Raw genomic sequence first — 48,893 nt, 5'->3', positions numbered from 1 at the left:
AGAACTTTAGTGATTGCTGCTGTTAAAGTAGTTTTACCATGGTCAACGTGACCGATAGTACCAATGTTAACGTGTGGCTTATTACGTTCAAATTTTGCTTTTGCCATTTTGAATTGTCCTCCCGGATAATTAAAACTTTATATATAGTAATCCTGCGGGGCTAGAAGCCCCACTGGATGCACTTTTGATTAGCCATTTTTCTTAGCTTGAATTTCTTCAGCAATTTTCTTAGGCACTTCTTCGTAATGATCGAATGTCATGGAGTAGTTACCGCGACCTTGAGTTTTGGAACGTAGGTCAGTAGCATATCCGAACATTTCGCTCAATGGAACATATGCTTTGATATGTTGGGAACCGTTGCGAGCTTCCATTCCATCCATACGGCCGCGACGGGAGTTCAAATCACCGATTACGTCGCCCATGTATTCTTCTGGAACTTCAACTTCAACAGCCATGTATGGTTCAAGTAATGCTGGGTCAGCTTTACGAGCACCCTCTTTGAAGCCCATGGAACCTGCAATTTTGAAGGCCATTTCAGAGGAGTCAACATCATGGTAGGAACCGTCAAATACGATAACTTTGATGTCAACCATTGGATAACCAGCGATAACACCGGATTCCATAGCCTCTTTAACACCGTTCTCAACTGGTCCAATGTATTCACGAGGAATAGAACCACCAACAACTTTATTTTCAAATTCGAAACCAGCACCTGGTTCTTGAGGAATGATTTCCAACCAGCAATGGCCGTATTGACCTTTACCACCAGATTGGCGAACGAATTTACCTTCAGATTTAACTGCTTTGCGAATTGTTTCACGGTACGCTACTTGAGGTTTACCTACATTACATTCAACCTTGAACTCACGGTTCATACGGTCAACGATGATGTCAAGGTGAAGCTCACCCATACCGGAAATAATTGTTTGACCAGTTTCTTCATCAGTACGAACTTTGAAAGTTGGATCTTCTTCAGCCAAGCGAGCTAAAGCCATACCCATTTTTTCTTGGTCCGCTTTAGTTTTTGGTTCCACAGCAACAGAGATAACTGGTTCTGGGAATTCCATGGATTCAAGAATAACTTGCGCTTTGTCATCACAAAGTGTATCACCAGTAGTAGTATCTTTAAGACCTACTGCAGCAGCGATATCACCAGCGTACACGCGTTCGATTTCTTGACGGCTGTTAGCATGCATTTGCAAGATACGGCCGATACGTTCTTTTTTGCCTTTAGTAGAGTTGAATACATAAGAACCAGACTCTAATGTACCGGAGTACACGCGGAAGAACGCTAATTTACCAACATAAGGGTCAGCCATGATTTTGAAGGCTAACGCAGCGAAAGGACCGTCATCAGTGGAAGGACGAGTTGTCTCTTCACCAGTGTTAGGATCGATACCTTTGATTGCTGGTACATCTGTTGGAGCTGGCATGTAGTCAACTACAGCATCTAGCAACATTTGTACACCTTTGTTTTTGTAGGAAGAACCGCAAAGAACTGGGAACAATGTGTTTTCACACACAGCTTTACGAAGAGCTGCTTTAACTTGTTCTTCAGAAATTTCTTCACCTTCCAAATATTTTTCCATCAATTCGTCATCAGTTTCAGCAACTGCGTCAACTAACATTTCGCGACGTTCTGCTGCCACATCAGCATATTCTTCAGGAATTTCAGTGATTTCGTATTCTTTTCCGTCATCACTGATGTAGATTTCAGCTTTCATAGTTACCAAGTCAATGATACCTTTGAAAGTGTCTTCAGAACCGATAGGCACTTGGATAGCTACGCTATTTGCACCTAAACGAGATTTCATCATATCAACTACGCGGAAGAAGTCAGCACCTACTGTATCCATTTTATTTACATAAGCGATACGAGGTACGCCGTATTTATCCGCTTGACGCCATACTGTTTCAGATTGAGGCTCAACGCCACCTTTCGCACTGAATACAGCTACGGATCCGTCTAGTACACGAAGGGAACGTTCTACTTCTACTGTAAAGTCTACGTGACCAGGAGTATCGATAATGTTGATGCGATGACCTTTCCATTGAGTAGTAGTCGCAGCGGACGTGATTGTGATACCACGTTCTTGCTCCTGCTCCATCCAGTCCATCGTAGCAGCACCTTCATGTACTTCACCGATTTTGTGAACTCGACCAGTATAGTAAAGGATACGTTCCGTTGTGGTTGTTTTACCAGCATCGATGTGAGCCATGATACCGATATTACGAGTTTTCTCTAAAGAAACTTCTCTTGCCACTTATATTTCTCCTTAACTAATTACCATTTGTAATGAGCAAATGCTTTGTTAGCTTCTGCCATTTTATGAGTATCTTCTTTTTTCTTAATAGCTGCGCCAGTGTTATTGAACGCATCCATTAATTCGCCTGCTAAACGTTCTTTCATAGTGCGTTCACCACGAAGACGAGCATAGTTTACCATCCAGCGAATACCTAGAGATAAACGACGATCAGCACGAACTTCAACCGGCACTTGGTAGTTAGCACCACCGATACGGCGAGCACGCACTTCTAATACAGGCATTACATTTTTTAAAGCCTGATCAAAAACTTCCATAGGGTCTTGACCCATTTTGGAACGAATAATTTCAAATGCATCATATACGATGGATTCAGCAATGCCTTTTTTGCCATCGTACATTACTTTGTTAATGAAACGTGTTACTAATTTGCTATTGTACACCGGATCTGGTAGTACATCGCGTTTCACAACAGGGCCTTTTCTTGGCATGTCAATTCCTCCTTTAACGATGTGTGTTCTCTAATCTTATGCTAAATTATTTTTTAGCACGTTTCGCGCCATATTTGGAGCGGCTTTGCATACGATTTTGTACGCCAGCTGTATCCAATGCACCACGAACGATGTGATAACGCACACCAGGAAGGTCCTTAACACGACCGCCTCTGATAAGTACAACGCTGTGTTCTTGTAAATTGTGACCAATGCCTGGGATGTATGCAGTTACTTCAATACCGTTTGTCAAACGAACACGGGCAACTTTACGAAGCGCGGAGTTCGGTTTTTTAGGCGTAGCTGTGTATACACGAGTACAAACACCACGTTTTTGTGGACACTCTTTCAAAGCTGGAGAGTCAGATTTACGCACTAAAGATTTACGGCCTTTACGTACTAACTGGTTAATAGTTGGCATGTGGGCACCTCCTTTCCAAACAATTAGATTTATAATTGATCCGCTCGATGATAGATCGTTCGGATATTACCAAAACTAGCGAAGCACGCCGATTGCGGCAGCTCCTACTTTAATGTGAGCAGCTTGTCCCAATTCTTCCATCGTGTGATTACGATTGACTGGCACATTATGCTCTAAACAAATTTCCAGAATCGGCAAGATAAGTCGGTCATCGCTATCAAGACCTACAAATACACACTCTACTTCATCACGACTCACCGCTTTTCGCGTTTGCTTCGCTCCTATTGTGAGATTTGCATTTGAAAGCATATCGATTGTCATATGCGTCTCCTTCTCATTCGTTACTTACTTTAGGGCGCACTGCCCCTTAAGTACTTTACTAGTTTACCATTCTTTATATGCCATGTCAAACGATTTTACCCCTTATAAATCGCTACAATAAAGCATTTTATATGTACATGTATCCGTGCGGTTCAAAAATATTATTTTTTGTATATTTTGCGTTAGTTTTATGCAGATTTTATATCTTATTTGTATGTATATACAATATATTTTCTTTTAGTATTTTATCTATGCAAAATTGATATAGTATTTTTCTATATTTCCTTATAAAAATAACGGATAACTCCCTTATAGGTTGTCATCCGTTATTCCTTTAGACAATCTTAACTCGCTATCTAAGCTCGTCATACTGCCTTATATTATTCTGCTGTTTCTACATCTGTAGTTTCATTGACTACATCTGCATTGACAACTTCTGTATCTACTACTAGATCTTCTAATTCAGGTGTATGTTTCACTACTTTAATCTTACGATAACGGCTCATACCTGTACCAGCTGGTATCAATTTACCAATGATAACATTTTCTTTTAAGCCAAGTAATGGATCAATTTTACCTTTGATCGCTGCTTCTGTAAGAACACGTGTTGTTTCTTGGAAAGAAGCTGCTGACAAGAAGCTGTCTGTTGCCAAGGCTGCTTTGGTAATACCCAACAGTGTACGAACACCTGCGGCTTCTTTTTTACCATTTAAGCGTAAACGACGGTTTTCATCTTCAAATGTATTTACATCGATAGAATCTCCTGGTAATACATCTGCATCACCAGCATCTTCAATTTTTACTTTATGTAACATTTGGCGAACGATAACCTCGATATGTTTGTCGTTAATTTCTACACCTTGAGATTTGTATACTTTTTGAACTTCATATACTAAGTAACGTTGCGTTGCTTCTGTACCCATGACACGCATGATGTCATGAGGGTTAATGGATCCCTCTGTTAAACGGGCACCTAAGGATACTACATCGCCATCTTTCACAATGATACGAGATCCGTAAGGGATTAAGTAATCAAACTCTTCACCCTCAGCTGTTGTAATGAAGATCGTATTCGTACCTTTTTTATTGTCGTTAGGTACGACACGTACAGTACCTTCTACTTCTGCAATGATGGCATTACGTTTTGGACGACGTGCTTCAAACAATTCTTCGACACGAGGCAAACCTTGCGTGATATCGTCACCGGCAACACCGCCTGTATGGAACGTACGCATTGTTAACTGTGTACCTGGTTCACCGATGGATTGTGCTGCAATAATACCTACTGCTTCGCCCACTTGTACTTGTCCGCCAGTACCTAAGTCACGACCATAACATTTCATACATACGCCATATGGAGAACGACAAGTCAATACAGAACGGATTTTCACTGTGTCGTAGTGTTTTACTACTTCATCAGCTAATTCGTCGGTGATTTCGCCATTCAATGGAACGATCACTTCACCTGTTTCTTTATTGATTAATTCTTCTGCTGCTGTACGGCCTACGATACGATCTTTCAATGGTTCGATAACGCCAGTACCTTCTACGATAGCTTCTACTTCAATGCCATGAATTTCATTATTACGTACTTGGACTTCTTTTACATCAGAGCTCAAGATAGCTTCGATACCTTCTTCTGTTAACGCTGTATGAGCAGGGAAGATTTCTACACCTTCACTATCGATAACAGGATATACAGTATCTTTACCCAACATATTTTCAATCATGGTATTGCGCAATGTGGTACGAATAGTGTCATCCACTTCACCTAATGCAATGGTTTGAACAATATTAGTATGGTTGATATCGCTGTCGCTACCCAACTGTGCTCCACGCAATGCAATGGATTTCACTTGAGATTCTGCTAATGCTTCAATAGTTGCTTCTGTTACGATGCTTTCAGCGTCAGCAATCACTTCACCAGTCATAGGATCCACTACATCGCGATCCAATACACGACCGATTAAATCATCTTTTAAGTATGTCAAGGCATCTTTTGTATTGCGCGCTAAGCGAGCTCTTTCACGAGCTAAATCAATACCTACTACGTCGCAATCTTCTTCACGAACGATAACATCTTGGGATACGTCAACAAGACGGCGTGTTAAGTAACCGGAGTCAGCTGTACGAAGCGCTGTATCGGCCAAACCTTTACGTGCACCATGAGAGGATGTAAAGTAATCCAATACGGTCAAACCTTCTTTAAAGTTTGCTTTGATTGGCAAGTCGATGATACGGCCAGATGGGTCCGCCATCAAACCACGCATACCCGCCAACTGACGGATTTGTTGTTTGTTACCACGGGCACCAGAAATCGCCATCATATATACTGGGTTAAAACCGTCTTGGTCAGCCGCCATATTATCCATCATGGCTTCTGTTACATTGTCGATAGCTTCATTCCAAAGGTCGATCGTTTTACGGTAACGTTCTTCTTCTGTAATTAAACCACGACGATATAGACGGGATACTTTATTAACTTCTGTATCTGCCTCTTCTACGATACCAGCTTTTACTTCTGGTACTTTGATATCCGCAATAGCGATTGTCATACCTGCACGACGAGCGAAAGAGTAACCCAAGGATTTGATACGGTCAAGCAATTCTGCTGTTTTTTCATTACCGAATGCTTGGAAACATTGGTCTACCAATTTACCAACCATTTTCTTATCCATGACTTTACCCAAGGACCATGTGCCGTCTTCTTCTTTCACAAATTGACGGATTTCTGGATATAAAGCTTCGTTGAAAATCAAACGACCTGCTGTTGTTTTAACTAGACCATATCCTTCGATACGAATATAGATAACGTCTTGTAAGCCGATTACACCAGAATCGTATGCTAACATCACTTCATCATAATTAGCGAAGCGTTTCGCTTTATCTTCTGTGCCTTTACGAACTACCGTTAAGTAGTATGTACCCAAGATCATATCCTGAGATGGAACCGCTACTGGCTTACCATCTTTCGTAGATAAGATGTTATGGGATGAAAGCATCAAAGTACGCGCTTCAGATTGTGCTTCTACGGACAATGGTAAGTGACACGCCATTTGGTCACCGTCAAAGTCGGCGTTGAAGGCTGTACATACTAATGGATGCAATTTGATAGCACGGCCCTCCCAAAGGATTGGTTCGAAGGCTTGGATACCTAATCTATGCAACGTAGGGGCACGGTTTAGTAATACTGGATGTTCTTTGATAACTTCTTCCAAAGCTTCCCAAACACCAGGACCAATACGTTCTACTTGGCGTTTAGCAGCTTTAATATTGCTCGCTTGTCCACGTTCTACCAAACGTTTCATCACGAATGGTTTGAACAATTCCAATGCCATCTCTTTTGGAAGACCACATTGATGCATTTTCAATTCTGGACCAACTACGATAACGGAACGACCAGAGTAGTCAACACGTTTACCCAACAAGTTTTGACGGAAACGACCTTGTTTACCTTTTAACATATCAGATAAGGATTTCAATGGACGGTTACCAGGGCCTGTCACAGGACGGCCACGACGACCATTATCGATTAACGCATCCACAGCTTCTTGTAGCATACGTTTTTCGTTGCGCACGATAATATCAGGAGCACCTAAATCCAATAAACGTTTTAAACGGTTATTACGGTTGATAACACGACGGTATAAGTCATTCAAGTCAGATGTGGCGAATCGACCACCATCTAATTGCACCATTGGACGCAATTCAGGTGGGATAACTGGTACTACATCCATGATCATCCATTCTGGACGGTTGCCAGATTGACGGAATGCTTCTACTACTTCTAAACGGCGAACAGCACGAACTTTACGTTGACCTGTAGCAGTTTCTAATTCAGCACGTAACTCATCGTTCAATGCTTCTAAGTCTAATTCGCAAAGCAATTCTTTAATGGCTTCTGCACCCATATCGATACATACGAATGTATTTTCTTCTAAGGCACCAAGCTCTAATTTTTCTTCACGAGTTAATACTTCATATTCTTTTTCTTCTTCTGGAATTTCAGTATTTGCTGAAAGCTCTGCATTCACAGCTTCTTTGTGTTTAGCAGAATTGATCAATTGCAAACGTTCACGACGTTGTGCAATAGTTTCGATGATAACACTTTTACCGCCAATTTTATACTCAGGCTCGTTAAACATAGCTTCGTATTCACGGAATTCAGTTTCAAATAACAATTGTTGTTTAGACAACGGAGATTGACCTGGATCCACTACGATATAGGCTGCAAAGTATAATACACGTTCCAAAGAACGAGGGGATATGTCAAGGATCAATCCCATACGAGATGGGATGCCCTTGAAATACCAAATATGAGACACTGGTGTAGCCAATTCAATATGACCCATACGTTCACGACGTACTTTAGCGCGAGTGACTTCTACACCACATTTATCACAGACAACACCTTTATAACGGATGCGTTTATATTTTCCACAATGACATTCCCAGTCCTTAGTTGGCCCAAAAATGCGCTCACAGAATAAACCATCTCGCTCTGGTTTCAAGGTGCGGTAGTTAATTGTTTCAGGTTTTTTAACTTCTCCATGAGACCACTCCAAAATTTGTTGTGGCGAAGCTAAACCGATTCGCATGGAATCAAATTCATTTACGTCTAGCACTGTATGCTCCCTCCTTTACGAGATAGTGGTATTACTCATTATCAGAAGATTCTACATAGCCACTAATTTGGCTGATAATATCGTCTTCTTCACCTGCTGTCACAGGCTCTTCTTCTACAATATATCCGTCAGGTGTTCCTTCTACTGTGGAAGCTTCTCCTTCTGTAGTTGCTTCTGTAGTGCCTTCTTCCATCACTTCACGAATATCATCATGACGTGGAACATCATCATCATCTAATTCTTTGATAAGAACTTCTTCTTGATCTTCGTTCAAGATTTTCACGTCAAGACCGATACTTTGTAATTCTTTCAACAATACTTTGAAAGATTCAGGTACGCCTGGTTCAGGAATATTTTCACCTTTTACGATTTTTTCGTACGCTTTTACACGGCCTACAACATCGTCAGACTTTACAGTTAACAACTCTTGTAGTGTATAGGCTGCACCATACGCTTCAAGAGCCCACACTTCCATCTCACCGAAACGTTGTCCACCGAATTGAGCTTTACCACCCAATGGTTGTTGTGTAACAAGGGAGTACGGACCTGTAGAACGAGCATGAATTTTATCATCTACTAGATGATGAAGTTTCAACATGTATACGTAACCAACGGTAACCTTGTTATCCATTCTTTCGCCTGTACGGCCATCGTACAATACAGTTTTGCCATCATCATCACGACCAGCAATGCGAAGTGTATCGAATACGTCACTTTCATGAGCGCCGTCAAATACTGGTGTTGCAATATGGATACCTGCTGTATCAGGTTTTGGCATACCATATGTATCATAGTCGTAACCATATTTTTCCAACTCAGCGCGTAAGTGACTGCGTTTTTCTCGTACATGGTGAATTGTGTCGATCACAGTAACCACACGACGAAGTGCGCGCAATTCTTCTTCTAAGTCTGGTTCCATTTCTGGACGTTCTGCTTCTACATCGTCAAATGTTTCAATACCTAATTCATAGATACGTTTTTCTTCTGCTAACAAGAAGTCATAGCGAGTTTGTCCGCCCAATTCTTCAAATTTATCTTGTGCACGATGTAAAATTTTATCTAATGCCACTACTTTTTGACTGTCGATTTGTTTATCTGTTTCCAAATAATTTGCAATCGTCGGATCTGCAATGGCTTGTTCTAGACTTTCAATTTCTGCGTAGATATCTTTGATACCGTCGATACCATCCCAATATGTGCCATTCAATTTAGCTTCGTTTAGTACTTCCTTGATTTTTAGGTCTGTTGCTTTAATTTGCATACCCAATCCTTGTACTGCCCAGCCTAAATGTGTTTCTAATACCTGTCCGATATTCATACGAGACGGTACGCCTAATGGGTTCAATACGATTTGTACTGGTGTACCATCTGGCAAGAATGGCATATCTTCTTGACGCATAACGCGAGAAACGACACCTTTGTTACCATGACGGCCCGCCATTTTATCGCCTTCGTGGATTTTACGTTTTTGTGCAATATATACACGAACTACTTTATTAACACCTGGTTGTAATTCGTCACCATTTTCACGAGTAAAGATTTTAACGTCCACAATTTTACCTGCTTCACCATGTGGTACACGCAAGGAAGTATCGCGAACTTCACGTTCTTTATCGCCAAAAATCGCACGCAATAAGCGTTCTTCTGGAGTTAATTCAGTTTCTCCTTTAGGAGTAACTTTACCAACTAGGATATCACCAGGTTTAACTTCTGCACCGATGCAGATAATACCGTTTTCATCCAAGTTTTTAAGGTTATCATCACCAGTATTTGGCAATTCACGAGTGATTTCTTCGGCACCTAATTTAGTGTCACGAGCATCACATTCGTATTCTTCAATATGGATGGATGTGTAGATATCTTCTTTACAAAGTTCTTCACTTAATAAAATCGCATCCTCGTAGTTATAACCTTCCCAAGGCATGAACGCTACCAACACGTTGAAACCTAATGCTAATTCGCCGCCATCTGTAGCTGGACCATCTGCCAATACTTGACCTTTCACAACGGATTGTCCACGGTATACGATTGGTTTTTGGTTAAAGCATGTAGATTGGTTAGAACGCATGAATTTGTTCATTTTATATACGTCTACACGACCATTATCACGTTGTACATGGACTTCATTACCCCAACAACGTGTGACAATACCCGCTTCTTTTGCTAATACGCAAACGCCGGAGTCTGTAGCCGCTTTATATTCCATACCTGTACCTACTAATGGTGCTTGTGCACGAAGTAGAGGCACCGCTTGACGCTGCATGTTCGCACCCATCAAGGCACGGTTCGCATCGTCATTTTCTAAGAATGGAATCATAGCAGTACCGATGGATACTACTTCTTTCGGACTTACGTCCATATAGTCTACTTTATCTGGAGATACTTCTAATACATCATGACCACGACGACATGCGATGTGTTCAGATACGAAGTATCCTTCTTCATCAATGCGAGAGTTCGCTTGGGCAATTGTCATGCCTTCTTCTTCATCAGCTGTCATATACACAACTTGGTCTGTAACACGAACTTTCAACACTTTGTTAGCATCTTCGCCTGTACCATATACTTTTTCAATTTTACGGTATGGTGCTTCGATGAAACCAAATTCATTCACTTTCGCGTAGTTAGACAAGGAGTTAATCAAACCAATGTTTGGACCCTCTGGAGTTTCGATTGGACACATACGGCCATAGTGAGAGTGATGCACGTCACGAACTTCGAAGCCTGCGCGCTCACGAGATAAACCACCAGGTCCTAGTGCAGATAGACGACGTTTATGTGTCAATTCGCCCAATGGATTTGTTTGGTCCATGAACTGGGACAACTGGGAAGAACCGAAGAATTCTTTGATCGCTGCCACAACTGGACGAATGTTCAATAAAGCTTGTGGAGTGATGACAGAAATGTCTTGGATTGTCATACGTTCTTTGACCACACGTTCCATACGAGTTAAACCGATACGGAATTGGTTTTGTAACAATTCGCCTACGCAACGAAGACGACGGTTACCCAAATGGTCGATATCATCAGTTTGACCAATGTTTTCGATCAAGTTCATCATGTAACTTACGTTAGCAATCATGTCTTCACGAGTCACTGTACGATGACTGAATGGCAAGTTGCTGTTGTTACAAATGACTTTTACCACAGTACCTTCTGTATTTACTACAAAGAACTCAGGTACTACATCGCCACTGTACACACCGCTATTAGCCACTACATCAAGAACTTCTTCGTTCACATAGGTATTCGCTTCTACGATGATTTCGCCATTTTCGTCTACGATTGGTTCTGCCAAAATTTGACCGAACATGCGTTGACGCCAGCCCAATTTTTTATTTAATTTATAACGACCTACACGAGCTAAATCATAGCGACGAGGGTCAAAGAATAAGTTATCGAATAAGTTACGAGCACTTTCCACAGTTGGTGGTTCGCCTGGACGAAGTTTTTTGTAGATTTCTACCAATGCTTCATCAGCGGATTGTGTGCTGTCTTTTTCTAATGTACGAAGTAAACGTTCATCGTATTCTGGATGACCATTTTCGTCCACTTGTCCATTCCAGAATAATTCCAAGATGGATTCGTTCGTTTCCCAACCTAATGCACGTACTAGTACAGTAGCTGGCAATTTACGGTTGCGGTCGATACGTACGGACACAATGTCGTTCGCATCTTTTTCTAACTCAATCCAAGCACCACGGTTCGGAATCACTGTGGAATCATACAAACGGTTACCCATCGTATCGATGCTGCCACCGTAGTATACGCCAGGAGAACGAACTAATTGGGATACGATAACACGTTCCGCACCATTGATGATGAACGTTCCTGTATCTGTCATCAATGGGAAGTCGCCCATGAATACTTCTTGTTCTTTAATATCTGGATTCTCTGGATCATTGTTAACAAGACGAACATTGACACGCAATGGTGCTGCATAGGTAGCATCACGGTTTTTGCATTCGTTAATGTCGTATTTTGGTTCTCCAAGGCTGAAACCTTCAAAGGAAAGAGCTAGCTTTCCTGAATTGTCTTTAATCGGAGAAATATCGTTAAAAATATCTTGTAAACCGCTCTCTAAAAACCACTCATAAGACTTGCGTTGCACGTCTAACAAATGTGGCATTTCGAGAACTTCGTTGATCTTAGCGTAGGTATATCGAGTACGCTTACCCACCTGCTCAGGTTTGAACATGTTCTTTTCACCCCTCATAAAAATTGGCTTACATATTCTATAACGGTATGACTGCAGACGATTCCAGGTCTCAGTTTTCCTGCTGACCAATGACAAAATAAGCAAGGCTCGTAATTTTTTCTTGTGAACCTTGCTTTCCTCATTTCAGCACAACCTTGGATATATTCCTTCATCAATTCAATGTTATAGTTACTTTTTTGCAATTAAATATTATAATCTTGTTATCTCTATTTGTCAAGGATATATTCACTGAAAGTCTATAATAAATCTATAGTAGTCGAACATTTATGACACAACCTCTTAACGATGTATGTAAGAAGTACTCTACGATATATTCATTAGTTACTAGCGCTTCATTTCAATACTGACAAAAAAAGCAAAAAAGACTTGGTACACAAACATGTTATTCGTTCGTATCCAAGTCCTTTTCTTTCACCATCTGCACGGCGCCCACTGGGCATATGGCATAACAGTCACCACAGTGAATGCACATATCCTGATGGATGACATAGCGATCACCTTTGCGTGTGATGGCCTGTACAGGACAATCCATAGCGCAGCCAGCACAACACACGCAAGTGTCTTTAATATGAAAGTACATAGGCAAGCCTCCTAGTCTTAGTATACTACGAGGCTTACTATTCGCCTATATATTACCAAATATATTTTACGCCTACATTACCACGGTATCCTTTATAATAGGATCCACCTAAGTTTCTTTCAAAGCGAACATCACCATACACATACCAGCGATCATCTTTACGCCATTGTGCACCGATACCAAGTTCACCAATGGTGCGTCCATAATCACCACGAAGAGTATCTTCACCAATATGAACGGCATAAGCATTTGTGAATGTTCTCCAAATATTGGCTACGCCGTATATAGTACGAGAGACAATGCCATTAGCATTATACTTTTCACGAGATAAACGAGCACCAATACGTCCCACCAATGTACCATGACCTCCATGAGATACTACTTTATCAGTACCATGAATACCATGCATTTGTAGGTAAGAGTATACCAATTGACCTTGTGGTTCTAAAATGGTGCGTCCACGTTTCGTTTCACGCAACACGTAAGGACGACCTGTTTCCACAGAGCCTGCAAGACCCCAGCCAGACTGTTTTTCTCTATCATGACCTACCGCTTCATAAGCATTGCGAAGTAAGCTTACTTGACCCACCCAATCGATGTATTGATCATGGGCACCGTATTTTGTTCTTGTAAGCCCTAGGGATAGATTACGTACTGCACCCGTGCCAGTTTGTAAATCCGTAGCTTGCTTACCTTTATCATCTGTATTGAAGTTATCGTAGAACTTAGCTTGACCATATTGATACGCTACATAAGCACCATTAAAGCTTGTAGTACCATCTTCTTTTGTTTTCACATTCCAATCACGGCCTAATTGAATACCTCGTGTATGTAATGTATACCCAAAACGACTTCCATCATGGTGTCCGTAATCTTTGATCACTTTTGCCCACATCGGATATTGATCATCCTCTTGATGATGCGCATAGATAACGCGACTCATAGGATAGCCTTTATTCTGCCATTGCTCATGTAAAGTGCGAGGGTTTTCACTACGACGTTCATGTAAGGTACGTAGAATTTGCCCCATCATACGAGTGTTCACTTCTGGCATTTGTGTATACCCAGGAGTTCGTTTGTCTAACATTGGCGTTTTGTTCAATCCAGTCAGCGTCCAGAACCACTCATGTTTGCCTTCTTTCACACGATGAGCTAATTTTAATTCACCAGCACCTGTCGTTTTAGCCACCCCTGTGAAAGCCCCTTCTTCGCTAGATTCTACATCAGCACGGACCACAGGCACCGTATTTTTATTCAAATCAGCTGCAATAGAACCAATAGAGCCATCGATCACAGCTTCTGTGCCATCTGCTGCTACAGGTACTACTGTGGTAGAGCCTGTCGCAGTACCAGTAATATGCACTAAGTCAGATACAGAATTAGCCCCTTCTTCATCACCAGGAGAATCCCATTTCGTGTTCATTTTGATAAAGCCATCTTTACCTGTGTAGTTGCCATTCAATGTCAACACATCTGCATAGGACTTGTTAACTGTCGTAATGATACCGCCTTCATTTTTGAAATCAGATACAGTGGTACCATCTTTTTGTACAGTTGTTACCGTATATTCTGCTTTAGCATCATCTGTTAAGTTTGTACCCGCATCAAGAATACCACCATTAGACAATGTCACAGTAGTAGCTGTAGACTCTTGCGCACCTGTCAAATCTTCTTTCTTCGCTAATCGCCATGTAGCATCTTTATCCACGGTCATGTGTAACGTAGATCCTTTATCGGCATGGATTAGACCTGTTAAAACAGCTTTATCTGCAATCGTTGCTGTTAATTCAGACGTAGCTCGGTCTGTTTCTACAGTGGCCTCAGCATTTTCAGATTTAGCACGAATAGCCCAACCTTTTTTTGCTGCTGTGGCTTCCGATAATTCACCGGAAAGAGTGAATTGGGCGTTTTTGACACTTTTTGCACCCCAGTCGAAATGACTTCTTAAAACACCTTCTTTGCCTAATATGCCCGCGCCCCAGATTAAAGAACCATTTTTCTTAAATTCTGCATTCGCCAAAATTAAATCATCTACCTCTGACGAAGTCGATAACTTTGTATTATGAAGGTTCACTATACTATTAATATTTTCTTTCCCACGGGATAAAACTTCTTTAAATTTAAAGAATGAATAGTTAACTGCTCCTAGGTTTTTATAATCAAAGGTATCAAATACAATGGCATTAGTGCTAGATTTAATTTCGGAAGCTTCTTTTGTGTTAGCACCGGTAACAGTGAACTTTGAATCTTTGTCAAATAGTCGTATCGCTCCAGAACCACGATATTCTTTTCTATCCAATGTAACGACACCATTCGTTCCTGTTGTATCTACAGTCAATTTTCCATTTGCAATAACCTGAGCTCCCACACCTGCATCACCATTACCTGGTTTACCAATCTTAATGCCTGCAGAATTGATACCATTAGCCTTTACTACAATCGACGTATCTCCATCAAATGTAGCCTTTGCATCTGTACCTGATACATAAGCTCCCACTAAATAATCCGCTACTTTATCAGCACTTTTATCCTCTACAGTAATATTTACATTACCAGTACTATGGAACTCAGGCTTTGCACCATCAGCTCGGTATACACGAATCCCAGACATTTGATATCCCGTTTCAAACTTTCCTCCAGGAATCGGTACACCCGTAAAATTACCTCTTTTAGTATCTTCTGTATTATTAACTACTATATTAGCATTATTAACTGTAAATTTTGTTTCAACACCACTACCAAGCCAATTATATCCAACAGCTACACCATAGGCTGCATCAGAATCTGCACTTTGAGGCGTATTAGCTTGTCGATTTGACTTCGTCACGGTTACATTTAAATTCTTAATATCCGCCGTAGATGTACCACGCACGATCATGCCTTTTGGACGATTGTTAACAGCGGTATCACCTGGCTTAACAGTAATCGTAAGATCATCGGCTGTTAATTTTCCGTTGATCACATTGATGCCTAAACTTTCATCAGATTTATTATCCATTGTAAGGTCTAGGTTTTCTGCCCCAGTAATAGTCAAATGACCACCTGATACACCAACACCATCTTTAATGAAAGTATCAGTTCCCCCAGCTACTGTTTCCTCAGCGGTATAACTCGTTTGATTTTGCAATGCACCATAACTTACGCTGGTCGTCAGGGCATATGCCGCCAGTAGCGCCCCCATCGTCATCATACTACGTTTTCTCATGCTTCTTCTCCTTACTTTCTATTGAGTACAAATAACTCCATATCAGATTACTATATATTTTTATTTATAATATATATTGTACTATGTTTTTATTATCATATATCACATGTACAACTGTCAACATGTAGAGCACATCCAAATACTACTCATGTAGACCTATTATGCATAGCTGTATATCCTTATGTATACGATTATATTATTAACCATAAGCTCATCTTATTATACGCAGAACATGAACCTGTGTCCTATCAATTTCTACCCAATACACTAAAACGTGAAACCTATCTGTCCTGCCAGAGACCTCTTGCTCGACATCATAAACACAAAAGAGGAATGCTTCATACACTCATCAGCATTCCTCTTATCTATTATATTCTTACATCTTGTACTAGCATATAGATTATTCTTCTACAATACACTGGCACATCTTCATCGTCAAGAGTGCCGCTTCATGAGATTCTCGGGTCACCCCTGCGCAACATTTTGGATCCACATGAAGAGGGACTTCTGGCAAGCCCGCTTTCAAAATTAGTGCATTCGATACGACGCAAATATCCGTACATAGTCCAACCATCGTGATCGTTTCAATTGGTTCCTCTTCATGCATCGCCTTAAGGTGCGCTAGCAAATCCAAGGATCCAAAGTTAGGTTTATCTAGTACATCCACCCGTTGGCCTCGTTCACAAGCCACTTCTAACAGATCATCAACAATCTCCCAACCTTTGGTGCCACGGGCACAATGTTCCACTGGCAAATGTTTACCTTCTTGGCTTTCAAGATAACCCTCATCATGTGTGTCTCGAGTAAACACTATGGGACCATCAAAATTACGAATTGTTTCACGCACCGCTGGTACAATGGCCTGTGCTTGTGGTGAACCTAATGTTCCATCAATAAAATCATGTTGCATGTCTATCACAATCAATACGTTCATAGGGCATCTCCTTTGTGAGAAAGTAGGCAAGGAAATAATACATTCCCTTGCCTTACCTAAATTGATAGTACTTGAACCTTTGACTACTTATGCGATTGTCATTATCCTTTGACTACGTCAGCACAACGAGCACATAATGTTGGATGATCCCCATCTTGACCAACTGTGTCGCGGTGAATCCAGCAGCGTTCGCATTTTTCTAACTCAGAAGCAGTTACCACGATGGATAATGCGCCATCTTCTACTGTCACAGCATTAGCTGGTGCTTTGTCACGACCTTCCACTACATGTGCTTCAGACACGATTAACAAGCTAGCTAAGGAAGTGCTAAATCCAGTCAATGCCTCATACGCATCGCCATCTGCGTACACTGTGATGGAAGCATCCAAGGAGTGACCGATGGCTTTATCACGACGAGCCCCTTCTAATGCTTTTGTCATTTCGCTACGAAGATCTAACATGGTCGCCCAACGTGCAGACAATTCCGCATCCACATGGTCTGCATGACCTTGTGGCCAATCTGCTAACATCACGCTTTCTTCCATGCCCTCTTCTTTTGGCATGTATTGCCATACTTCTTCCGCTGTGAAAGAAAGAACTGGAGACACCATTTTAACCAATGTTGTCAAAATTTCATAGATGGCAGTTTGTGCACTACGACGAGCTACGTTGTTTTCTTTCTCTGCATACATAGTATCTTTCAATACGTCTAAGTAGAAGGAAGATAAATCTACGGTACAGAAGTTATGGATTGTATGATATAAAATGTGGAATTCGTAGTTTTCGTAAGCATTCGTTACTTTTTGACGAACTTCTTCTAAACGATGCAATGCCCAACGATCCAATTCAGTCAAATCTTTGTAAGCTACTTTATCTGTATTTGGATTAAAATTATCTAAGTTACCCAACAAGAAACGGAATGTGTTACGGATTTTACGATACACTTCCGCCAATTGTTTTACGATGTCTTTGGACAAACGAACATCTGCTTGGTAATCTGCAGAAGATACCCATAGACGCATTACATCTGCACCATGTACATCGATGATATCGGAAGGCGCCACTGTATTACCTACAGATTTAGACATTTTGCGACCTTCCCCGTCCACTACGAAACCGTGAGTCAATACCGCATTGTATGGAGCATGACCACGAGTTGCGATACCTGTTAACAAGGAAGAGTTGAACCAACCACGATGTTGGTCAGAACCTTCTAGGTACATAGCGCAAGGTACTTCCATTTCATTTTGTTCCAATACGCCAGACCAAGAGCTACCGCTGTCAAACCATACGTCCATAATATCTGTTTCTTTATGGAAAGAATCATGTCCGCAAGATGGACATGTGAATCCTTCTGGCAATAATTCTTTCGCTTCATGAGCCCACCAAGCGTTAGAGCCTTCTTTGGCAAACCATTCTTGTAAGGAAGCAATAGTATCATCATTAACAATATGCTCTCCACAATGATCGCAATAATAGATAGGAATTGGCACACCCCACGCACGTTGACGAGAGATAACCCAGTCCCCACGGTCTGCAATCATATTGTAAATGCGGTCATGACCCCATTTAGGAATCCATTGTACTTGCTCGTCGATGGCTTTCAATGCTTCTTGACGGTATCCATCTACAGAGGAGAACCATTGTTCTGTAGCACGATAGATAACAGGATTTTTACAACGCCAGCAATGAGCATATTGGTGACGAATATTGCCTTTTTGTACCAACGCACCATTATGCGCTAGGATTTTAATCACTGGCACTTCTGCATCGTGGATTTCGACACCAACCAATGGTTGTTCTGTATCGCCATAGCGAGATTCATCTACTTTTGCAATGTAATGACCAGTAGCATCTACTAAGGATAAAATGTCAAAATCAATTTTACCAGCATCTTTATATACTTTCACCACGTTAAAGTCGTCTTCACCGTGAGCAGGCGCTGTATGTACGCAACCTGTACCAGCTTCTAAGGTAACGTGAGAACCCAATAAGATAGGAGCGTTACGATCAGCAAATGGATGTTTAAAGTTCGCTAATTCTAATTCGCTACCTTTGAACGTGTTCAATACTTCATAAGAGTCTACACCCATTTCTTTAGTAGCTGTTTCGATTAAGCCATTTGCAAGCAACCATGCTTCATCGCCGATTTTTACCCAAGAGTAATCTAATTCTGGGTTCACAGAGATAGCTTGGTTTGCAGGCATTGTCCAAGGAGTAGTTGTCCAGATAACGGAGAATAATTTGCTAGTATCAAAACCTGCTGGCAACGTGCTTTCAGCACCATTTACATAAGCAAATTTAACATAGATGGAGAAAGATTTTTTCTCAGCATATTCAATTTCCGCTTCTGCTAAGGCAGTTTCACAATGGGTACACCAGTATACAGTTTTCAAGCCTTTATAGATGTAACCGCGTTTTGCCATTTCACCGAACACGCCGATTTGTTTCACTTCGAATTCGGGACGCAATGTTAAATATGGACGATCCCATTCGCCAAGTACACCAAAACGAATGAAATCTTTCTTTTGTTCTTCTACGCAGTTCAATGCGTATTCACGACATTTGTTGCGAAGGTCCAATGGACTCATTTCATGACGGTTCAAGCCAGTATTTTTAATAACCGCATGCTCGATAGGAAGACCATGTGTATCCCAGCCAGGAATATATGGTGTGTAATGGCCTTGCATCGTTTTATATTTCATCACAATGTCTTTTAATGTTTTATTCAAGGCATGACCGATGTGTAATTTACCATTCGCATACGGAGGGCCATCGTGCAAGATAAAAGATTGTTTACCTTTATTTTTAGCTAAGCGTTTTTCATAAATTTTATTATCTTCCCAAAACTTGATAAATTCTGGTTCCCGTTTTGGCAAATTGCCACGCATAGGAAATTCTGTTTCAGGCAAGTGCAAGGTCTTACCATAATCCACTTCATTAGACATTGTATTTCTCCTCTCAATAAAAAAAGCACCCGCTCCCCGAAGGGACGAATGCAAATCCGTGGTACCACCCTACTGATGACTCTTGTGAAAGTTACCCCCAACGAATCATCGCTCAAACATATAACGGTGTCCACCGATGTGAGTACCCCCAATATGGGCTCCCCAACATATACTCAAAAGTGATCCGCCATGCATTCACCCATGAGGCTTTCACCATCCCTCACTCGCTCGGAGCTACCTTGCATGACCGTCTTTATCAACGTATTAACATATATCGTTGTCAATTACAGATACAATTATATACTATCTGTAGGGTAGTTGCAATAGGGGGAGGCGCATTCTGTACATGTAAGAAATGTAACAGGCTAGAACGATATTCATAAAAATTTAATATGCTAACACAACCGATTACATGTATATATACGTATATTAGGGGTGTAACAAACTTCACTTATGTGCTACCATAAAGACAAGATGATTACAATTTTAAACCTCGCACATAGGAGTCAGTATGGAACTTTGGAAACGCACATTATACGTTTGTTTATTTGGTGCCTTCATGGCATCAGTGGGTCTCAGTCAAGCAGCCCCTCTCATTCCCTTATATTTACAGGACCTCGGAGTCCACGATCAAGGAGCTCTTGCCAACTGGTCTGGCTTAGCCATGGGTATGACCTACCTAATGGTGGCACTCTTCGCTCCCTTTTGGGGAAAACTAGCCGACCGTAAGGGGCGCAAGCTCATTCTATTACGAGCTAGTTTTGGTATGTCCATCACCAACGCCCTTCTCGGTTTTGCCCAAGCGCCGGAACACATCGTAATCATACGCATCTTAAACGGTATGATTTCTGGCTTCTTCTCTGGATCCATTACCCTCGTGGCAACCCAAACGCCACAAGCACAAACAGGCTGGGCCCTAGGACTCTTGTCCGCTGCCAACCTCGGTGGCTCCCTCTTGGGTCCTATGATTGGTGGTTACATTGGAGGCATCTTTGGCATTCGCTATGCCTTCTTCATCGTGTCCGCCTTATTGGGGACCGCTTTCTTATCCACCTTGTTCTTTGTGAAAGAAGACTTTACGCCGCAACCAAAAGGGGCCTCTCAATCCTTAGCCACTTTGAAAGCATCCATTCCCGATTGGAAAGGTCTCATCTACATCTCTATCGGTTCCTTCATCTTTGCTTTCACCACCATGGCAACGGCACCTATCTTATCTGTATTCGTGCAACAAATCCTAGGCCAAGGAGCGGAACACATTGCCCTCTTAGCAGGCTTAGCATTTACCGTAACAGGCCTTGCACAAATGGTGGCTAGCTCCGTGCTCGGTAAATACATCGACAAGCTAGGCCCACGGTTCATCCTTTGGACAAGTTTCATCTATGTCGGTCTTGTAACCATACCACAAGCCTTCGTCAGTGATATCTACACTTTGTGCATCTTACGCTTCCTACTTGGTATCGGCTTAGGCGGATTATTGCCAGGTATTAACACCTTCATCTCTAGCATTACACCAAAAGCATTCGCTGGGCAAGTCTTCGCCTATAACCAATCTACCTTGTTTATGGGATATTTCATCGGATCCTTAGGCGGTTCCTTCATCGCATCCCAATGGGGCTTCGGTGCTATGTTTATTACCACAGGGGCGATTATTGCATTGACAGGTGTATTCTTGAAAGTTACACTAGGGCGTACTCAAACAGCTAACCATTAGTTCTATTTCTATAAGATACACTATCTTGAAATACTGTATATTACGCATTATATGTGTGTTTCATAATAATTAATGGGTACCACACAAAATATGCTCATGAAGATATACTTGTAAAAACTATTAAAAGACAAATACAACATTTAAAACAGAGGTCTTATTCCTAAGGCCTCTGTTTTTTATCGTATTCTATTAAAAATATTTTATATGTCAAGGTAAGCCACTACTGCTATATGTTTAGCATACATTACGTTATAGTAGTACTTTGCATACTTACGAATCAGTACCTTCTATACTGACAATACAAATGCAAAACTATAATGTATTAATCCCTGTCTCCAATGGGAACCCCTCATAGGTCACCCAATCGCTAGAGCTGCCTACGTACATAGCTGGTTCTACACCGATTTCAGCAAGAGCAATCATCAAGTTCGCCGCTGTCACCCCAGATCCACAATAGGTGACGATAGGTTTTTCCACCTTAGCTAAATCACCGTAAGCTGCTTCTAACTCTGCCATGGGACGCACGCCATCAGAAGTAAAGCCCCATTCATAGAAATGGTTAATTGCTCCCGGGATATGACCTGTCATGCCATCCATGGTATCCACTACAGATCCATCATAGCGTTGTGGTGCTCGTGCATCGATGATGACATGACTACTCCTTTGACTAGCTGCTAACACTTCATCACGACTCATCACTAAATGGTCTTGCAATGTATAGGCCAATGGTTGTGGATCTGCCACAGTAGGTGTAGGTTCTTGTGTCAACGGATATCCCTCACGATACCATCGTTCAATGCCACCAGCAAGGACTTTCACATTGGTAAAGCCCATATACAATAATAAGAAACGCAAACGACCGGCAAAGGAAATCCACGCATCGTACACCACGATGTGAGAATCCATAGTCACGCCGCATTCGCTCAACCGTTGTGCCAGCACTGACATGTCTGGCAAGGGATGACGACCACCGTGTACACCTAAAGGCCCACTCATATGCGCGTCCATATCGATGGCAAAGGATCCCGGAATATGGGCCGCTGCATAGGCCTCAAACCCACGTGCATCGAGGAGCACCACTCTATTTAATTGTTCTTGTAATTCTTTCGGCGAAAGTAACACGCTCATTGTTACACCTCCAATATATAAACTAGTATGCCTATGTTACATCTCTATCCTATCTAGTATGCATAAAAAATATGCCTTCAGAGGATACCTATTACTATCTCTCCAAGATATACTATAGAACCTTAACTATCATATAGAAACTATCTCTATCGCATACGGTTCTATTGGATAACATAGAAACTATTAACATGCATATGCAGACTATAAAGAATGCCATACACTCTCTATAATCTAGTGTAACATAGATTATCTTCGATGTGTATGGCATTTCTATTCATACATGTATTCTGTTGGGTGATATTGATTCACGTCAGTTTCCAATACATGGAAAACTGTCACTTCTTCTACTATCCCTTAATTGCTTGGAACGCTTCTTTCGCAATTTGCAATGTGTACGCCAAGTCTTGTTCGCTATGGCAAGTAGACAAGAAGTTACTTTCATATTGGCTGGCTGCATAATAGATACCACGTTCCAAATTATAATGGAAGAATGTTTTGAACGCTTCCATATCGCACGCACTGGCATCATCGAAGTTATGCACCGCTTTGTCTGTGAAGAACAAGGTAAACATAGAGCCCACACGTTGTACCACCACAGGTACGCCTACTTCTTTTGCCGCTGCTTCTAAGCCTTGGCAAAGTAGTTCTGTAGACTCCTCTACTTGGCGGAATGCATTTGGATGTTTTTGCAACATTGACAAAGTAGCAAGACCTGCCGCCATGGCTACAGGATTACCACTCAAGGTACCCGCTTGGTACACAGGACCGGATGGAGCGATAGCGGACATAATTTCTTTCTTGCCACCGAATACAGCCATTGGTAGTCCACCGCCTACGATTTTACCTAAACATGTCAAATCTGGAATGACATTGTAATACTTTTGTGCCCCACCAGAACTGGATCGGAATCCGCACATCACTTCATCAAAGATGAGCACCGCGCCGTGTACTGTTGTCACTTCACGCAAGGTTTCCAAGAATCCTTCTACAGGAGGCACACAACCCATATTGCCTGCCACTGGTTCTACGATGATGGCTGCAATGCTTTTGCCATGCGCTGCAAATAACTGACGAACTGCCTCAGAATCATTGTACGGTAAAGTGATGGTATCTGCCGCTACACCCGCCGGCACACCTGGACTGTCAGGCACACCAAAAGTTGCTAAGCCGGAACCAGCTTTTACCAACAAGCTATCGCTGTGACCATGGTAACAGCCGATGAATTTCACAATTTTGTCACGACCTGTGTAGCCACGAGCCAAGCGTAGCGCACTCATCGTAGATTCCGTACCGGAGTTTACCATGCGCACCATTTCCATAGACGGATAGAAAGCTTGGATTTTTTTCGCCACCTCTGTTTCAAGCAGTGTTGGCGCTCCATAGCTAGTACCACGAGGAATTGCTTCCAAAATGGATGCGACAATTTCAGGATTTGCATGGCCTAAAATCATAGGACCCCAAGACAATACGTAATCGATGTACTCATTGCCATCGATATCGTAAATACGAGATCCGCTGGCAGAACTGATGAAAGGAGGATTGCCCCCCACACTGCGGTAGGAGCGAACAGGACTGTTCACACCACCCGGCATATATTCACGAGCCTCTGCAAAGGCTTGTTTTGATTTTTCTAAACTAAACATAATGGCTCCTATATTTCCACACTATTTTTCTTGTAGCCAACGTGCCACATCAAGAGCATGATAGGTAATGATCATCTTCGCCCCTGCTCGTTTCATGGAAAGCAAAGTTTCCAAGGTAATGCGTTTTTCATCCACTAAACCTGCTGCCGCTGCCGTTTTAATCATGGCATACTCACCGCTCACATTGTACACTGCTAGTGGGCAATCGAAGTTGTCCCGCACTTCACGAACGATATCCAAATAGGATAGAGCTGGCTTAATCATAATGATGTCCGCTCCTTCGATGATATCTTGTTCCACTTCACGCAAGGCTTCCAAACGATTCGCCTCATCCATTTGGTATCCCTTACGGTCCCCAAATCCTGGTGCAGAATGGACCGCATCACGGAATGGTCCATAATAAGCGGATGCATATTTCGCCGCATAACTCATGATGGATACATTGCTAAATCCCGCTGCATCTAGAGCTTCACGGATCGCAGCAATACGTCCATCCATCATGTCCGATGGGGCCACCATATGAGCACCTGCTTTCGCATGGCTCACTGCTACATTGCACAATAATGGCAAGGTCGCATCGTTGATGACTTCATGATGTTCCACGTGACCGCAATGGCCGGTGGATGTATATTGGCATAAACATACGTCGGAGATAACAATCAACTCTGGCACTTCTTTGCGGATCGCCATAATCGCCTGTTGTACGGGTTGTTCCATATCCCATGCGGAAGAACCATCTTCATCTTTATACGTAGGGATGCCGAAGATTTCGACTCCCTTGATACCTAATTCATAAGCTTCTTTCGCCAATTTTACAGCTTCGTCCACGGACACATGGTATTGTCCTGGTAAGGAAGAAATTTCTTCTTTCACCGCTGTGCCTGGCACGATAAAGATCGGATAAATTAAATCGTCTACTTGTAATGTTGTTTCACGAACCAACGCACGCATAGCTGGGTTGATGCGCAATCGTCTTGGTCGATTTCGTAATTCCATAGTGTGCCTCTTTCTATTTACAATCGTTCAAGATTAAACCCACCATCGCAGGTATTGTGAACGTTTCCCCAATCAAATCTGGTTGGATTCCTTCTTCCACACAGGTCGCTCCTGTGATTGGTCCAATGCAGACAACTTTCGTATTGCCTAACAAGCTTACTGCATCAGGCCCGAGCATATCCTTCGTATTCGTCACCGTAGAAGAACTAGTGAACGTAATGTAATCTACTTCGCCTGCACGCAGGGCTTCTTCTAAATATTCTTTATGGGACGTATCTTGTACCGTTTCATACAAACGCAATACTGTTACATCGCATCCGGCCTGTGAAAGTCCTTTATAAATCACATCACGTGCTACTTTTGGTTGTACTAACACAAAGCGCAAGTCCCCTAACTCACGATTTGGCCACACACGTCCTTGTTCTGCCGTAATCGTTTCTACCACAGATTCCGCTTGGTAATTTGGTGGTACAATATCAGCACGAATTCCTCGATCTAATAAAGATTTTGCAGTGGCACTGCCAATAGCGCATACTTTCATAGAACCTAAGGCACGACTATCTAAGCCACGGTCTAATAAACCGTCAAAGAAGAATCGTACACCCTCAGCGGATGTAAAAATCAAGCCGTCATAGGAAGATAAACTATCATAGGTCGCATCCATCTCTTCTGTACGAGGTAAGGCCTGTGTTTTAATAGCAGATGCTTCAATGACATGAGCACCCAATTCTAATAAACGCTCCGATAAAGCGCTAGCTTTGCTGCGAGCTCGTGTAACAACGATGGTTTTACCAAATAATGGCTTGTTATCGAACCAACGCAATTGCTCCCGCAAGGATACGACTTCCCCAACGATAACAATGGCTGGCGCTTTCAATTGTGCTTTTTCTACATCGTCAACTACATGTTCCAAGGTCGAAACTAAGGTTTCTTGAATTGGCTTCGTACCCCAACGGATAACCGCCACTGGCGTTTCCTTTGGACGGCCATATTTGATTAAGTTACTAGCGATGCTCGGCAAATTGGAAATGCCCATCACAAAAGAAATGGTATCCACAGATTTGGCTAAGCCTTCCCAATTCATGCCAGACTCTGGTTTTGTTGGATCTTCGTGACCTGTGACAATGGCAAAGGAGGTCGCCATAGCACGCTGTGTCACAGGAATCCCTGCATAGGCTGGCGCAGAAATACCAGATGTGATCCCTGGTACAAATTCAAATGGCACACCTGCTTCTACCAAAGCCAACGCTTCTTCACCACCACGGCCAAACACTAGAGGATCGCCACCTTTTAGACGAGCTACCACTTTGCCTTCTAACCCACATTTTACGAGAAGTTCGTTAATTTCCCATTGGTGCATCGTATGATTGTTGCTTTTTTTACCCGCATAAATAATCTCTGCTTTTTCTTTCGCATAGGACAAGAAATGCGCATCTGCTAAATAGTCATAGACGATAACATCTGCTTTTTCAATGCATTCCTTACCTTTTAGAGTGATTAATTTATGATCGCCCGGTCCGGCACCAATTAAATATACAATGCCTGTCATTTCAATACTCCTCTTTCTACTAAATCATCAATGATGGCTTTGCCCCCCTCTTCATAGAGAGCTTTTGCCAAGTTACGACCTAACATGTCTGCTTTTTCTTTCGGTCCCGACAATTCACCTTCAAAACAATTTTTTCCATCCAGGGAAGCAATGATCGCTTTCAACGTTAATTGTCCTTTATAAATCGTACCATGCACGCCCATCGGCACTTGGCAACCACCCTCAAGTTGGCGAAGGAAACTACGTTCTCCACGGGTCGCCCACATAGTATTTTCATCATGCAATACAGATAACATGTCTAGCATTTCTGCATCATCTTTGCGACATTCAATACCGAGCGCCCCTTGACCAACAGCAGGAATGATTTCATCGCTAGTGAAAGTCTGTGTAATGACAGACTCCAAGCCCAATCGTTTTAACCCTGCCTCTGCCAATACAATGGCATCAAAGTTTTCTGTTTCCAATTTGTTTAAGCGTGTTTGCACATTGCCACGAAGAACAGAAATCTGCAAATCAGGACGTCGATTTAATAGTTGTGCTTGACGGCGTAAACTGCTAGTTCCTACCTTAGCGCCTTGTGGCAATTGATCTAATGTTTTATATTTCGGCGACACCAAAGCATCACATGGTGTTTCACGTTCGGTAATAGCACCTAGCACTAAATCATCTGGTAATTCTGTAGGCATATCTTTCAAGCTATGTACAGCCAAATCAATACTGCCATCACGCATAGATGCTTCTAGCTCTTCTGTAAATAAACCTTTACCACCGATTTCAGCCAATGGTTTTTCTAAAATACGATCACCTTTCGTACTGTGATGGACTAACTCCACCTTACATTGTGGGTAATGTTTGCGCAATGTATCGGCTACATAATTGGCTTGCCATAGAGCAAGAGCACTACTGCGAGTGCCTATACGAATTGTGTCTCTCATAGTGTATCGTCCTCCACTTCCAAAGCAAACATATCTTGGAATAACTTCCAATAATCTCGTTCTTCCTCTTTACCAGCAATTTCACCAAAATGAATCATTGGATCTCGCAATAGTTTACGCACTAACATACGAGACATGTTGTTGATAATTTTACGTTCCAAGTCTGTAGCATTTGGCAATTTTGCCATAGCACGGTGCACTTCTCGTTTACGAATGGCTTCTGCTTTTTCGCTGAGCAAAACCATAATAGGACGAACCGATAGATATTGCAATTTTTCTTCGATTTCCTGCAACGCCTCTTCTAGAATTGGTTCTGCTTTTCTAGCTTCTTCTTCTCGTTGGTGCTTGTTCGCTTCTACTACACTTTCCAAAGCATCAATATTAAACAAATAGACCCCTGGAATTTCTGTTACATCTGGATTGATATCACGAGGGACAGCTATATCAATCATGACAATTGACTTACCATCTCGACCATCCATGATTTCTTCCGCTTCTTCCCGTTCAATCACATAGTGCGGTGCCCCCGTAGATGTAATGATAATATCTGCTGTTTTGGCTTCTTCCACAAAATGATCAAAGGCTACAGCCTTACCATTAAATTGGGTTGCCAATTCTTCCGCTGTTTTGAAAGTCCGATTGGACACGAAAATGCTCTTTACCCCTTTTGCTTGCAAATGACGTGCTGTGAGCTCGCTCATTTGACCAGCTCCCAAAATGAGAACCTTTGCCTCATTCATAGGGATATCTAAACTATCTTCTGCTAAATTCACTGCTGTATAACTAACAGAGACTGGCGTATTCGCAATCCCTGTCATAGTACGCACACGTTTCCCTACAGCAATGGCTTTTTGGAAAATAATATTAAACACGGACGCTGTTAATCCCTTACTATAAGAAGAGATGTATGCCATTTTTAATTGACTCAAAATTTGACCTTCTCCTAATACGAGAGAATCCAAACTAGATGCCACTCTAAATAAATGAGAAATACATGCCTTCCCTTCATGGAGGAAGAACCATTTCTCATCTACGTCTACTGTTTCTTCACCTTTCAGATGTAGTAGTAAACGTATCATATATTCTTTTACATTCTCCATGTCATTTAGGACGACATAGAGTTCTGTGCGGTTACACGTCGATAAAAGGACGCACTCCTCTACTTCTTCATGAGCATAGATATGATCCATAGCATGGTCGAGAGCTTCTTTAGAAAAAGAAAATTTCTCTCGCACATCTACAGGTGCACTTCTATGATTCAGACCTAATACGACTAATTGCATGTACAATATTCTCCTTCACTGAGTCTCCTTGACCCTCTACTATTTGTATAAACTCCGATTCTCCTAAATAGGTCCGCCAGAACTGCTCTCGTTCTTTTGGCGTATCTAATATATGTTGTAATTCTTGTCTCCATAGACGAATCTGAGGTAGCCACTCGGCTAATATGCCATATCTTCTTTCTATATCCTGTCTGAGCAACCGGCTCACTCGTGGGCTCACTTGATTTGTAAATATAGAAATCTCTAAATCACCAATTTTCGTAGCACTGCCGAATACCCAAGTAGAATCGTCCTTCACATCTGCCCGATTGATGAAAGCCTGTACACTTTGTGCATCTTCCATGACCTGAGCATTCACATCTGGACGATCTGTAGCGATGATGACAAACTGTTGACCTGCCATGTATTCTGAGCGATACGGCTCCGCTACCCATTGTAATGCACCTATTTCATGGTATCTTGCAATGTCAGGCAACACATCAGGACTGACCACCATAATAGATGCCTCTTCGTCTATTAATTTTTTAATACGCCGTAGGGCCACCTCTCCACCGCCTACAACTAGGCAGGGTCTATCCTTTAGTGAAAATCCAACAGTAATCATCCTATTATCCTTATATATCTCTACAATGGCAAAAACGGCTTGAATACTCAAGCCGAAATTCACCTTATGCTTCTGTTGTTGTCTCTACAGGTGTTATGTCCTGTAAAGCAATACCATCTAATAATTGTAGTTGCGCTGTCAAAATTGATTCTACTTTTGCACGGAATACGGCCATTTCATTGGCAATGGTAGCATATTTAGCTTCTGCTTCTCGCAACGCACGATTGGCATCTTCTAAGATTAATTTACGTTGTTGCTCTGCATTTTGTAGAATTAAATCAGCTTCTTTGCGAGCTGCCTCTTTTACGTTTTCACCAGTTTCTTGAGCTAGTACCAATGTATTGCGCATAGTTTCTTCCGTTGATTCATATTGGCTCAAACGTTTTTCCATTTGCTCTACTTTATCAGTCATTTCACGATTTTCGCGATACAAGATTTCATAGGCTTGTACCACTTCATTCAAGAACTCGTTCACTTCATCGCAGTCAAAGCCACGAATACTTTTTCCAAACTCTTTATTATGAATATCCATTGGTGTTAACATAGGATCAGCCTCCTTACATAAATCGTTTTAGATGTACTCCAATACGTCCTTTTTTAGACGTACCTGTAATACTTTCTATTTGCATACGACCTCTGCCACGAAGAGAGATAACATCCCCTTCTTTTACTTCTTGCGCTGGTCCTTTGGCAGGTTGCCAATTCACCTGTACTAATCCCGCTTTGATGGCTTCTACTACTTTTGTACGAGATGTACTAAATCCAGAAGAAGCTATGGAATCCAAACGCATGGAAGCTACAGTAGTTCGTACTTCTTTTATTTTTTCTTCTTTCGGTTGTAATTCACTCAATTCCATCCGTGATACTGTGACAGTAACCATAGCAATTTTTGTGAAATTTTGAATCACAAAATCTGCTATCGTCTCATCGACAATCACCTGAGCACCGCCACTAGTGACGATAATATCCCCAAAATGAGTGCGATCAATACCAAGCCCCATCAACGAGCCCAATACATCACGATGCGTCAACAGTCGGAATCGTGGATCCCAAGATACTTTCAATACCGCAATTTGTAAATCTACTGTTCCTTGAAAGTGAGGGTCCACAAAAGCTACGCGAAGACGTTCTGCCCCTTCGTAGCCACCACTGGAAATAGTGTCAATACCACCGAAATTCGCTTTCACTGCATCGGCAATAACAAGACCCGCCGGAGACATAAAATCTGTTACACGGTACGGTCTGCCTGCTTGTACTTGCTCTGCTAGATCAATCATACGTCTAGCTTCTTCGCCATTACCAGATGCTTCAAAATATCGAATTAACTTTTCTTTATCTTTCACGTTGTTTTCCTATTTCATTTGACCGCTCATAGCAAGCTAGGATACCTTCCATAATAGAGGACCGTAATCCTTCTTTTTCCATGGCAGCAATACCAGCTATGGTAGTCCCCCCTGGAGAAGTCACTTGGTCCCGCAGTACACTCGGATGAGCGCCTGTTTCTAAGGCAATCAAGCCAGATCCATACATGGTCTGTACCGCCGCTTGCAACGCCAATGGTCTAGTCAGTCCAATCCGAACTCCTGCATTGGCCATAGCATCTAAAATGGTATACATATAGCCTGGACCAGCCCCCGCTAACGCACCAATACGGTCTAAATCAGCTTCTGAACATACGACAGCTTCGCCTAATGCTTCAAAAATGCGCAAGGCTTGTTCCCGTTCACCTGGCGTTACCTCATCACTACTCGCAATGGCTGTAAAACCAGCTTTCACTAAGATGGGTGTATTCGGCATAGCTCGCAACCAATGCGCATGAGGCGCAAACGACTGCAAGGTATCCAATGTAATACCGGCTGCAATGGAAATACATAGCGTTCTCGGCTCAATCAGTGGGCCCACCTCTTGCATAAGAGAAGGCAATACTTGAGGTTTTACGCCAAATACGATGGTTCTATACTCATCAAAGGCAGGTATGGCATCACAATCCGTAAAGGCTGTCACACCAAATGTGCGCTCTAATTCCGCCGCTTGTTCACTGCGACGTACCAATACATCTACTTCCTCAGGACCCCAAACACCTTGTTCCAAAGTCCCTTGTAAAATAGCACCACCCATCGATCCTACGCCAATTAGCAGTATTTTTTGCATGGCTACCTCCTAATACTTAGGCTTGTGGCTCTTTCCAAGCTAATTTATCAGATATTTCTGTATACTCTTTATCTGTATAATCTACTGTTACATTCACTGGTACGCAGATGAAAATATCTTTACCAATTTTTTCTAATTTGCCATCTAAAGCAAATGTAGCGCCACTAACAAAGTCCACAATGCGTGCAGCTTCATGAGGGTCTGTATTTTCAAAATTAATCACTACTGGACGCATATCGCGCAATTGATTTGCAATGTTTTCAGAGTCTTCGAATGCTTTTGGCTCTACGATGACTACTTTCATACCACTAGAACGTTGTGCCACTGTATTATATCCTCCTGTTTTTGGTTTTACTGCAGATGCTACAGGTCCATTACCACCTGCCACTGGTGCTGTTACCACTGGCTGTTGAAATTCTTCTTCATATGTATCATCTGAATACTCTTCATATTCATATCCATCATCTTGATTACCGCCAAAAAAGTTTTTTACAGAATTCCAGCTGTCTTTCAGTGCCATCGTCATTTCCTCCATTACTTATCATAGTGGCGTTCTCCAAATATTGCGGTTCCCACACGAACAATATTTGCACCCTCTTCAATTGCTACTTCAAAATCATGGGTCATCCCCATGGATATATATTCAATCTGCCCTTCATCAAAATGAAGTTTCATGTCTTCAAATAAAGCATGAGCCACTCGAAAAATTGGGCGAGCCTCTTCTGGATCATCAAAAAATGGTGCCATACACATAAGCCCCTTTACCCGTACATTGGGTAATGTTTTGGCATATTCCCGTATGGTAGGAAACTCTTCCACATCCATGCCAGACTTGCTCTCTTCTCGTGCCACATTGACTTGCAGTAATACTTCTTGTACTAACCCTTCCCTAGCGGAAATGCGCTGAATTTCATCCAACAACTTAACACTATGAACCGAATGAATCAATGCAAACTTACCTATCACATTGCGGACTTTGTTGTTTTGCAACTGTCCAATTAAATGCCATTGTAACTCTGGCCCCTGATAGAGTTCCATTTTTTCTTTTGCTTCTTGTACACGATTCTCACCCACAGTTCTTACGCCTAACTGGGCTACCTCTTGTACCGCCTCTACAGGATGATTCTTCGTCACCGCTACTAGCGTAACAGAATCTGTTCTTCCCACTCGTGCTTTCGCCGCTTCAATGCGTTCCTGCACTTCATGTAATGCTGTTGCTATCATATATGTCAGTCCTCTTTCGTCGTTACATTCCACTCTGAAAGGTCTTCATAAAAAAAATAATACTTTATCTTTCTTATTATAAACGAAAGAATAAGAAAAGTACATAGAAAAAGCATGATTTCAAGCCTAGTTCTCTGTATTTTCTTATTCTTAGTTATCTAGTTTATGTATTTGTCAAGCATTCCATGTGTGGGTAAAAGTATATGTCCCCAATCGTGCACCGTCATCACATGTGATATCCTCGAGCGCTCTACAATGTCCTAGGGTGTCCTGTGAAAGTGACCATCCTAAAAAAAGAATCTAACACATCTGTATCCTAGGCTTGATCTCGCAGGACAGCGAACATGGCCATGCGTCCTGTACGTCCTTGATCTCGCCGGTACGAGTAACATCCATCCGTGGTCATCGTGTCTGTAGATGATACCGACACTTGCTCCAATGGTACACCCTTCTGTGTCATACAAGCGGCGATGTATCTTTTCAGATTCACATGGGGTGTCGGTGTCCTTTGACCTTGTCGTTGAATGTAACGTACCACCTGGTCCACCGGTAAAAGTCCCAAGGTATACATGTCCTGTCGAAATTGTTCAGCGATCTCTTCGCTTACCTCAAAGGAGTCCGCTCCAATGGAAGGACCGATGAAGAGATAACAGTCAGAAGACAACGTTCCATACTCGTCACACATACTATCCATTGTGCTCTCCACAATGTGAGCGATGGCTCCACGCCACCCTGCATGGACAACCGCCACTGCATGATGCACCGCATCATAGATGAGAACAGGTACACAGTCCGCCACAAGCAACAAGAGAGGAACATTCACCAAGTTTGTATGAATTGCATCGCTGTCTGGGATACTGTCATCCCAACTAAAAGCACCTCGACCAACAAGCTCTTGTGTCACTCTCGTCACACCTACACCATGCACTTGTTCACCACAAGTCAACCGATGAGAATCCACACCAAGCACCTTTGCTAAACGTTTGCGATTCTCCGCCACCGCTTCTGGAGTATCACCTACATGCAAACCCATGTTGAAACTATCAAAGCTATCTTTGCTGACACCACCATAGCGATAGGTGACTCCATGAGTAAGAGGAAAGTGCTCTAGCAGAGGACTGTATTCGTAGGTAATACTTGTGGAGTTATCTTGAGAAAATGGTGCATGATGAAGAGAGGAGGAAGTTTGGAATAGTTGCGTTTTGTTCATGTTGTGCCTCCTTTGGGTTAGTCAAATTGTTAGAATACTCTAATCTTAGTAACTTTTTCTCCATCATTAATGAATTTAATGCCATACATATAATCTGATCTCCAAATAAATACACCATAAAACCAAGCATTATCATCAAAAATACGTACTGGTCTACCATATGCCTCATACACCTTTTCTAAGGAATCGCCCACTGCAATTCCTCGATAGGTAGTAGCATCACGATTAGTAACTTCAATAACTCCCGCCCTTTCGATTTGCCCATAAATACTGCTATACGTTATACCACCATATCGTATAAATGCGCTTGGTGGTCCGCTCTGTCCATAACCACTATGAAATTCTTCTGTAGGATTGCCTAAAATTTGGCGAATTTCCTCATAGGTAGCATTAGGGTATATCCCTGCAATGCTACGCTCTTGACCCCCTAACTGATATCCAATTTTTTGACCTGATGGATAACTATTGGGATACTCAGATCGTTGTGGTAATCGAATTGTACTCGCCGAGGATCCACTCGCTCCGGTAGAGCTGCTTTGTTTCCCTGCTTCATTCCAAGATTTTTCAACCTTTTTCCACGTTTTAGACAACCAACTCGCTTCTACATGCGTTGGTGTGAAGATGGTGGCACTGAATAGTGCTAGTAAAATAGATGTGGTTAATTTTTTCATATTCTCTCTCTTTCATTGTAACTCATATACTATTTAAACATTGGATTATCTTATTACTAGTATATCATTAGTACATCTATACATTCTATCTAGGCAATTAAACTTTTCACACATTCCACGATAGGTAAATCAGCTTCTAACCAATCTACATCATATAATGTTCCTAAGCTTAACCAACGAGCTGCACTATGTTCTTGTAAATGAAAGTCTCCTAATAACTCGCATTGATAGGCATGCATAATAAGATGAAAATTAGGATAATCATACTCTACAGTTGTTAAAAAATCTCCTACTGTAATCTGTACATCTAACTCTTCTTGTATTTCACGAGATAAAGCTGCTTTATGAGCTTCTCCGGACTCAATTTTACCTCCCGGAAATTCCCAACGTCCTTGCAAATCTCCATAGCCTCTTTGTGTAGCTAATACTTGTTTATTTTTCAAAATAACTGCTGCTACTACTTCTATCATTTTCATCCCTATCTCCTTCAATGATTCACAAAATAATCATATAGATCTTCTCGTATTGGTGTTTCTAAATCATACATAATGCGAACGGCCTTTTTCGTTGTACCCGGCATTGTAAACACTTCTGTTTCACCTGTAGCATAAATATGTCCTAAATAATAAAACTCTTTTGCTCCATCTTCATCATTTTTGTTTTTCCTAATAAACAAATGCATGGTAATGCCTTCTTCTTTTGCATGTAACGCTTTTTGTACCAAATTATTGCTAAGGTCTACCCCACTTTTAGAAATAGCAATTAATTGTTGCGGAGATAATAATTTATCTTCATATCTAATAGTATCTGCAATATCTTCACCCTTATCGTAGTTGATAAATACCGGATATGTTTTGGTAGCCTCATCATATTTATAACCACCAATATTTAATGGTACGATACTAGTTTCCCACTCCATTAACTGACACACATCTTCGTAGGTATATTTTTGATACAGTGAAAAAGAGGCTTCCTCATATCGTTGACTATAGTATTTTTGATTTCGTTGAAAGCCCACTTTCACATAGTCCTCGACCATATCACGGAACCCTTCTTTCTCGAGAGCTTCACGGAATACCGATGACATTTGCAATCCATCTGCCACTTCATCACACAGTACGGCATCTTTAAATCCAGCTTTGGAGGAACCTGTTTTAAACTGGCCTATAAATAAATTAATGATATTTCTTTCCGTATGGATTGTACAAGGAATGCCTAATCTTACTAATTGATGTTTCATATACACCAATGGATTAGCTTCGCCTTTCAACAAGCCTTCCAATACATAGAGTTCATGCACTCGTTTGCCAAGCACCATATATTGGCCCATATACTCTAATATTTTAGCTTCTACCGCCGAAAACCTATGTGTGTAATCTTTTTCATAGTCAACCAAAAACTTATAATATGTTTTCGCATTGCTACTAAAGATTAGGGAAATATCGATACTACCATAGTTTTCAAAATCTATTAATTTAGGAATACGGCCTAATTTGTATTTCAAGTTTTTATAGGCTTGCCGAATATGCTTAATCTGTGTGAATTTAGCTGTGTCAATAGATTTAAAAATACGTTCTTGAGCAATCGCATCAAAATGAATCGTAGATGCACCAGGAATCACTCGCGTCCCTTCTTGCACATAATATCGCAAACTATCCTTGTTATGACTTACATCTCCGGAGAGTGCTACAGGAATCATAAAGTTATTATTAAAGTTTCCAATAAAATCAAGAACGACTACATAATCTTTACTGTTATGACGACGCAACCCCCGTCCTAATTGTTGTACAAATACGATAGGGCTCTCTGTGCCACGAACCATAACAACTTGATTGACCTCTGGAATGTCGATACCTTCATTAAAAATATCTACCGTCATAATATAATCTAATGCATCATTTGCGTCCGGCCCTGATAATCTTTGAATCGCCGCTTCCCGACTTTCTTGTGAGTCTGCGCCACTTAGACTAAGAGTTCGCATCCCTAGTTGATTAAAGGCCATTGATAGTTCTTGCGCTTCTTCAATGCTATGACAAAATACTAACCCTTTTACTCGCTCTCCAGAATATCCATAAAAATTACATTGCTCTAGAATTAATCTAGCTCTCGTCTCGTAATCCCATTCATTGGCAAAAATACTTTGAGCTTCATCACCTTCATAGGTTGTTATCCCATCAGATAATTGCCCTATCCCAAAATAATGGAATGGACACAGCAAATCTGCCTCTAATGCATGTTGTAATCGTATTTCATGAATAATATTGTAATCAAATAATTTATAAATATCGAAATCATCTGTACGCTCTGGACTAGCGGTCATAGCAAACCAAAACTTAGGTGTAAAATATTCCATAATGCGATGGTAACTTTCAGACCCCGCCCGATGAGCCTCATCGATGACGATAATATCAAAATCTGTAGGGGCAAACCGTTCATAACAATCTGGCTTTGACATCATCTGCATAGTGGCAAATAAATAGGTTTCTGAAAAGCCTTTTGCTGTACCTGACAAGACACCATACGTCACAGCATCACCGTTTACACGTTGATAGGATTCCATCGCTTGTCGAGCCACCTGTTCGCGATGCACTAAAAATAATACACGCTTTGGCTTAACTCTACTCACAGCGAATGCTGATGCATACGTTTTACCTGTACCAGTTGCAGAAATTAATAACCCTTTGTTAGCCCCGGTCTCATATAGCTCTGTAAACTTTTCAATTACATAGGACTGCATACTATTCGGCTGTAATACTTTGGGAACTTGATTGTATTCAGTTGCGTTCGCATCTGCCACTGCTGACAATTGTTGCTTAGTAGAATCATTATGCTGTTTATATAACATTCTATACGTATCAATATATTCTACATAGGTCTTTGTTTCATCTGCTACCCATAAACTTTCAAACTCCTCTAAGACAGATGTCACAAAAGATTCTTGCTTATGAGAACTATAATGCACATTCCACTCTTTATTTCTCGTCAATGCATGGAGTGTCATATTTGAACTACCCATGATAATCGTAAACTCATCTTCTAAATGGAATCCATATCCTTTTGTATGAAAGCCTACATCAGATCCTTGTGCATCAAATATGCGAAGCTCAATATTACGAAACTGACTTAACTTATCTAGTATTTTAGGATCATTAAACATCAAAAAATTTGTTGTCAAAATACGGCCTGGAATATGTTTTTCTTCCAACTCTTTTAACGTCATCAATAATGGACTTAGTCCACCGGCTGTAATGAAGGCTACGCTGATAAAAAAAGATTCGCACCGTTTTAACTCGCTCTCTATGGCAGAAATAACCTTCCGACCTTCTTCTGCATTATTCGATACAAACTCTGGCCCACTATGTTGTAATGATTTAGTAAAGTTTATCGCACTCATCTCTATCTCCTATATACATCTATATAAGATCACTCTACCAGCTCTTATGCATAAGATCAATAGAAAAATAAAAAGAACACTACACCTCCTATAACAAGCCTGAGTATTCTCATGGTTTGCTAAGAAAAGTATAGCGTTCTTTCTTATCTTATGGTGCTTGTATCAACGTAACAAGGTATCTTACCACCATTCATTGATATATGTATTTTGTCTTGGGTAGGCCCGATTTAACACTTCTAATATATCATCTGGTCCTTCTAGTGTTTCTTCAAAGGCAAGTTCCGTCGCACTCATGCGCCCCATCAGCAATAAGCTCAAGGCCCCTACGGAGAACACTAATTTCGCATTGATGTCTACGTGTTCTTTATGTTTCACCACTTGCGCTTTGCCTTCTTTATAGGACACTACATAGGTACCGTGGTTCCACTCACATAATGGGTCTTTCACACCAAATTGGATAGCACCTTCTAATGCCACCGGTACAGGAATGCTTTCCATAGCGAGTTTCACATCTACGATACGGCTCATCATGAATGGCATCGTACTGTGTCCTGTTTTTCCATTTGTGTGAAAGATATAGCCTTGGTCAATCATACCTTCGTTCCAACGTACGCTTTCACCTTGAGAGCGATGGTTGTACAAGAAGTTCAGCAATGCTTTTTGAGCACGGCGAGTGGTATACACAAACTCGCTCACCCCGATCTCAGGTTCTCCTAAGCGATAGAAGCAATAACCTTCTAATTGTCCCGAATCATTTTTTACATATCCCACTTGCACGCCTTCTGCAAAAATAGATTCCAATAGGCGAACCCATTCTTTTTCTTTTCGTACCGCATAGCCGGACAATGGTTTTGTATACGTTTCATAGACGCCTGCTAAACGTTTCCATTCACGTGGGGATCGCAACATGCCAAAGGATAGCGTTTTATCTAATTTCTTTAACAGTGGCGCTAACTCATCTAGTTTCATGGTTTGTACCCATTGATGGGCATACAAATCCCAGCCATAGCTTTGATAAAACCCTGCAGAAGATGGCATTAAAATGGTTAAGCCTTGTCCACGCTCTTTTAATTCTCCTAAGGCGGCTTTCAATAATTTTTTACCCACCCCGCTACGTCGTACAATCGGGTCTGTGGCAACCCCTACCATGTAAGACATAGGTAGGTCCACACCGCGAACACGAATGGTATTTTGTCGTAAATGAACGGTGCTCACCAAATAACTTCGATCGATGCCGACCATCGTATTGTCTGGTTCATAAGCCGTATCAAAATAGTATTTAAAAAATGGATGATCTGCTGGTTCAAAACAATAGGCCCACAAACGTTTTACTTCTTTTGTGTCTGACTCTTTGGCAATTCTAAATTTCAAAATAATCCCTCTTCCATCGCTATGGTACATAGAAAACAGTTCGTATACTTTATTCTATTATTATATAAAAAAATAAGGGCCTACTGCTAGACCCTTTATACACTTCTTTTGTGAAAGTTTGCAGACATAGAAAAAGAGCCAGCTTAGCTGACTCTTTCAAGCATGCATCCTCGAACGCATACCTCAATTATTGCATATAAGTATACTTCTTTTAATTTCTAAAACCTAGAAGCAAGGATGATATGAGTTATTTTAAATATGACAGCATTCCATTGAAAGGTGCAAGACATGATGTATGTATCTATTTATATATACAACAACACTCCATCTATAAACAATTTAGCGCCATACCCAAATAGGATCAACCCACAAATCCGATTAATCCATACCAGTTGCGAAATCTTGATGCGCTTTGACAGTTTGTGAATGATCGTCGATAACGCCCCAAACCAAGCAAAGGCAGACGCGATGTATCCCAACAAGAAATAGAGCGATGCTTCTTCTGGAATGCTGGCTTTCACAGCACCAAACATCATGGTCACATCGATAAGTGCCTGTGGATTCAGCCATGCCACCGCAAAGGCCGTGGTCACAATGTTCCAGATGGTCACATTCGTATCCACATGGGACACATTTGGTTCCGAATTAAAGACGGTATACCCCATGTAAAAGATAACCGCCCCGCCTAGCAATAAAATGATGCCTTTCAAAACTGGCCATATGTCAAAGATGGCACCAATACCATAAAAGGCTGACACGCTCAAGGTGATATCGAAAAACGCCACGATTAAAATCGTTGTAATAATACGTGACACCTTTTGCACCAATGCTGTATTAATGATAAATAGATTTTGCATTCCTATGGGCGCCAACACGGCAAAACCGATGAGCAATCCTTCCCAAAAATAGGTCATGAATGACTATCCTCACATGCTCCTTGTTTCATGCAACGAGCATCATATTTTTCAGCAAAATGATCTGGGTTGTACGACTCTTTCGCCATGCGAAGACCAGGCAAGCCCATATCTTCTTCACGGTTGATAAACTTTGTATCTGCAAATTCATGACGAATGAATTCATTATTGATAGCTTGGTACAAACCACGGATAGTTGGATTTGCTTTTTCAATATGAATGAGCGCCATATGCTCATTCAACATTTCCCCAATGGTGAAAGCTTCTACTCGTCCGAACAGTTTAATGCAACCACCTACCAGGCCCAATGCATCCCAATGATCAAACAGCAAATTGATGGCAGTTAGTTCATCTTCAATGCCCTCTTCATGGTGTGTCTCCACCCATTGTGCTGCCGCTTCACGACAAAGAGGAATCGTATTTTCATCAATTGGCATATATTCATAGTTAGAATATTGCATACGGAATTGATTCAAATGATTTTTCTTTTGGCGCAACTTTTTACCCGCTAAAGTAATCATATCTTCTGTACGGTAAATATATTCAAAGTTGTCACGGTCAGGTGTAAATTCATAGCAATCTGGGCACAGCTTTTGCATCCGTTCCATCATGATTGGGTTTACACCTTTTAACAAGAATGGAATTTGATTCTCCTTAAACCACTCTTTCGCCATTTGTAATCCATCTACAAACTTGGCATCTTTTCCTGCGAACGGTGGTAACATAAATGGAGATTCTGTCACTCCACCACCTTTAATAAATAACACGCCTTCTTCTTCTGCCCAAGTAATGCCATAAATATCTTGCCACATAAACAATGTGGTAAAACTATTATCTGACGCTTCATAATGATGCTCTCCAAAATACGCATCAATACGGGGCTTATCTTCTAAGGTAAAACGCTTGAAGTCTAAAATAGGACTCGCCTCCTAATACTCTGATTTTATGATATAACATTACTATTATATGCTATTCATCGATAAAATTCAATGCAGAAAAGCGCCATTATAGAAGTGGTCTTTCTTGCCCCCTTATTTGATACATTCTGCAAACGCAAGAAGAGCACGGTGTGCCCCGAACAAACATTATGAAATACCGTTTGTGAGGGGTATACCGTGCTCTTCCTTTATACGCAATTATGAAAGGCAAAAAAGCCGCTACTAAAACAAGCTTTCGTCTTCTTTTAACTCTTCCCCAGAGATTACCGCCACAGAGGCAATTTTATCTCCTTCGTCTAAGTTCTGTGTTTTCACACCAGAAATAGCTTTGCTTTTCTTCACGGCAATGTCGTTCACGTCAAAGCGAATGATCTTACCTTGTTCAGAAATTAGCATCATTTCATCGTTGTCATTTACGATTTCTACAGCTACGACTTCGCCAGTTTTATCGGTGATTTTAAAGTTTTTCGTCCCTTTGCCACCACGTTTTTGTACTGTGTAGGAGCTTTCTACATTGCGTTTGCCATAACCTTCTTCACTGATAGTAAAGACTTGACATTCTTCGCCAGTACCGTGGATGATGCTAGCACCGACAACTTCGTCGCCAGCGTTTAAGTTGATACCTTTCACACCACGAGCAGCACGTTTCAACAAACGTACGTCACTTTCATGGAAGCGAATAGCCATACCTTTTTTCGTACCTAACAATACATCTTGGTTGCCATAGGTCAAGCCCACAGAGATCAACTGATCCCCTTCGTCCAATGCCACTGCATTCAAGCCACCACGGCGAATGTTGCGATACTCATCGATGGATGTACGTTTCACAACACCTTGTTTTGTGACCATAAACAAGTTCACATCACTGGAGATGCGTTCTAAGTCAATCATGTTCGTCACTGTTTCCCCTACATTAAGAGGAAGTACATTGATGATAGCTGTACCACGAGAGTTACGGCTAGATGCTTCTGGCACTTCATAAGCTTTCAAGCGGTATGCACGACCTGTGGATGTGAAGAATAACAATGTATTATGAGTGCGCACATGCATGATTTGTGCTACATAATCGTCTTCTTTTGTTTTCATACCCACAACGCCTACGCCACCTTTATGTTGGTTACGGTACACATTAGCATTCATGCGTTTGATATAACCTTGACGAGTTAAGGTGATAACCATTTCTTCGTCAGCGATTAAATCTTCCACGTCGAAGTCAGATGTATCAATAGTGATTTCACTACGACGTTTATCGCCATATTTTTCTTTTATAGCAATCAGCTCTTCTTTGATGATCTCACGTTGACGTTCATCGGAAGCTAGGATGGCTTTTAAGTCCGCAATCAACACCAATAAGGCTGCATGTTCTTCTTCGATTTTTTCACGTTCCAAACCTGTTAAACGAGCTAAGCGCATATCTAAGATAGCGTTCGCTTGAATTTCTGTAAGGTTAAACTTTTCAATCAAAGCGGTACGAGCAATATCTGTAGTTTGAGAACTGCGGATCGTATGGATTACTTCATCAATATGATCTAAAGCAATCAACAAACCTTCCAATACATGCGCACGTGCTTCTGCTTTCGCTAAATCGAACTCTGTACGGCGTACGATGACTTCTTGACGGTGCGTTAAGTAGTGACCTAACACTTCTTTCAAAGTCAATACTTTTGGATGGCCTTTCACCAATGCCAACATAATCACACCGAATGTATCTTGTAATTGTGTGTGTTTATATAGTTTGTTCAACACAATATCTGGTTGCACGTCCGCACGCAATTCGATAACGATGCGAAGACCACGGCGGTCACTTTCATCACGAAGGGCCGTAATGCCGTCCACCACTTTATCACGGCTTAAATCTGCAATGGTTGCAATCAAGCGCGCTTTGTTTACTTGGTACGGAATTTCTGTAACCACGATGCGATGTTTCCCTTTCGTCATAGCCTCAATGTGCGCTTTCGCACGCATTTTAATGCTACCACGACCTGTGGCATAGGCCTTTTTAATACCATCACGACCAAGGATAGAAGCCCCTGTTGGGAAGTCTGGACCTTTGATAGCCGTCATCAATTGATTCACATCTACCTCTGGATCGTCGATAAGCATTACAAGACCATCTACCACTTCTCCTAGATTGTGGGGCGGAATATTTGTGGCCATCCCAACGGCAATACCAGCGGAACCATTGATCAACAAGTTCGGAATCTTAGCAGGAAGTACAGTTGGTTCTTCCAAGGATTCGTCATAGTTCGGCATGAAGTCCACTGTTTTTTTCTCAATATCTGCGAGCATTTCTGTCGCAATACGAGACATACGAACTTCTGTATACCGCATAGCCGCTGCAGAGTCGCCGTCAATAGAACCGAAGTTACCATGACCATCCACGAGTGGATATCTTGTATTAAAATCTTGGGCTAAACGCACCGTTGCGTCATACACAGAACTATCACCATGTGGATGGTATTTACCAAGTACGTCGCCGACGATACGAGCCGATTTTTTGTACGGTTTCGACGGCGTCATGCCTGTTTCATGCATCGCATATAGAATACGACGGTGTACAGGTTTTAAACCATCACGTACATCTGGAAGGGCGCGCATAACGATAACGCTCATGGCGTAATCGATATAGGAGCTGCGCATTTCTTTATCGATTTGGACCGGCACAATCTTGCCGTGACTCCAAGCCTTTTCCTCCATTGTATCACCTCATTTTACAATACTGATTATATAACTAATTTATTATACCATTTTATGCACTATTTTTCTATCTTTTTACACAAAAGTTTCAATACACTCAAATATAAACACTTATGAACGTATATATTGTATAAATATTCTTATGGTTTTATTTGTGAATGTCTAACATAGCCTCATTTAATCGATTCATACGGAACTGCTCCACCACATCGATCATAAAGCGTTCATTATGGATAGGATTCACATCCATCTTGAATAGGTGGGACTCACAATGACAATCACTGCAGCCAAATCCTTTTACCTCATCTGTGCTAATGGCTTTCATAGCCTTTGCTAATTCACATTCTAAATCACTGGAGCTACGAATCGGTAAGGCTGCCACAACAGTGCTGACACTACGTAAATAGTCCAAGTGCCAATGTTTCTTTTTCCGCTTCCGCTTATGTCGTTCAATGCGCTTTTCTAAATTTGCCTTCGCTGAGCCTACATACACATAATAGCCTGGTTCAAAGTGCATGTTGCCCTTACTACCGATGGTTAAGTCCACCGGCTCTTCTACCTGCAACACCATGAGGTAATCTCCACGGTCCTCCGCTTCTCGGCGCACCGCTTCATCATTATACAAGCATTCTCGCACCACCCTCGGTCTATTGAAATCTGAGGTCCACTGTAACGCCATCGCTTTCCAGTCTAACTGCGGCGCTACCTCAATAAATGTTTTGGTAAATTCCAAATCTGTGTGAAAGTCCGGGGAAAACCACAGAGCTCGTTCCCACTGCACTAAGAATAGAATCCCTGTGCGGTATCCTTCTTGTTGTAACTCTTGTAAGTGTAGTAAATGTTTTCGCCCTCGCTCCGTCACCGCATCAGGGAACATGGCCCCTTGATCACCAAATAAGGTACAAGACTTCACTTCTAGTAAAAAGCGTTCTTCCTTATCATTGGTAAGGAGTAAATCAAATCGACTATGACCCACAGTGTACTCCCGACGTACCACACGCCACTCTTCCCAACTAGGGATGAGTCGTTCTCCAATCATGTACTCCGCCATGTCATTACAATAATTGGTATCCAACATGATAGGCACACCATCACGTTCAATACCGATGACACGATATTGTGTTTTCGCCCCCTCTTTGGGATGATATACCACATACATCTTCACCCCTCCGAAGAGAAGTTCCCACATACGTCCTGGGTTCGGCAAGTGAGCTGCAATCATCTGTCCATCTAATTCTAAATGGACCACAAATCGGTTCGGTCGCTCTACAAAGGTAGCGACCTGTACATTTTCATATAAAACTTTCATACTAATTCCTATCTTTAACGTTCTATCCATTCATATATAATAGTAAGTCATCTGTACTACTTCTATATATTTTTATATTCTCGATTTATATATTATATATATCAAAATTAATTTATTATAAAATTTATCTTCAATACTAACAAACAAGTTCTAGGTTCATAGTATACGCCGCACATATCATACATACCACGCATGCTACACGCCCTATATACATACCAAACTTTTCCACACGGATACTCTTATAGACTATTACCATGATCCACTCCTATATAACCATCATAATATATACACCGTTCTGTGGATAACCATGTGGGTATCCTGTGTCTAGTCTGTGTGTAAGTTCTAAGTTATTCACTAGTTATCACACAGTATGTGTATAACTATGTGATTATATTGTGTATACTCTGTGTGTAATCCAATGACACCTTAAATATGCTTTTATTTTAGTCTTAACTTAATCACTTTTTGTGGATAATTCTGTGTGTAACTCTAAATTTCCAGTGTATAAGCCGTGTATAGTTTGTGAATAAAATTCGTTGCCTCAGCTACATACAAGAACCACTTCTTATAGTATACTAAGAGCATAGGCTTTCGCCTAGTCATATATAATAATTAAGTACTTTGACATACATAAGAATTATCAACATTTACTCGATATTAAGGAGATACACATGGCACAAGTGGCAGGCAATTTACAACGTATCCGCAATGGGAAACGCACCTATGCGATTACCCCTCGGATTCCCGGTGGTTTCGTACAACCACAAATGTTACAAAAATTTATCGATGTGGCAAACACATTCCATGCAACTTTAAAAATTACAGGTGCACAACGCATCATGATTACAAATCTAAATGCAGAAGATGTAGACAAAGCATGGGCTATGCTCGGCATGGAACCAGCACATACTGTATCCAATCGTGTTCGTTCTGTGAAAGTCTGCCCTGGCACGACATTCTGTAAACGAGCGAAACAAGACAGCGTACACTTAGGCATGCAATTAGAACGGAAATACATTTCTAAAGAAATGCCATCTAAAATGAAAATTGGTGTATCTGGCTGTCCTAACTCTTGCTCCGAAGCGATTACAAAAGATATCGGCGTTATCGGTAATGACCAAGGTTGGCAAATCTATGCAGGTGGTAGCGCTGGTGCTCATCCACGCTTGGGTGACTTAATCACAGAAGTAGCTACTGAAGAGGAAGTACTCACTATCATCGATCGCATGATTGCATACTACAAAGAAAATGCCCAAATCGAGCGTATCGGTCAATTCATTGACCGCATCGGTCTCGATGCATTCCGGGCTGCTATATTAGACACTGTTGATTCCCCAACAACTACTGCCAAAGCATCTGCGGAACCAGTGGTCAAATTACCAGGTCAAGGTAATGCAGGTCTTGCAGAGGCTACTGCAACTGCTAACGACAAAGGGGCGACTCCTCTTTCACCAGGACAACTGATTACAAAAGATACCATCGTTCGTCATGTGGTGGAAGTATACCCTGAATTAATCCCAATTTTACAATCCATGGGGATGGGATGCCTTGGCTGTCCTTCTTCCACTGGTGAACCTTTATGGCAAGCTGCAAATATCCACGGTATGGACATCGATGAATTAGTAACAAAACTTAATGCAGGTCGTAATGTATCTGAAATTGCTATTACAAAAGATTCCATCATTCGTGATATTATAGATATGTATCCACAAACGGTACCTGTGTTACAATCTATCGGTATGGGTTGTTTAGGCTGTCCATCCTCCACAGGAGAACCTATCTGGCAAGCTGCCAACATTCACGGTATTGATGTGGACGAACTCGTTTCCAAATTAGAAGTCGCACGAAAAGGAGCTTAACATGTCAGCAGTATTGGGACACATTCACTTTTGGTTATACAAAAAAATTCAGCTTATCGCTGAACGTGAACAAATTATTAAAAAAGAGGCACAAACTCGCCTCGACGATTTAGCCGATGAGTTATATGCAACAGCGATCGATTTGTATGGAAAACCAATTCCTCCCGATCGTCAGTTGGACCGTATCATCGACCATAATAACATCCACGGTTGGTTACACAACCAATTACAAACCTCTTCCGTTCGCGAAGCTACTTTCATTAAAGATTTAACTGATTGTGGCGGCGATGATGGTATTGATGCTGTATTAGAAGCTTTCATCAAACAAGGTGCAATGTGCGGTACAGAAGCAAAAGAAAAACTTACTGCTCAAACAGCACCTGCTATCTACACAGTGATGCAAGACTATTATGTAAATGGTATGCCTTGTGATCCAAGCGATACTGTCATCGAGCAAACCGATACTACCTTTAGTTGGTACGGAAATCATCAAAATCAAATTTCTTATTGGAAAACAGCGGGCGTGAATCCAATTATCATGGCTGCTGCTTTCCAAGCATGGTTCAGCGCCTTTGTAAGTCATGTAGCACCGGACTTTGCATTCAATGTAAATCTTGATGGTGATATTCCTGTATATACAATTGCAAAAAGCTAAGTAGCTAAACCCTTTTTATATTGTTAAAACAGCAGTAACGCTGTTGGTATTGACTTTCACCCCTGTGAAAGTCCCCAGAATAGGAGGTTCTACTATGGCAGGAACTGTAAAACAAGAACTAGGTTTAATTTTTGATGGCCCGAACTACAAAATTGTGAAAAAAGGCGGCGTCGCTGGTGACAAAGTGGAAAAACACAATCACCCAGAAGCTAACGTCATCTTCACTGTGGTAAAAGGTAAAGTGAACGTATTCCTTAACGAAACAGAATCCTATATCTTAACACCAGGCGAAGTATTACACTTCGACGGCAACAACTACATCCAAGCTACATTGGTAGAAGATAGCGAGTTCGTTGTAAACCTAATTCATAAGTAATCCAGTTATAAAAGGTGTGAATCCATGTTAGTTATCAAGCATTGGGTTCACACCTTTTTTGCGCCTATGTACCATATTATACGGCTCTATGTCAAATTTTGGGGACAGCAATTAATCTGTTCAGTTTCTTTCATATAAGAGCTATATAAAAATATAAATATAATGAAATACTAAGAAACATAAGTGAAATACAATGGATGTAGCTAATTTTAGGTACCACAAAGTAGCCCCACTTATGTTTCTTTTTTGTGGGGAGACTACTTTCAT

Annotated in this window: 36 protein-coding genes; 4 read left to right on the top strand and 32 right to left on the bottom strand. The window is 41.4% G+C overall.

What is annotated here, in order from left to right; translation table 11 throughout:
• The 11 genes from EO118_RS07190 to ileS form a co-directional block, all read right to left on the bottom strand.
• On the bottom strand, nt 1–107 hold a 107-nt coding region (locus tag EO118_RS07190; RefSeq protein WP_149306083.1), incomplete at its 3' end, for a GTP-binding protein.
• Between the two features lie 81 nt (nt 108–188).
• Nucleotides 189–2,264: an elongation factor G gene (gene fusA, locus EO118_RS07185; RefSeq protein ID WP_127069299.1), complete on the bottom strand. Its 2,076-nt coding sequence runs from the start codon at nt 2,262–2,264 to the stop codon at nt 189–191.
• Nucleotides 2,265–2,284: 20 nt separating this feature from the next.
• The gene (gene rpsG / locus EO118_RS07180; protein WP_009353884.1) at nt 2,285–2,755 is read right to left on the bottom strand and encodes a 30S ribosomal protein S7; all 471 of its coding nucleotides are present in this window, start codon (nt 2,753–2,755) and stop codon (nt 2,285–2,287) included.
• 46 nt (nt 2,756–2,801) lie between these two features.
• Nucleotides 2,802–3,176, bottom strand: coding sequence for a 30S ribosomal protein S12 (gene rpsL, locus EO118_RS07175; RefSeq protein ID WP_126939305.1), 375 nt, complete (start codon nt 3,174–3,176; stop codon nt 2,802–2,804).
• Between the two features lie 75 nt (nt 3,177–3,251).
• Nucleotides 3,252–3,497, bottom strand: a complete 246-nt coding sequence (locus EO118_RS07170) for a ribosomal L7Ae/L30e/S12e/Gadd45 family protein (RefSeq protein WP_127069298.1) — start codon at nt 3,495–3,497, stop codon at nt 3,252–3,254.
• Nucleotides 3,498–3,877: 380 nt separating this feature from the next.
• On the bottom strand, nt 3,878–8,122 hold the full coding sequence (gene rpoC / locus EO118_RS07165) for a DNA-directed RNA polymerase subunit beta' (RefSeq protein WP_127069297.1): 4,245 nt from the start codon (nt 8,120–8,122) through the stop codon (nt 3,878–3,880).
• A 31-nt stretch (nt 8,123–8,153) separates the two neighbouring features.
• Nucleotides 8,154–12,320: a DNA-directed RNA polymerase subunit beta gene (gene rpoB, locus EO118_RS07160; RefSeq protein WP_127069296.1), complete on the bottom strand. Its 4,167-nt coding sequence runs from the start codon at nt 12,318–12,320 to the stop codon at nt 8,154–8,156.
• Nucleotides 12,321–12,723: 403 nt separating this feature from the next.
• Entirely contained in the window at nt 12,724–12,921 is a 198-nt protein-coding gene (locus EO118_RS07155) for a DUF362 domain-containing protein (protein ID WP_127069295.1), read from the bottom strand.
• 52 nt (nt 12,922–12,973) lie between these two features.
• The gene (locus tag EO118_RS07150) at nt 12,974–16,126 is read right to left on the bottom strand and encodes an autotransporter outer membrane beta-barrel domain-containing protein (protein WP_206168274.1); all 3,153 of its coding nucleotides are present in this window, start codon (nt 16,124–16,126) and stop codon (nt 12,974–12,976) included.
• Between the two features lie 400 nt (nt 16,127–16,526).
• Nucleotides 16,527–17,060: a cysteine hydrolase family protein gene (locus EO118_RS07145; RefSeq protein ID WP_127069294.1), complete on the bottom strand. Its 534-nt coding sequence runs from the start codon at nt 17,058–17,060 to the stop codon at nt 16,527–16,529.
• 101 nt (nt 17,061–17,161) lie between these two features.
• Nucleotides 17,162–19,996 carry an isoleucine--tRNA ligase gene (ileS, locus tag EO118_RS07140; RefSeq protein WP_127069300.1) on the bottom strand — a complete coding sequence of 945 codons (2,835 nt, stop codon included), beginning with the start codon at nt 19,994–19,996 and terminating at the stop codon, nt 17,162–17,164.
• Nucleotides 19,997–20,519: 523 nt separating this feature from the next.
• Between ileS and EO118_RS07135 the strand changes: the two genes are divergently transcribed.
• On the top strand, nt 20,520–21,719 hold the full coding sequence (locus EO118_RS07135) for an MFS transporter (RefSeq protein WP_127069293.1): 1,200 nt from the start codon (nt 20,520–20,522) through the stop codon (nt 21,717–21,719).
• Between the two features lie 312 nt (nt 21,720–22,031).
• On the opposite strand, the gene EO118_RS07130 is transcribed toward EO118_RS07135, so the two are convergent.
• The 21 genes from EO118_RS07130 to sfsA all read right to left on the bottom strand — a co-directional run bounded on the left by EO118_RS07130 (nt 22,032) and on the right by sfsA (nt 45,736).
• Nucleotides 22,032–22,847: a sulfurtransferase gene (locus EO118_RS07130; RefSeq protein WP_127069292.1), complete on the bottom strand. Its 816-nt coding sequence runs from the start codon at nt 22,845–22,847 to the stop codon at nt 22,032–22,034.
• A 347-nt stretch (nt 22,848–23,194) separates the two neighbouring features.
• Nucleotides 23,195–24,490 carry a glutamate-1-semialdehyde 2,1-aminomutase gene (hemL, locus tag EO118_RS07125; protein WP_127069291.1) on the bottom strand — a complete coding sequence of 432 codons (1,296 nt, stop codon included), beginning with the start codon at nt 24,488–24,490 and terminating at the stop codon, nt 23,195–23,197.
• A gap of 21 nt (nt 24,491–24,511) precedes the next feature.
• Nucleotides 24,512–25,486, bottom strand: coding sequence for a porphobilinogen synthase (gene hemB, locus EO118_RS07120; RefSeq protein ID WP_127069290.1), 975 nt, complete (start codon nt 25,484–25,486; stop codon nt 24,512–24,514).
• A gap of 13 nt (nt 25,487–25,499) precedes the next feature.
• Entirely contained in the window at nt 25,500–27,035 is a 1,536-nt protein-coding gene (gene cobA, locus EO118_RS07115) for a uroporphyrinogen-III C-methyltransferase (RefSeq protein ID WP_127069289.1), read from the bottom strand.
• Complete coding sequence (gene hemC / locus EO118_RS07110; protein ID WP_127069288.1) at nt 27,032–27,970, bottom strand: hydroxymethylbilane synthase; 939 nt, start codon at nt 27,968–27,970, stop codon at nt 27,032–27,034. Before hemC ends, cobA begins: the two co-directional genes overlap by 4 nt.
• A complete protein-coding gene (hemA, locus tag EO118_RS07105; protein WP_127069287.1) occupies nt 27,967–29,253 on the bottom strand; it encodes a glutamyl-tRNA reductase in 1,287 nt (428 codons plus the stop codon). Before hemA ends, hemC begins: the two co-directional genes overlap by 4 nt.
• Nucleotides 29,222–29,857 (bottom strand): bifunctional precorrin-2 dehydrogenase/sirohydrochlorin ferrochelatase, encoded by a 636-nt coding sequence (locus tag EO118_RS07100; protein ID WP_127069286.1) that lies wholly within the window; start codon nt 29,855–29,857, stop codon nt 29,222–29,224. The genes hemA and EO118_RS07100 overlap by 32 nt, the downstream gene beginning before the upstream one ends.
• Nucleotides 29,858–29,921: 64 nt before the next feature.
• The gene (locus tag EO118_RS07095) at nt 29,922–30,401 is read right to left on the bottom strand and encodes a DivIVA domain-containing protein (RefSeq protein WP_127069285.1); all 480 of its coding nucleotides are present in this window, start codon (nt 30,399–30,401) and stop codon (nt 29,922–29,924) included.
• A 13-nt stretch (nt 30,402–30,414) separates the two neighbouring features.
• On the bottom strand, nt 30,415–31,200 hold the full coding sequence (locus tag EO118_RS07090; protein WP_127069284.1) for an RNA-binding protein: 786 nt from the start codon (nt 31,198–31,200) through the stop codon (nt 30,415–30,417).
• Entirely contained in the window at nt 31,190–32,008 is an 819-nt protein-coding gene (proC, locus tag EO118_RS07085; protein ID WP_127069283.1) for a pyrroline-5-carboxylate reductase, read from the bottom strand. Before proC ends, EO118_RS07090 begins: the two co-directional genes overlap by 11 nt.
• Nucleotides 32,009–32,024: 16 nt before the next feature.
• Complete coding sequence (locus EO118_RS07080) at nt 32,025–32,528, bottom strand: cell division protein SepF (RefSeq protein WP_127069282.1); 504 nt, start codon at nt 32,526–32,528, stop codon at nt 32,025–32,027.
• 14 nt (nt 32,529–32,542) lie between these two features.
• A complete protein-coding gene (locus tag EO118_RS07075; protein WP_127069281.1) occupies nt 32,543–33,232 on the bottom strand; it encodes a YggS family pyridoxal phosphate-dependent enzyme in 690 nt (229 codons plus the stop codon).
• Between the two features lie 316 nt (nt 33,233–33,548).
• On the bottom strand, nt 33,549–34,442 hold the full coding sequence (gene pgeF, locus EO118_RS07070; RefSeq protein WP_127069280.1) for a peptidoglycan editing factor PgeF: 894 nt from the start codon (nt 34,440–34,442) through the stop codon (nt 33,549–33,551).
• A gap of 29 nt (nt 34,443–34,471) precedes the next feature.
• On the bottom strand, nt 34,472–35,113 hold the full coding sequence (locus tag EO118_RS07065) for a hypothetical protein (RefSeq protein WP_127069279.1): 642 nt from the start codon (nt 35,111–35,113) through the stop codon (nt 34,472–34,474).
• Nucleotides 35,114–35,202: 89 nt separating this feature from the next.
• Nucleotides 35,203–35,589, bottom strand: a complete 387-nt coding sequence (locus EO118_RS07060) for a (deoxy)nucleoside triphosphate pyrophosphohydrolase (RefSeq protein ID WP_127069278.1) — start codon at nt 35,587–35,589, stop codon at nt 35,203–35,205.
• A gap of 11 nt (nt 35,590–35,600) precedes the next feature.
• The gene (locus EO118_RS07055; RefSeq protein ID WP_127069277.1) at nt 35,601–38,507 is read right to left on the bottom strand and encodes a DUF3427 domain-containing protein; all 2,907 of its coding nucleotides are present in this window, start codon (nt 38,505–38,507) and stop codon (nt 35,601–35,603) included.
• Nucleotides 38,508–38,687: 180 nt separating this feature from the next.
• Nucleotides 38,688–39,878 (bottom strand): enhanced intracellular survival protein Eis, encoded by a 1,191-nt coding sequence (gene eis / locus EO118_RS07050; protein WP_127069276.1) that lies wholly within the window; start codon nt 39,876–39,878, stop codon nt 38,688–38,690.
• Between the two features lie 305 nt (nt 39,879–40,183).
• Nucleotides 40,184–40,792 (bottom strand): LysE/ArgO family amino acid transporter, encoded by a 609-nt coding sequence (locus tag EO118_RS07045; protein WP_127069275.1) that lies wholly within the window; start codon nt 40,790–40,792, stop codon nt 40,184–40,186.
• Nucleotides 40,789–41,709: a DUF2156 domain-containing protein gene (locus EO118_RS07040; RefSeq protein ID WP_127069274.1), complete on the bottom strand. Its 921-nt coding sequence runs from the start codon at nt 41,707–41,709 to the stop codon at nt 40,789–40,791. The genes EO118_RS07045 and EO118_RS07040 overlap by 4 nt, the downstream gene beginning before the upstream one ends.
• Before the next feature lie 243 nt (nt 41,710–41,952).
• Entirely contained in the window at nt 41,953–44,427 is a 2,475-nt protein-coding gene (gene gyrA / locus EO118_RS07035) for a DNA gyrase subunit A (RefSeq protein ID WP_127069273.1), read from the bottom strand.
• Between the two features lie 148 nt (nt 44,428–44,575).
• Nucleotides 44,576–45,736, bottom strand: coding sequence for a DNA/RNA nuclease SfsA (gene sfsA, locus EO118_RS07030; protein WP_127069272.1), 1,161 nt, complete (start codon nt 45,734–45,736; stop codon nt 44,576–44,578).
• A 671-nt stretch (nt 45,737–46,407) separates the two neighbouring features.
• Between sfsA and EO118_RS07025 the strand changes: the two genes are divergently transcribed.
• The 3 genes from EO118_RS07025 to EO118_RS07015 all read left to right on the top strand — a co-directional run bounded on the left by EO118_RS07025 (nt 46,408) and on the right by EO118_RS07015 (nt 48,626).
• The gene (locus EO118_RS07025; RefSeq protein WP_127069271.1) at nt 46,408–47,595 is read left to right on the top strand and encodes a DUF1858 domain-containing protein; all 1,188 of its coding nucleotides are present in this window, start codon (nt 46,408–46,410) and stop codon (nt 47,593–47,595) included.
• A gap of 1 nt (nt 47,596) precedes the next feature.
• Nucleotides 47,597–48,250: a hypothetical protein gene (locus EO118_RS07020; protein WP_127069270.1), complete on the top strand. Its 654-nt coding sequence runs from the start codon at nt 47,597–47,599 to the stop codon at nt 48,248–48,250.
• Between the two features lie 94 nt (nt 48,251–48,344).
• The gene (locus tag EO118_RS07015) at nt 48,345–48,626 is read left to right on the top strand and encodes a cupin domain-containing protein (RefSeq protein WP_127069269.1); all 282 of its coding nucleotides are present in this window, start codon (nt 48,345–48,347) and stop codon (nt 48,624–48,626) included.
• The last annotated feature ends 267 nt before the right edge of the window (nt 48,627–48,893 follow it).

This window comes from Veillonella sp. 3891, from assembly GCF_003992315.1.
GTDB lineage: Bacteria > Bacillota > Negativicutes > Veillonellales > Veillonellaceae > F0422.
The sequence above is the reverse complement of the archived record's forward strand: the minus strand, read 5'-3'. Positions and strand labels throughout refer to the sequence as shown.

What these genes read in the sequence shown, in the direction of transcription:
- EO118_RS07170 (WP_127069298.1), bottom strand. Translation starts at nt 3,497, where the DNA reads ATGACAATCGATATGCTTTCAAATGCAAATCTCACAATAGGAGCGAAG.
- EO118_RS07135 (WP_127069293.1), top strand. Translation starts at nt 20,520, where the DNA reads ATGGAACTTTGGAAACGCACATTATACGTTTGTTTATTTGGTGCCTTC.
- EO118_RS07025 (WP_127069271.1), top strand. Translation starts at nt 46,408, where the DNA reads ATGGCACAAGTGGCAGGCAATTTACAACGTATCCGCAATGGGAAACGC.
- hemA (WP_127069287.1), bottom strand. Translation starts at nt 29,253, where the DNA reads ATGCAATTAGTCGTATTAGGTCTGAATCATAGAAGTGCACCTGTAGAT.
- EO118_RS07015 (WP_127069269.1), top strand. Translation starts at nt 48,345, where the DNA reads ATGGCAGGAACTGTAAAACAAGAACTAGGTTTAATTTTTGATGGCCCG.
- cobA (WP_127069289.1), bottom strand. Translation starts at nt 27,035, where the DNA reads ATGACAGGCATTGTATATTTAATTGGTGCCGGACCGGGCGATCATAAA.
- EO118_RS07100 (WP_127069286.1), bottom strand. Translation starts at nt 29,857, where the DNA reads ATGATTACTGTTGGATTTTCACTAAAGGATAGACCCTGCCTAGTTGTA.
- EO118_RS07095 (WP_127069285.1), bottom strand. Translation starts at nt 30,401, where the DNA reads ATGTTAACACCAATGGATATTCATAATAAAGAGTTTGGAAAAAGTATT.
- gyrA (WP_127069273.1), bottom strand. Translation starts at nt 44,427, where the DNA reads ATGGAGGAAAAGGCTTGGAGTCACGGCAAGATTGTGCCGGTCCAAATC.
- EO118_RS07055 (WP_127069277.1), bottom strand. Translation starts at nt 38,507, where the DNA reads ATGAGTGCGATAAACTTTACTAAATCATTACAACATAGTGGGCCAGAG.
- EO118_RS07080 (WP_127069282.1), bottom strand. Translation starts at nt 32,528, where the DNA reads ATGGCACTGAAAGACAGCTGGAATTCTGTAAAAAACTTTTTTGGCGGT.
- sfsA (WP_127069272.1), bottom strand. Translation starts at nt 45,736, where the DNA reads ATGAAAGTTTTATATGAAAATGTACAGGTCGCTACCTTTGTAGAGCGA.
- proC (WP_127069283.1), bottom strand. Translation starts at nt 32,008, where the DNA reads ATGCAAAAAATACTGCTAATTGGCGTAGGATCGATGGGTGGTGCTATT.
- EO118_RS07020 (WP_127069270.1), top strand. Translation starts at nt 47,597, where the DNA reads ATGTCAGCAGTATTGGGACACATTCACTTTTGGTTATACAAAAAAATT.
- hemC (WP_127069288.1), bottom strand. Translation starts at nt 27,970, where the DNA reads ATGAGAGACACAATTCGTATAGGCACTCGCAGTAGTGCTCTTGCTCTA.
- pgeF (WP_127069280.1), bottom strand. Translation starts at nt 34,442, where the DNA reads ATGAACAAAACGCAACTATTCCAAACTTCCTCCTCTCTTCATCATGCA.
- EO118_RS07150 (WP_206168274.1), bottom strand. Translation starts at nt 16,126, where the DNA reads ATGAGAAAACGTAGTATGATGACGATGGGGGCGCTACTGGCGGCATAT.
- EO118_RS07045 (WP_127069275.1), bottom strand. Translation starts at nt 40,792, where the DNA reads ATGACCTATTTTTGGGAAGGATTGCTCATCGGTTTTGCCGTGTTGGCG.
- EO118_RS07065 (WP_127069279.1), bottom strand. Translation starts at nt 35,113, where the DNA reads ATGAAAAAATTAACCACATCTATTTTACTAGCACTATTCAGTGCCACC.
- hemB (WP_127069290.1), bottom strand. Translation starts at nt 25,486, where the DNA reads ATGGAATTACGAAATCGACCAAGACGATTGCGCATCAACCCAGCTATG.
- rpsL (WP_126939305.1), bottom strand. Translation starts at nt 3,176, where the DNA reads ATGCCAACTATTAACCAGTTAGTACGTAAAGGCCGTAAATCTTTAGTG.
- EO118_RS07145 (WP_127069294.1), bottom strand. Translation starts at nt 17,060, where the DNA reads ATGAACGTATTGATTGTGATAGACATGCAACATGATTTTATTGATGGA.
- rpsG (WP_009353884.1), bottom strand. Translation starts at nt 2,755, where the DNA reads ATGCCAAGAAAAGGCCCTGTTGTGAAACGCGATGTACTACCAGATCCG.
- hemL (WP_127069291.1), bottom strand. Translation starts at nt 24,490, where the DNA reads ATGTTTAGTTTAGAAAAATCAAAACAAGCCTTTGCAGAGGCTCGTGAA.
- EO118_RS07075 (WP_127069281.1), bottom strand. Translation starts at nt 33,232, where the DNA reads ATGATAGCAACAGCATTACATGAAGTGCAGGAACGCATTGAAGCGGCG.
- rpoB (WP_127069296.1), bottom strand. Translation starts at nt 12,320, where the DNA reads ATGTTCAAACCTGAGCAGGTGGGTAAGCGTACTCGATATACCTACGCT.
- EO118_RS07130 (WP_127069292.1), bottom strand. Translation starts at nt 22,847, where the DNA reads ATGAGCGTGTTACTTTCGCCGAAAGAATTACAAGAACAATTAAATAGA.
- EO118_RS07060 (WP_127069278.1), bottom strand. Translation starts at nt 35,589, where the DNA reads ATGAAAATGATAGAAGTAGTAGCAGCAGTTATTTTGAAAAATAAACAA.
- EO118_RS07155 (WP_127069295.1), bottom strand. Translation starts at nt 12,921, where the DNA reads ATGTACTTTCATATTAAAGACACTTGCGTGTGTTGTGCTGGCTGCGCT.